The sequence below is a fragment of the Polaromonas sp. genome, from assembly GCF_039932935.1.
Classification (GTDB): domain Bacteria; phylum Pseudomonadota; class Gammaproteobacteria; order Burkholderiales; family Burkholderiaceae_C; genus Polaromonas.
In genome coordinates this window covers 1-55072 of the sequence record NZ_JBDTPB010000100.1, presented here as the reverse complement: position 1 = coordinate 55072, position 55072 = coordinate 1, and the positions used below count along the sequence as shown (strand labels likewise).

55 protein-coding genes and 1 tRNA gene (1 of these 56 cut by a window edge) are annotated in these 55072 nt (G+C 62.5%); 29 read left to right on the top strand and 27 right to left on the bottom strand.

The window, feature by feature from the left end:
- A protein-coding gene (locus ABI546_RS16725) for an MFS transporter (protein WP_348048277.1) crosses the window boundary here: on the top strand, positions 1-511 show its final stretch. Its footprint begins 896 nt before the window's first position; only the last 511 of its 1407 coding nucleotides appear in the window; its start codon lies off the left edge, out of view; the stop codon is at positions 509-511.
- A 40-nt stretch (positions 512-551) separates the two neighbouring features.
- On the opposite strand, the gene ABI546_RS16720 is transcribed toward ABI546_RS16725, so the two are convergent.
- From ABI546_RS16720 to hutU, 5 genes are all read right to left on the bottom strand, one after another.
- Entirely contained in the window at positions 552-1364 is an 813-nt protein-coding gene (locus tag ABI546_RS16720; RefSeq protein WP_348048275.1) for an ABC transporter ATP-binding protein, read from the bottom strand.
- Entirely contained in the window at positions 1361-2140 is a 780-nt protein-coding gene (locus ABI546_RS16715; RefSeq protein WP_348048274.1) for an ABC transporter permease, read from the bottom strand. The genes ABI546_RS16720 and ABI546_RS16715 overlap by 4 nt, the downstream gene beginning before the upstream one ends.
- A 118-nt stretch (positions 2141-2258) precedes the next feature.
- A complete protein-coding gene (locus ABI546_RS16710) occupies positions 2259-3215 on the bottom strand; it encodes an ABC transporter substrate-binding protein (protein WP_348048272.1) in 957 nt (318 codons plus the stop codon).
- 52 nt (positions 3216-3267) lie between these two features.
- Positions 3268-4902, bottom strand: a complete 1635-nt coding sequence (hutH, locus tag ABI546_RS16705) for a histidine ammonia-lyase (RefSeq protein WP_348048270.1) — start codon at positions 4900-4902, stop codon at positions 3268-3270.
- 85 nt (positions 4903-4987) lie between these two features.
- Complete coding sequence (gene hutU / locus ABI546_RS16700) at positions 4988-6694, bottom strand: urocanate hydratase (protein ID WP_348048268.1); 1707 nt, start codon at positions 6692-6694, stop codon at positions 4988-4990.
- Positions 6695-6863: 169 nt separating this feature from the next.
- Here hutU and hutC point away from each other — a divergent pair, with 169 nt between their 5' ends.
- Genes hutC through ABI546_RS16675 form a run of 5 tightly spaced genes read left to right on the top strand, consistent with a single transcriptional unit; the run spans position 6864 to position 11559 of the window.
- Entirely contained in the window at positions 6864-7574 is a 711-nt protein-coding gene (gene hutC, locus ABI546_RS16695) for a histidine utilization repressor (protein ID WP_348048266.1), read from the top strand.
- A complete protein-coding gene (locus ABI546_RS16690) occupies positions 7571-8149 on the top strand; it encodes a HutD family protein (protein WP_348048264.1) in 579 nt (192 codons plus the stop codon). The genes hutC and ABI546_RS16690 overlap by 4 nt, the downstream gene beginning before the upstream one ends.
- Positions 8146-9360: an imidazolonepropionase gene (hutI, locus tag ABI546_RS16685; RefSeq protein ID WP_348048262.1), complete on the top strand. Its 1215-nt coding sequence runs from the start codon at positions 8146-8148 to the stop codon at positions 9358-9360. The genes ABI546_RS16690 and hutI overlap by 4 nt, the downstream gene beginning before the upstream one ends.
- Complete coding sequence (gene hutG, locus ABI546_RS16680; protein WP_348048260.1) at positions 9357-10163, top strand: N-formylglutamate deformylase; 807 nt, start codon at positions 9357-9359, stop codon at positions 10161-10163. The genes hutI and hutG overlap by 4 nt, the downstream gene beginning before the upstream one ends.
- On the top strand, positions 10153-11559 hold the full coding sequence (locus ABI546_RS16675; protein ID WP_348048258.1) for a formimidoylglutamate deiminase: 1407 nt from the start codon (positions 10153-10155) through the stop codon (positions 11557-11559). The genes hutG and ABI546_RS16675 overlap by 11 nt, the downstream gene beginning before the upstream one ends.
- Before the next feature lie 143 nt (positions 11560-11702).
- Here the strand turns inward: ABI546_RS16675 and ABI546_RS16670 are convergent, their stop codons facing one another.
- The 8 genes from ABI546_RS16670 to ABI546_RS16635 all read right to left on the bottom strand — a co-directional run bounded on the left by ABI546_RS16670 (position 11703) and on the right by ABI546_RS16635 (position 22273).
- Positions 11703-12776, bottom strand: a complete 1074-nt coding sequence (locus tag ABI546_RS16670) for a hypothetical protein (RefSeq protein WP_348048256.1) — start codon at positions 12774-12776, stop codon at positions 11703-11705.
- Positions 12777-13046: 270 nt separating this feature from the next.
- A tRNA-Arg gene (locus ABI546_RS16665) sits at positions 13047-13121 on the bottom strand.
- Positions 13122-13174: 53 nt separating this feature from the next.
- The gene (locus ABI546_RS16660; protein ID WP_348048254.1) at positions 13175-17185 is read right to left on the bottom strand and encodes a translocation/assembly module TamB domain-containing protein; all 4011 of its coding nucleotides are present in this window, start codon (positions 17183-17185) and stop codon (positions 13175-13177) included.
- On the bottom strand, positions 17185-19200 hold the full coding sequence (locus ABI546_RS16655; protein WP_348048252.1) for a BamA/TamA family outer membrane protein: 2016 nt from the start codon (positions 19198-19200) through the stop codon (positions 17185-17187). The genes ABI546_RS16660 and ABI546_RS16655 overlap by 1 nt, the downstream gene beginning before the upstream one ends.
- Before the next feature lie 62 nt (positions 19201-19262).
- On the bottom strand, positions 19263-20477 hold the full coding sequence (locus tag ABI546_RS16650; RefSeq protein ID WP_348048250.1) for a VWA domain-containing protein: 1215 nt from the start codon (positions 20475-20477) through the stop codon (positions 19263-19265).
- Between the two features lie 111 nt (positions 20478-20588).
- Positions 20589-21173 (bottom strand): GNAT family protein, encoded by a 585-nt coding sequence (locus tag ABI546_RS16645; RefSeq protein WP_348048248.1) that lies wholly within the window; start codon positions 21171-21173, stop codon positions 20589-20591.
- A 2-nt stretch (positions 21174-21175) separates the two neighbouring features.
- Positions 21176-21403, bottom strand: coding sequence for a hypothetical protein (locus ABI546_RS16640; RefSeq protein ID WP_348048246.1), 228 nt, complete (start codon positions 21401-21403; stop codon positions 21176-21178).
- A gap of 15 nt (positions 21404-21418) precedes the next feature.
- The gene (locus ABI546_RS16635) at positions 21419-22273 is read right to left on the bottom strand and encodes a MoxR family ATPase (protein ID WP_348048244.1); all 855 of its coding nucleotides are present in this window, start codon (positions 22271-22273) and stop codon (positions 21419-21421) included.
- A gap of 135 nt (positions 22274-22408) precedes the next feature.
- Here ABI546_RS16635 and ABI546_RS16630 point away from each other — a divergent pair, with 135 nt between their 5' ends.
- Positions 22409-23089, top strand: coding sequence for a c-type cytochrome (locus tag ABI546_RS16630; protein ID WP_348048242.1), 681 nt, complete (start codon positions 22409-22411; stop codon positions 23087-23089).
- Between the two features lie 177 nt (positions 23090-23266).
- On the opposite strand, the gene ABI546_RS16625 is transcribed toward ABI546_RS16630, so the two are convergent.
- On the bottom strand, positions 23267-23701 hold the full coding sequence (locus tag ABI546_RS16625; RefSeq protein WP_348048240.1) for a DUF1841 family protein: 435 nt from the start codon (positions 23699-23701) through the stop codon (positions 23267-23269).
- 192 nt (positions 23702-23893) lie between these two features.
- On the opposite strand from ABI546_RS16625, the gene ABI546_RS16620 reads away from it, so the two are divergent.
- Positions 23894-24115: a hypothetical protein gene (locus tag ABI546_RS16620; protein WP_348048238.1), complete on the top strand. Its 222-nt coding sequence runs from the start codon at positions 23894-23896 to the stop codon at positions 24113-24115.
- A 98-nt stretch (positions 24116-24213) separates the two neighbouring features.
- Here ABI546_RS16620 and ABI546_RS16615 read toward each other — a convergent pair whose 3' ends face one another.
- The gene (locus ABI546_RS16615; RefSeq protein WP_348048236.1) at positions 24214-25005 is read right to left on the bottom strand and encodes an IclR family transcriptional regulator; all 792 of its coding nucleotides are present in this window, start codon (positions 25003-25005) and stop codon (positions 24214-24216) included.
- 117 nt (positions 25006-25122) lie between these two features.
- Between ABI546_RS16615 and ABI546_RS16610 the strand changes: the two genes are divergently transcribed.
- From ABI546_RS16610 to ABI546_RS16585, 6 genes are all read left to right on the top strand, one after another.
- Positions 25123-25833, top strand: a complete 711-nt coding sequence (locus ABI546_RS16610; protein WP_348048234.1) for a 3-oxoacid CoA-transferase subunit A — start codon at positions 25123-25125, stop codon at positions 25831-25833.
- Positions 25834-25996: 163 nt separating this feature from the next.
- Complete coding sequence (locus ABI546_RS16605) at positions 25997-26647, top strand: 3-oxoacid CoA-transferase subunit B (protein WP_348048232.1); 651 nt, start codon at positions 25997-25999, stop codon at positions 26645-26647.
- A 36-nt stretch (positions 26648-26683) separates the two neighbouring features.
- The gene (pcaF, locus tag ABI546_RS16600; RefSeq protein WP_348048230.1) at positions 26684-27886 is read left to right on the top strand and encodes a 3-oxoadipyl-CoA thiolase; all 1203 of its coding nucleotides are present in this window, start codon (positions 26684-26686) and stop codon (positions 27884-27886) included.
- Positions 27887-28004: 118 nt separating this feature from the next.
- On the top strand, positions 28005-28760 hold the full coding sequence (locus ABI546_RS16595) for a sulfite exporter TauE/SafE family protein (protein ID WP_348048228.1): 756 nt from the start codon (positions 28005-28007) through the stop codon (positions 28758-28760).
- Positions 28761-28971: 211 nt separating this feature from the next.
- The gene (locus ABI546_RS16590; RefSeq protein ID WP_348048226.1) at positions 28972-29862 is read left to right on the top strand and encodes an adenylate/guanylate cyclase domain-containing protein; all 891 of its coding nucleotides are present in this window, start codon (positions 28972-28974) and stop codon (positions 29860-29862) included.
- Positions 29863-30000: 138 nt separating this feature from the next.
- The gene (locus ABI546_RS16585; RefSeq protein WP_348048224.1) at positions 30001-32244 is read left to right on the top strand and encodes a serine/threonine-protein kinase; all 2244 of its coding nucleotides are present in this window, start codon (positions 30001-30003) and stop codon (positions 32242-32244) included.
- A gap of 84 nt (positions 32245-32328) precedes the next feature.
- Here ABI546_RS16585 and kefC read toward each other — a convergent pair whose 3' ends face one another.
- Together kefC and ABI546_RS16575 are read right to left on the bottom strand one after the other, a co-directional pair.
- The gene (gene kefC, locus ABI546_RS16580) at positions 32329-34164 is read right to left on the bottom strand and encodes a glutathione-regulated potassium-efflux system protein KefC (protein ID WP_348048222.1); all 1836 of its coding nucleotides are present in this window, start codon (positions 34162-34164) and stop codon (positions 32329-32331) included.
- On the bottom strand, positions 34161-34880 hold the full coding sequence (locus ABI546_RS16575; RefSeq protein WP_348048220.1) for an NAD(P)H-dependent oxidoreductase: 720 nt from the start codon (positions 34878-34880) through the stop codon (positions 34161-34163). The genes kefC and ABI546_RS16575 overlap by 4 nt, the downstream gene beginning before the upstream one ends.
- 55 nt (positions 34881-34935) lie before the next feature.
- On the opposite strand from ABI546_RS16575, the gene ABI546_RS16570 reads away from it, so the two are divergent.
- A complete protein-coding gene (locus ABI546_RS16570) occupies positions 34936-35553 on the top strand; it encodes a ParA family protein (protein WP_348048218.1) in 618 nt (205 codons plus the stop codon).
- Positions 35554-35641: 88 nt separating this feature from the next.
- On the top strand, positions 35642-36097 hold the full coding sequence (locus ABI546_RS16565; RefSeq protein ID WP_348048216.1) for a MaoC family dehydratase: 456 nt from the start codon (positions 35642-35644) through the stop codon (positions 36095-36097).
- Between the two features lie 18 nt (positions 36098-36115).
- On the opposite strand, the gene ABI546_RS16560 is transcribed toward ABI546_RS16565, so the two are convergent.
- The 3 genes from ABI546_RS16560 to ABI546_RS16550 all read right to left on the bottom strand — a co-directional run bounded on the left by ABI546_RS16560 (position 36116) and on the right by ABI546_RS16550 (position 37708).
- Positions 36116-36436, bottom strand: coding sequence for a hypothetical protein (locus ABI546_RS16560; RefSeq protein WP_348048214.1), 321 nt, complete (start codon positions 36434-36436; stop codon positions 36116-36118).
- A gap of 190 nt (positions 36437-36626) precedes the next feature.
- Positions 36627-37115, bottom strand: a complete 489-nt coding sequence (locus ABI546_RS16555) for a tRNA (cytidine(34)-2'-O)-methyltransferase (protein WP_348048212.1) — start codon at positions 37113-37115, stop codon at positions 36627-36629.
- Positions 37116-37201: 86 nt separating this feature from the next.
- The gene (locus tag ABI546_RS16550; protein WP_348048326.1) at positions 37202-37708 is read right to left on the bottom strand and encodes a phosphoribosyltransferase family protein; all 507 of its coding nucleotides are present in this window, start codon (positions 37706-37708) and stop codon (positions 37202-37204) included.
- Between the two features lie 366 nt (positions 37709-38074).
- Between ABI546_RS16550 and ABI546_RS16545 the strand changes: the two genes are divergently transcribed.
- From ABI546_RS16545 to ABI546_RS16510, 8 genes are all read left to right on the top strand, one after another.
- On the top strand, positions 38075-38977 hold the full coding sequence (locus tag ABI546_RS16545) for a biotin synthase (protein WP_348048210.1): 903 nt from the start codon (positions 38075-38077) through the stop codon (positions 38975-38977).
- 171 nt (positions 38978-39148) lie between these two features.
- Positions 39149-39649, top strand: coding sequence for a DUF2244 domain-containing protein (locus ABI546_RS16540; RefSeq protein ID WP_348048208.1), 501 nt, complete (start codon positions 39149-39151; stop codon positions 39647-39649).
- 118 nt (positions 39650-39767) lie between these two features.
- Positions 39768-40970 (top strand): cytochrome c oxidase subunit II, encoded by a 1203-nt coding sequence (coxB, locus tag ABI546_RS16535; protein ID WP_348048206.1) that lies wholly within the window; start codon positions 39768-39770, stop codon positions 40968-40970.
- A 106-nt stretch (positions 40971-41076) separates the two neighbouring features.
- Complete coding sequence (ctaD, locus tag ABI546_RS16530) at positions 41077-42711, top strand: cytochrome c oxidase subunit I (protein ID WP_348048204.1); 1635 nt, start codon at positions 41077-41079, stop codon at positions 42709-42711.
- A 20-nt stretch (positions 42712-42731) separates the two neighbouring features.
- Entirely contained in the window at positions 42732-42845 is a 114-nt protein-coding gene (locus ABI546_RS16525) for a cytochrome oxidase small assembly protein (protein WP_348048202.1), read from the top strand.
- Positions 42846-42885: 40 nt separating this feature from the next.
- Positions 42886-43497 (top strand): cytochrome c oxidase assembly protein, encoded by a 612-nt coding sequence (locus tag ABI546_RS16520; RefSeq protein ID WP_348048200.1) that lies wholly within the window; start codon positions 42886-42888, stop codon positions 43495-43497.
- Positions 43494-43706 (top strand): DUF2970 domain-containing protein, encoded by a 213-nt coding sequence (locus ABI546_RS16515; protein WP_348048198.1) that lies wholly within the window; start codon positions 43494-43496, stop codon positions 43704-43706. Before ABI546_RS16520 ends, ABI546_RS16515 begins: the two co-directional genes overlap by 4 nt.
- Positions 43707-43779: 73 nt before the next feature.
- The gene (locus tag ABI546_RS16510) at positions 43780-44697 is read left to right on the top strand and encodes a cytochrome c oxidase subunit 3 (RefSeq protein ID WP_348048196.1); all 918 of its coding nucleotides are present in this window, start codon (positions 43780-43782) and stop codon (positions 44695-44697) included.
- A 73-nt stretch (positions 44698-44770) separates the two neighbouring features.
- Here the strand turns inward: ABI546_RS16510 and ABI546_RS16505 are convergent, their stop codons facing one another.
- Positions 44771-44998 (bottom strand): twin transmembrane helix small protein, encoded by a 228-nt coding sequence (locus ABI546_RS16505; RefSeq protein WP_348048194.1) that lies wholly within the window; start codon positions 44996-44998, stop codon positions 44771-44773.
- 18 nt (positions 44999-45016) lie between these two features.
- On the opposite strand from ABI546_RS16505, the gene ABI546_RS16500 reads away from it, so the two are divergent.
- The 5 genes from ABI546_RS16500 (at position 45017) to ABI546_RS16480 (ending at position 49429) form a co-directional block, all read left to right on the top strand.
- Positions 45017-45769, top strand: a complete 753-nt coding sequence (locus tag ABI546_RS16500; RefSeq protein ID WP_348048192.1) for an SURF1 family protein — start codon at positions 45017-45019, stop codon at positions 45767-45769.
- Between the two features lie 83 nt (positions 45770-45852).
- Positions 45853-46485, top strand: a complete 633-nt coding sequence (locus tag ABI546_RS16495) for a hypothetical protein (protein WP_348048324.1) — start codon at positions 45853-45855, stop codon at positions 46483-46485.
- Between the two features lie 235 nt (positions 46486-46720).
- Positions 46721-47854 carry a COX15/CtaA family protein gene (locus ABI546_RS16490; protein WP_348048190.1) on the top strand — a complete coding sequence of 378 codons (1134 nt, stop codon included), beginning with the start codon at positions 46721-46723 and terminating at the stop codon, positions 47852-47854.
- Positions 47855-47863: 9 nt separating this feature from the next.
- Positions 47864-48784, top strand: a complete 921-nt coding sequence (gene cyoE / locus ABI546_RS16485) for a heme o synthase (RefSeq protein WP_348048188.1) — start codon at positions 47864-47866, stop codon at positions 48782-48784.
- 9 nt (positions 48785-48793) lie between these two features.
- Entirely contained in the window at positions 48794-49429 is a 636-nt protein-coding gene (locus ABI546_RS16480; RefSeq protein ID WP_348048187.1) for an SCO family protein, read from the top strand.
- 90 nt (positions 49430-49519) lie between these two features.
- Here ABI546_RS16480 and rpoH read toward each other — a convergent pair whose 3' ends face one another.
- The 6 genes from rpoH to ABI546_RS16450 form a co-directional block, all read right to left on the bottom strand.
- Positions 49520-50455: an RNA polymerase sigma factor RpoH gene (rpoH, locus tag ABI546_RS16475; protein WP_348048322.1), complete on the bottom strand. Its 936-nt coding sequence runs from the start codon at positions 50453-50455 to the stop codon at positions 49520-49522.
- A 548-nt stretch (positions 50456-51003) separates the two neighbouring features.
- Positions 51004-51297, bottom strand: coding sequence for a hypothetical protein (locus tag ABI546_RS16470; protein WP_348048185.1), 294 nt, complete (start codon positions 51295-51297; stop codon positions 51004-51006).
- A gap of 69 nt (positions 51298-51366) precedes the next feature.
- Positions 51367-51831 carry an Mpo1-like protein gene (locus tag ABI546_RS16465; protein WP_348048183.1) on the bottom strand — a complete coding sequence of 155 codons (465 nt, stop codon included), beginning with the start codon at positions 51829-51831 and terminating at the stop codon, positions 51367-51369.
- Between the two features lie 135 nt (positions 51832-51966).
- Positions 51967-52941, bottom strand: coding sequence for a tripartite tricarboxylate transporter substrate binding protein (locus ABI546_RS16460; protein ID WP_348048181.1), 975 nt, complete (start codon positions 52939-52941; stop codon positions 51967-51969).
- A 23-nt stretch (positions 52942-52964) separates the two neighbouring features.
- Positions 52965-53975, bottom strand: coding sequence for an Ldh family oxidoreductase (locus ABI546_RS16455; RefSeq protein ID WP_348048179.1), 1011 nt, complete (start codon positions 53973-53975; stop codon positions 52965-52967).
- Positions 53976-54908, bottom strand: a complete 933-nt coding sequence (locus ABI546_RS16450; protein ID WP_348048320.1) for a hydroxyacid dehydrogenase — start codon at positions 54906-54908, stop codon at positions 53976-53978.
- Between the last annotated feature and the right edge of the window lie 164 nt (positions 54909-55072).

Here is a 55072-nt window from a genome sequence, read left to right as displayed (position 1 = left end):
GCCTTTTTTGCTGCTGGGTGGTTACGGCTTCACTCACCTGCAAGCGGGGTTGCTGTTGACGGCCTGGCCATTGGCGATTGTGGTGACTGCGCCGCTGGTGGGCCGGCTGATAGGGCGCTATTCCGGCGGTCTACTGGGCGGCGCGGGCATGGCCATGCTGGCGTTGGGCCTGGTGTCGCTCGCCCTGCTGCCACCGCATCCGGTGCAAGCCGACATCATCTGGCGCATGGCGTTGTGCGGTATGGGCTTCGGTTTTTTTCAATCGCCCAACAACCACACCATCATCACCTCGGCGCCGGCTCACCGCAGCGGCGGCGCGAGCGGCATGCTGGGCACGGCACGCCTGACCGGCCAGACTTTGGGTGCGGTGTTGCTGGCAATGATTTTTTCTGCGTTCAGCCCCAGCGAAGGCGACCAAGGCTCTTTTGTTGCCCTGTGGCTGGCCGCGGCCTTTGCTGCCGGAGCGGGTGTGTGCAGCGTTCTGCGCATGAGGCAGCTGGCGCAGCCTTGATCAGATGGCGGAACTCATACCGGAGATCGCCACCGTGGCGTCACACGGCGGGGGCCTGCAGTCCGGCCGCCCGGTGGACCTCAATGCGGATTTCTTCTGTCAGCCGCGCCTTGAGTTCGGTAAACACGGGCGTCGTCTTGACCGAGTAGTGCCGTGGATGCGCCAGCGGAACCGGAATGTCGCACTTGATGCGGCCCGGCCGCGCACTCATCACCACCACGCGATTGCCCATGTAGATGGCTTCGTCGATGTCGTGTGTCACGAAGAGCACGGTTTTCTGCTCGGCCTCCCAGATGCCTTGCAGCAGCTCTTGCATCAACTCGCGCGTTTGATGGTCCAGTGCGCCGAAGGGCTCATCCATCAACAGGATGCGCGGGTCATTGGCAAGCGCTCGAGCCAGCGCGGTGCGCTGCTGCATGCCGCCTGAAAGCTGCTTGGGAAAGTGGTTTTCAAAGCCTTGCAAGCCCACCTTCTTGATGAACTGATGCGCGATGTCCAATTGCGCGTCCAGCGCCTTGCCTTTTTCACGCAGGCCAAAACACACATTTTGCAAAATGGTGAGCCAGGGGAAGAGCGTGTAGCTCTGGAACACCATGCCGCGGTCGGCGCCCGGGCCGGCGATGGGTTTCCCGTCCAGCACGATGGTGCCGCTGGTCGGTGTGTCCAGCCCGGCCACCATGCGCAGCAGGGTTGACTTGCCGCAACCTGAAGGGCCGAGGATGGTGATGAAGTCGTTCTCGGCGACGCTCAGGTCGGTGGCCTGCAGCGCGACGGTGCCCGGGCCCTTGTTGGCGGTGAAGGTTTTCGACAGCTGGGTGACGGTCAGGATCGGTGAGAAGGTAGAAGAAGTCATCGGCCCAACTGTGCCCACGGAAAAAGTTTGCGATTGAGTGCCTTGAATGCCAGGTCGGTGACGAGGCCAAAGACACCAATCACGATGATGCCGAAGATGATCTGGTCGGTGGCCAGTAACGCCTGGCTGTCGGTGATCATGTGGCCGATGCCGCTGGAAGCGCCAATCAGCTCGGCGACGATCACATACGTCCAGGCCCAGCCCAGCACCATGCGCAGCGTCTCGGCGATCTCGGGCGCAGAGCTGGGTAGCAGCACGCGCACCACGATGCCGCGGTCAGCCGCGCCCAGTGTGTAGGCCGCCTCAACCAGGTCGCGCCGTGTGTTGCCCACGCTCACGGCAATCATCAGCACCAGTTGAAAGAAGGAGCCGATAAAAATCACAGCGAGTTTTTCCGCTTCGCCAATCCCGGCCCACAGAATCAATAGCGGAATAAAAGCCGAGGCGGGCAGGTAGCGCGCAAAACTCACAAAGGGTTCAAAGAACGCTTCCACGGGTTTGTAGGCGCCCATCATCACGCCCAGCGGCACAGCGAGCAACGCCGCAATGGCAAAGCCGCCCAGCACCCGCCACACCGTCATACCGATGTCCTTGATGAAACCCTGGTTGGCCAGCAGGTCGTAGCCCGACTTCACCATGGTGATGGGGTCGGCCAGGAATGTCTTGGAGACATAGCCGCCCAGCGTGAAGATGGCCCACACTACGAAGAAGAGGATAAAGAAACTCACACCCAGCGCAATGCGTGCGCCTGGCGAGACGGGTTGTAGGGGCTTCATGCGTATGGCTTGGAGGTGACGTGTGCCTTCGCCAGTGCCAGCGCGGAACCGGCTTCGCCGGGCCGTAGGTGGCGCCCCCTTGAGGGGGAGGCGGCCGACGGCCGCTTCGGGGGGGAGATCATTTCAGGAATCGTGTATCGGCCAGCTTGCCCATGTCGGGCAGTGACTTGATGATGCCGGCTTCCATCAACAGCTCGGCGGCTTCCTTGCTGAAGGCGGCATGCTCACCGGCAAAGAATTTCTGGTTGGCCGCGCGGTCTTGCCAGCGCAGGTACTTGGATGAGGCTTCAAACGCTTCGCCGGTTTGCTTCACGTCGGCGCCCATGATCTCGAAGCTTTTCTTCGGAACTTTCTGGATCATCTCGACTGCATCGAAGTAGCTGTCGGCGAGTGCCTTGGCGGCCTTGGGGTTTTCAGAGAGGAACTTGGGCGTGCAGCCGAAGGTGTCCATCACCATGGGATAGTCCAGCGTGGTGGCGAGAATTTTTCCGGCCTCTGGTTTGGCGCGCACCGCGCCCAGGTAAGGTTCGTAAGTCATCGCGGCATCCACGCCATCGGTACCGGCAATCATGGCGTTGGCTGCGGCCTGCGGCTCGAGGTTGACGACCTTTACGTCTTTGACGCTCATGCCGTTTTTCTTCAGCATCCAGGCCAGGGCGAAGTAGGGCGAAGTGCCGGGCGCGCTGGCGGCCACGGTCTTGCCTTTGAGGTCGGTGATCTTGGTGATGGCGGGCTTGACCACCATGCCGTCGGCACCGTAGCTTTTGTCGAGCTGGAAGATTTGTGTAGTGGCCACGCCGTTGGCGTTCCATACCACCCAGGTTTCAACGGTGGTGGCGGCACATTGCACATCACCCGAGGCAATCGCCAGGTGACGGTCCTTCTGCGGGATTTTTTTGATCGATACGTCGAGCCCGTGTTTCTTGAAGATGCCAGCTTCCTTGGCGAGTGTCAGCGGGGCAAAGCCTGTCCACCCCGAGATACCGACGGCGACTTTGGTCTCCTGCGCCTGGGCATTCATTGTGGCCAGTGCGGCTGAAGCGGCCAGCAGTGAAAAGGCAAGTTGCTTCTTCATGAAAGATTCTCCTGTAGAGGTCGGGTTGGGGTATGGCTACTGTATGCAGGCTTCATGCCAGCCGCAAGGCGGTTAACTCTCTGATTTGGGCTTCTCCGGCCAGGCCAATGCGCCCGCCTGCCACCAGTTGGTGCACCCGTTCCATGTCGGGTGCCAGGCTGCGGTCCTGCATCATGGCGGGCGAGGCTTTGCGCACCAGGTGCAGCACGCCTTCCAGCACGGCCGAGCTTTTCAGCGGCCGCAAAAATTCAATGCCCTGCGCGGCGGCCAGCAACTCGATGGCGACGATGTATTCGGTGTTGCGCAGCATCGGCTGCAACCGGCGCGCCGCAAAGGTGGCCATGCTCACATGGTCTTCCTGGTTGGCCGAAGTGGGCAGGCTGTCCACGCTGGCGGGATGCGCCAGCGACTTGTTTTCGGATGCCAGTGCGGCGGCGGTCACATGCACGATCATGAAGCCGGAATTGAGGCCGGGCTCGGGGGTGAGGAAGGCCGGCAGGCGCGAGGCCACAGTGTCGACCAGCATGGCAATGCGGCGCTCGGTGATGGCGCCGATTTCGGCGATGGCAACTGCCAGGGCATCGCAAGCCAGTGCGACAGGCTCTGCGTGGAAGTTACCTCCCGACAAAAGCTCCCCCCCGAAGTGGCCTGCGGCCACCTCCCCCTCAAGGGGACGGCTCCTGTGGGCCGGCAAAGCCGGTTCCACGGCCCCTGCTTGCACAGAAATCTCCTGAGCGGATGCAAACACCAGCGGGTTGTCGGTCACGGCATTGGCTTCGCGCATCAATACCTGCGTGGCATAGCGCATCTGGTCCAGGCAGGCACCCATCACTTGCGGTTGGCAGCGCAGGCAATACGGGTCCTGTACGCGGTCGTCGCCTTCCAGGTGCGAGCGGCGAATCTCGCTGCCCACCATGATGGCGCGGTAGGCGGCGGCGCAGTCGATCTGCCCGGGCTGGCCGCGCACGGCGTGAATGCGCGGATCGAACGGGCCGTCGCTGCCGCGCGCGGCGTCCAGCGTGACGGCACCCGAAATCACGGCGGCCTCGAACAGCCGGTCGGTGGCGAGCAGCGCATCCAGCGCCAGTGCGGTTGAGACCTGCGTGCCGTTGATCAGCGCCAAGCCTTCTTTGGCCGACAGCTTGACCGGTGTGATGGATGCCTGCTTGAGGGCATCGGCCGCAGCCATGCGCTTGCCCTGGTAGAAGACTTCACTTTCGCCTATCAACGGCAGGCACAAGTGGGCCAGCGGCGCGAGGTCGCCTGAGGCACCCACCGATCCCTGGCAAGGGATCACCGGCGTCAGGCCCTTGTTATAAAGCGCCATCAGCGTGTCGATGACAACTTCCCGTACACCCGAGTAGCCACGTGCCAGGCTGGCGGCCTTGAGCAGCAGAACCAGGCGAACCACGCGCTCGGGCATGGGCTCGCCTACACCGACGGCATGGGAGCGCAACAGGTTGAGCTGCAAGGCTTCCAGATCATTTTGCGCAATGCGCTGGTTGGCCAGTTTGCCGAAGCCCGTGTTGACACCGTAGACCGCCGAACCGCCTTGCGCGGCTTGTTGCACCAGTGCAGCGCTTGCGCAAATGCCTGCACTGGCAGACGGGTCGATGGCAAGCGTCTCCGCGCCGCCATGAAGTTGCCGAAGCTGTGCCAGCGTGAGGTAACCGGGTTGAATGTTCATGGGGGTTGGGTTCGTCAAAGTGAAGGGGTGCGGTGCGCTGCCGCCGAGAGCCGCATGGGGCGTGCCGTCAAAGGGTGCGTCATGATCAGGTGGCCAGCATCGGGAGGTTCAAACCGTTGTCCCTGGCGCTTTGCCGAGCCACGTCATAGCCAGCGTCGGCATGGCGCATCACGCCCGTGGCGGGGTCATTGAAAAGCACACGGGCCAGCTTCTCAGAGGCTTCGTCTGTGCCATCGCACACGATCACCACACCGGAGTGCTGCGAATACCCCATGCCGACACCACCGCCATGGTGCAGGCTCACCCAGGTTGCGCCGCTGGCGGTATTGAGCAATGCATTGAGAAGCGGCCAGTCGCTCACGGCATCGCTGCCGTCTTTCATGGCTTCGGTTTCGCGGTTGGGCGAAGCGACGGAGCCGCTGTCCAGGTGGTCGCGGCCGATCACGATGGGCCCCTTGAGCTCGCCGCTTTTCACCATCTCGTTGAAAGCCAGGCCAGCCAGGTGCCGCTCTCCCAGGCCTATCCAGCAGATGCGTGCCGGCAGGCCCTGGAAGGCGATGCGCTCTTCGGCCATATCCAGCCAGCGATGCAGGTGCTTGTTGTCCGGGAAGAGTTCTTTCATCTTCGCGTCAGTTTTTTTGATGTCTTCGGGGTCACCTGACAGCGCCACCCAGCGGAAAGGGCCGACGCCGCGGCAGAACAGCGGGCGAATGTAGGCCGGCACAAAACCGGGGTAATCAAAGGCGTTGTCCACGCCGAAATCCTTGGCGACCTGACGCAGGTTGTTGCCGTAGTCCACCGTGGGAATACCCATTTCGTGAAAAGCCAGCATGGCCTTGACGTGGGTGGCGCAGGATTCACCGGCGGCTTTTGTCAGCGCGGCGTGCTGGGTTGTGTCTTTTTGCGCGACCTTCCATTGCGCGACTGTCCAGCCCACGGGCAGGTAGCCGTTGATGATGTCGTGGGCCGATGTCTGGTCGGTCACGATGTCGGGGCGGATGCCGCCGGCTTTGGCGCGCCGAGCCAGTTCGGGCACGATCTCAGCCGCATTGCCGCACAGGGCGATGGAGACGGCTTCCTTGCGCGAGGTGTGGTGTTGGATGAGCGCCAAAGCTTCGTCAAGGTTGGCGGCCTGTTTGTCGACGTAGCGCGTACGCAGCCGAAAGTCGATGCTGGACTGCTGGCATTCGATGTTGAGCGAGCAGGCACCCGCAAAAGTGGCGGCCAGCGGTTGTGCCCCGCCCATGCCGCCCAGGCCCGCGGTCAGCACCCAGCGGCCCGAGAGGTCGCCCTTGAAATGCTGGCGGCCGGCTTCCACAAAGGTTTCATACGTGCCTTGCACGATGCCCTGGGTGCCGATGTAAATCCAGCTGCCGGCCGTCATCTGGCCGTACATCATCAGGCCCGCACGGTCCAGCTCGTTGAAATGCTCCCAGGTCGCCCACTTGGGCACCAGGTTGGAGTTGGCGATCAGCACGCGCGGTGCGCCCGTGTGGGTGCGAAATACGCCGACCGGTTTGCCTGACTGCACCAGCAGGGTTTCCTCGGCCTTGAGTTTGCGCAGGGAATCAAGGATGGCATCGAAGGCGGGCCAATTGCGCGCCGCCTTACCGATGCCGCCATACACCACCAGCTCGTCAGGGTTTTCGGCGACTTCCGGGTCCAGGTTGTTCTGGATCATGCGGTAGGCTGCCTCGATCTGCCAGTTGGCGCAGGTGAGGGTGCTGCCGCGGGGCGCGCGCACCGGGCGGGCCTTGCTGTCAAAAAAAGGGGTTTTCGAAAGATCTGACATGGGAGCTCCGCAACGGACATCACGTGCGGGGCAAACAACTGCCCCGTGATGGCGTAAATCGTAGTTGTCTATACAACTTGTGTCAACTGGGGTAATCTACGGCCTGGTGCACGCTTTAGCTGGAAGCAGGGCTTTGCGTGACAATCATTTTTTCCCTACCTGTTGAACCATGGCCACCACACCCCTGCCTGCTTACGGTCAAGTCAAGGCATTCATCAAAAAACGCATCAGCGCCGGCACCTGGAAGCCCGGAGACCCGGTGCCCAGCGAAGCCGTGCTGATGGAGCAGTTCGGCGTGAGCCGCATGACTGCCAACCGGGCGTTGCGCGAGCTGATGGACGAGGGCATGGTCACGCGCATCCAGGGCTCGGGCACCTTTGTGGCGGAACTGCACCGCATTTCTTCCACACTGACCATTCGCGATATTCACGAGGAAGTGGTGGAGCGCGGCCACATTCACACTTCGCGTGTGCTCCTGGCTGAATCTGAAAAAGCCAGCGCCGACCTGGCGCGTACCTTGGGGCTGCGGCCCGGCGGTCGGGTGTTTCACACCATCCTGATTCATCTGGAAAACGGCGTGCCCATTCAGTATGAAGACCGCTATGTGAATCCGGCGGCGGCGCCCGACTATTTGAAGACCGATTTCACCCAGACCACACCCACGCACCATTTGCTTGAAAAGGCGCCGCTCACCGAAGCCAGCTATTCCATCGAGGCCTGCCTGCCTTCGGCGCTGGAAGCTAAACACCTGGACATCAAGCCTGGGGAAGCGTGCCTGGCCATGATGCGGCGCACCGTGAGCGGCAGCAACATCGCCAGCGTGGCGCGCCTGGTGTACCCGGGCTCACGCTACAGCTTTGCCGGGAAGTTTCAGGCATGACGTCTGCAGGCAGCACCGGCTGGAATGTTGTGCAGCTGGCCGACATCCCCGCCACACCCTGGCGCAACGGCGGCGGCGTGACGCGCGAGCTGGCCATGTGGCCCGATGCGGGGGACTGGGCCTGGCGCATGTCGGTGGCTGATGTCGACAAGAGCGGCCCGTTTTCGAAGTTCGACGGTATTGATCGCTGGTTCACCGTGCTTGAAGGCGCGGGCGTGCAGCTGGACGTGGCAGGCGTGCTGCACCGCGTGACCGCTGGCGACGCACCGTTGTTCTTTGACGGTGCTGCGGACACTGGCTGCGAATTGATTGACGGCAAGACGCGCGATTTCAACCTGATGGTTCGCCGGGGCAGCCAGCCTTCGAAAATGGTGCGTGTGGAGGGGCGACACTCAGAAACCCTGAATGCCATGAAAACGATAGCCGTCTACGCACACCATTCGCCGGCTCGCGTGCTGTTTGATGAAGAAGTTTTGCAATTGGCACATGCGACCCTGGCCTGGCGCATGGTCACGGGCAGTGCCGCTGTGGGCATCGCCGCGCAGGGCGCCCTCTGGATGGAGATACCCGCATGAGCCTGCAACTGTGGAGCAATTGCCGCGCAGCTACGCTGCAAGCCGGTGCCGCGCAGCCTTATGGCTTGATCGAAGACGCCGCTCTGGTGGTGCAGGGCGAATCCATTGTCTGGGTTGGCCCGCGCACCAATGTGCCGGCCGATCTGCTCGCGCGCTGCACTGTGCAGCATGATGCGGGCGGTACATTAATCACGCCGGGCCTGATCGATTGCCACACCCATCTGGTTTATGGTGGCGACCGTGCCCACGAATTTGAGTTGCGGCTCAACGGCGTGACGTATGAAGAGATTGCCCGCACCGGCGGCGGCATCGCCTCTACCATGCAAGCCACGCGCGCAGCCACCGCGCCGCAGCTGCAGGCGCAGAGCGCGACCAGGCTGCAGCGATTGATCGCCGAAGGCGTGACCACGCTGGAGATCAAGTCCGGCTACGGCCTGGCGCTGGAGCATGAGCGCAAGATACTGTCGGTGGCACGCGCGCTGGGCCAGGCCCACGCGGTGGACATTCGCACCACCTTCCTGGGCGCGCATGCCGTGCCGGCTGAATTTGCGGGTCGCACTGATGCCTATGTCGATGCCGTTCTGGAGATGCTGCCGGTACTGCACGCTGAAGGCTTAGTCGACGCGGTGGATGCCTTTTGCGAGCGCATCGCCTTCAGCCCCGCGCAAACCGAGCGCGTCTTTGTTGCGGCCAGGGCATTGGGTATTCCGGTGAAGCTGCATGCCGAGCAACTCAGCGACAGCGGCGGCGCGCAGCTCGCGGCGCGCTACGGTGCGCTCAGCTGCGATCACCTCGAATGGCTGTCGGCTGAGGGCGCGCAGGCGATGGCGGCGGCCGGTTCGGTGGCGGTGCTGCTCCCCGGTGCGTTTTATTTCTTGCGTGAGACCAAACTGCCGCCTGTGGCTTTGCTGCGTGAGCACGGTGTGCCTATGGCGATCTCCACCGACTGCAACCCCGGCAGCTCGCCTTGCACCTCTTTGCTGCTGATGCTCAACATGGCGTGCACGCTTTTTCGCCTCACGCCCGAAGAGGCGCTGGCCGGTGTCACGCGCCACGCTGCCGCCGCGCTGGCTTTGCGTGATCGCGGTGTGTTGGCTGCGGGTATGCGGGCTGATTTTGTGCTGTGGGGGGTGGAGCAACCGGCGGAACTGAGCTACGCCATCGGCGCAAACCCGCGCCTTCAAACTGTTTTCAAGGGCCAGAGCATATGAGCGACGTTTTCACCTTGCATCAGGGCACGGTGCCGCTGCTGGTCAGCATGCCCCACATCGGCACCGAGATTCCCGCTGAACTGAAAGGCGGCTACACCGACGAAGCCCTTCGCGTCGAAGACACCGACTGGCACCTGCACCGGCTCTACAACTTTCTGCCTGCGATGGGCGCCAGTGTGTTGCGGCCGCGTTATTCGCGCTATGTGATCGACCTGAACCGTCCGCCTGACGATGCGCCCATGTATCCGGGCGCCTCCAACACCGAGCTGTGCCCGACGCGCTTTTTCAGCGGGGCGCCGCTCTACAAGCCCGGCTATGAGCTCGCCCCCGAGGAACGCGCGCGGCGGCGCGAGGCTTACTGGCAGCCTTACCACTCGGCGCTGGCCGGCGAACTGGCGCGGCTCAAGGCACGGCACGGCTTTGCGCTGCTGTGGGACGCGCACAGCATCCGCTCGCAGATCCCCTGGCTGTTTGAAGGCACGCTGCCCGACCTCAACATCGGCACAGCCAGCGGCGCCAGCGCACGCGAAGCCATCACCGCCGCCGTGGTGCAGGCCTGCGCCGCCGCACCGCACATCACCACCGCCGTCAATGGCCGCTTCAAGGGCGGCTACATCACGCGCCACTATGGCCAGCCGGCCAGCGACGTGCACGCCGTGCAGCTGGAGATGTGCCAGAGCCTCTATATGCAGGAAATGGCACCCTATGCGTACAACGAGGCGCTGGCCTCGCAGGTGCAGCCTTTGTTGGCGAAAATGGTCGGCAGCGCCCTGCTGGCGTGCGCGAGCAGCTATGAAAAGTGAAGCAAAAACATTCCTGGCATCGCAGGCTTGGGTGCAGGGCGCGTGGGCCAAAGACGTTCTACTGACGGTCGCCGGCAACGGTACCTGGCAAAGCGTGGAGCCCGGCGCCACGGTGCAGCAGTATGAAGGCGCCACGCGTTTGCCCGGCCCGGTGCTGCCTGGCTTGGTCAATGCGCATAGCCATGCTTTTCAGCGCGCCATGGCGGGCCTGACGGAGCGCCGCAGCGCCGGCGTCCACGCGTCTGATGATTTCTGGAGCTGGCGCGACCGCATGTACACCGCAGCCAACCGCATCACGCCCGAGCAGCTTGAAGCGATTGCAGGCCAGCTCTATGCGGAACTTCTGGCCGGCGGCTACACGCAGGTCTGCGACTTTCATTATCTGCACAACGACATCAGCGGGACGCCGTACGCCAACCCGATTGAGATGTCGCTGGCATTGGTGCGCGCGGCGCAGCGCACCGGCATTGGCCTCACCTTGCTGCCCACGTTGTACATGCGCTCGGGCTTTAAGGCCACCGGCCTGCGCGAAGACCAGCGCCGCTTTTCGTCCACGCCCGAGAGCGTGATGCGCATGGTGGAAGACATCCAGCGCCAGACAAAAGGCGATGCACGCATCAACGCCGGGGTGGCCGTGCACTCATTGCGCGCCGCCAGTCCGGCCGCGCTGCTTGAACTCACGGGCGCCGCCAAAGCAGCCGGCCTGCCGGTGCACATCCATATCGCCGAGCAGACACAGGAAGTCGACGATTGCATTGCCCATACCGGCCAACGCCCGATCGACTGGTTGCTGAACAACGCCGACGTCGATGCCCGCTGGAACCTGGTCCACGCCACCCACGCAACACCGGCTGAATTACAAGGCGTGCAAAGCAAGGGCGCATCCATCGTGATTTGCCCTGCAACTGAAGCGAATCTGGGCGACGGCGTGTTTGACCTGCCGGCCTATGCGGCTGCGGGCGGCAAGTGGTCCATCGGTTCCGACAGCCATGTCACCCGCAGCTGGCCCGAAGAATTGCGCCTGCTCGAATACTCACAGCGACTCACGCTGCGCCAGCGTAATATCGCCGCGCGTGTCCTGGGGCATGAAAGCAGCGCGGCTGGCTTGTTCGAAGCCGCGCTGGCTGGCGGCCAGGCGGCCACCGGCCGGCTGCTGGGTGGTCTGGCACCCGGGCAACGGGCCGACTTCGTGACCTTGAATCCTGATTCGCCTGCATTGCTGGGTGTACCGGCAGACCATGTGCTGGATGCGCTGGTGTTTTCGAGTCCAGGCGCGGCGTTCGCCGAGGTGTACGTATCCGGCGCGGCTGTGACCCGCGAAGATAAGGCCAACGGGGTTGGCGACCGATTGCGTGAAAGTTTTCAGCGAGCCATGCAAGGTCTCTGGCAAGCCTGAGCAGCAACTCACCAAAAAAATATAGAAAATAGGCCGACAGCCCTTTATGGCCGTGCGCGACCAGCTATTAAAACTATAGCAATCAGGGCGGGCTCAATGGTGCACCAGCCTGGACTTCCTCAATGGGAAGAAGCCTCGCCAGCTCAGACGAACGCTGCCTGAATTTTGGCGGCGGCGGTTTTGATGAAATGGCCGCCCCGGATTTTCTGGCCCAGTTGCCCGGCACCCTCGCACATTTTTTCGTACTCCGCCTGGCTGAGCCTTGCGAACACTGCTTCCAGTTCATGAAGCGAAGAGACCAGAATCCCCGCGCCATGGGCGGCGATCAGCGGCGCGATGCAAGCCTGGTGCCACACGACGACCGGCAAGCCCTGGCTCAGGTAGAGCGAAGCTTTGTGCGGCGTGTTGAATTGGAGGTAAGCGCCATAGTCGCCCGAACACGTGTCAAGCGTTGCTCCATCCCAGACCAGGCCGAAAGCGCCGTCCGCCTGAAATGGTGGATGGTCTGGTGAAAAAGTACCGCGGTAGCGGATGTTGGCTTGCTCGCCAAAGCCCTCCTCCAAGCCCGCGCCGTAAAGCTCAAAGCTCAGCCCGGGGACTTCGCCCAGCCGATAGATGAAACCGGACTTGCCGGGTGACAGGTTGCCCGCATACACCAGTCGTGGGGGAAGGAACTGCGGGCGAGGCGCCGCAGAGGTGGCGGAAGGAATGGGTGAAGGAGTGGGCGAGGGGTCTTGCCAGGCAGGGCAAAAATAATCCCAGCAGTTCAGGGCCGCCGTGGGCTTCAGGCCATGGCGCTGCAAAAGCTCGCTCACGGTGTCATTGAGGCTCAGGACGTGGGTGAAGCGCTGCAGTTCCCGGGCTTCTTTTTCGATGAGGTCGGGCCGCGGCGGGTCGCTGCGAAGCCCTTCCAGGTCGTGAACGAACGCCACAGTGGGGATGTTGCGTCGCTGGGCTTTCTCCAGAACCGCGCGCGTCGGCAGTTCCGGCGGAAACTGGCACCACAGCACATCGGTTGGCTGAAAGCGCAGCCTGGCATGTGAGAGAAAAAAGGCGATGAGCCGACGCCAGTATTTGGAACGGCTGGTAGGAACCTGCTGAACGGCAAAGCCACTCTCGCGCAGAAAATGCGCGGTATCGAGCCGAGCCTTCGGGCCGGCATTCGAGCGGTTTTTTTTGGTGTCCAGTAGCAGGACATGTTGAAACCCGTTGGGCATGTTGGGCGGCGTTCTTACGCGGTTTGGTGTGGGGGCACAAGCGCAGTGCCCCCGAATTCGCGACGGCGTTGGATATTCTGGCGTTGCCGTTGAACCATGCAGATTATCAACTCGATGGCGCAGGGGGGAAACGGGGCGGTTTGACCAATCTGCTGCCGATCCCGGGCCGCGAGAGGCACCAAGTGACTGGAAATGGCCCTTTTTAGTATCAAAAAGGCCCGAAGCCCAATAATACCGTGCGCGACAAGCTATCAAATAGATAGCATTACCTGGTACCACCAACAGGAATCGAACCTGTATCTAGCGCTTAGGAGGCACTCGTTCTATCCATTGAACTATGGCGGCAACGCCCGCCGTTGCAGCGGGCACCGTGATTGTATTCGGTGGCCGGACGGGCTTCAGTCGTAGGGCACGGTAAATATCAGGTCGACAGCACTTTGCTGGCCGGCCTGGGCGCGCACGGTAAAGCGCTGCGAGAGGTCGTAGAACACATACAGCGTGCCCAGCGCGCCTGACACGGTCCGCTCATAAGCCGCGTAGAAGTTGCGCGAAAACCGCTTGCCCAGGGTGACAGCGCCTTCGGTGGTGGTGCCGTCGGTGTTGCTCGAGGCGCCGCGGTAAGACAGCTCGTCCAGCCCCAGTGAGGCGGCCAGCCCGCCCGACATGCCGCCGCCTTTGCTGCCCAGCAAGGCCAGCGCCGCCTGCTGCAGCAAGGCGGCTTCTGCGCCACCTGAAGCGGAGGAGCGGCCCACCACCAGCCACGACAGTTTTTCGGCGTCGGGCAGTTCAGGTTGCGCATAGAGGCGCACACGCGGCAGCAGGGCCGTGCCGGTGATCTGCACGCCGACGCGCTGCGTGAGGTTGGGGCGTATGGCCAGGATGTCGAGTGAAGGGTTGTCGACGGCGCCGGTGAAGCGCAGCACGCCTTGCTCCACGTCCAGGCGCTGGCCATACGCACGATATTGCCCGCCGAAAGTGTTGATCGTGCCTGTGAGCCGGGGATCGCGCAGGGATTCGCCATTGAGTGCCAGCGTGCCGCGAAGCCGCGTGTCGATGCCTTTGCCCTGGACGCGGAAGTCGTTGCCCAAATCCAGTTGCACCGCCAGCTTGACGGGGCGAGGTGCGTTGTCGGCGGTCTCGGCGCTGGTTTGCGCCGGGGCTTTCTGGCCAGCCGCCGCGCCTCGGGTGGTGTGCACCACGACGTCGTCGCCCAGTTGGGGTGTGCCTTCGTCGGGCAGGATGATGCGCGCCTGGTTGACCACCAGTTTGCCATTCAGTTCAGTTTGCTTGCCCAGCAGGCTCGCCTGTATGTCGCCCGAGACGGTCAGCTGCCGGTCGGTGCGTATGCTGGCGCGCAGGCGTTCGAGCGTGGCCGTGAGCTGGACCTGCGGCTTGCCGTCTACCCAGCCGGCTTCGCCTTGCGCCGTGAGGACGCCGCCCGTCCCCTTGTCGCCTGCACCTTGCAATGTGAATTCGTTGATGCGCATGCGGGTGCCATCCAGTTTGGCGCGCAGGCGGCCGTTGCCGAACTCGATGCCATCGACGACAGAGCGCAAGGCGAGGTCGTTGGCTTGCAGGTCACCCACCAGTTGCGGCGCGCTACGGGTGCCGCTGATGGCAACGTCGGCGCCCAGCGAGCCGCGCAGTCGCCAGCCCGGCGGCGCCAGCACCGACCACACGCCGATGCGCGGCAGTTGCGCGCGGAGTTGGCCGGCCAGCGGGGCGTCTGCCGGCCAGAGCCAGCCACCGCCGGCTGTGGCGGGTGCGCGTGCCAGGCGCGTCCTCAACTGACCGTCGGCTGTGCCCGCGCGTTCACTGTCCCAACGCAACGCCACGGCGATCGCCTCACCTTCGCTGACCAGTGAGAGGCGCGCTTCTTTCACGCCGGCGGCCACGCGCGCCGAAGTACCTTGCCCGGTTTCGGCTTGCACCGTGATGTCGCCGCTGCTGCGCGCCAAGCTGGCCTTCAGGCGAAGGGTGTCGCCCAGGGTGGCATCCCATTCGCCATCCAGCAGCAGGTTGCCGCCCAGGCCGGCCCCGGCCATTTGCGGGCCCGCGACGAGCTCAATCCAGGCCAGGGGCAGGCCGGTGAGCTTGCCGGCAGTCACCAGTTCGCGGCCCGGGCGCCAGCGCGCAGGCTGCCAGCTCAGCGTGGCTTGTGAAGGCGCGCCGGCGGAAGTGCCGGAAGGTGGCGCGACCAGAAGGGCCTCGCCGGCGCCGCTTTCCAGCGTGTTGCCGTTGCGGCCCGGTGTCCATTTCAGTGGAACTGCGGTGCGCGTCTTGAGCTGCCACGCACCCGCGCCCAGCGTGGGGTCTTCAACACTCACGTTGAACTGTTTGACGAGGGCCTGCCATGCGGACTCGGCGAGCGGGTTGTTGCGCCCGGCCCCGGCATTGAGCCGCCCGCCTTCCGCGGCCAGCTGCAAGTTATAGCGGCGCTGGCCGGCTTCCATGCGGCCTTGCGTAGTGAGCTGTGCCTGGCTCAAGCGGCCGGAAAGCGTGGTCTGGAAGGCGCGGATTTTCAGCGTTTCTGCAGCAGCAACTGGTGCGGTGCCTGCCACGCTGGTGGTGACGGGGGCGGGTGCAGTTGCAGGTACGGGTGCTGTCATGCGCCAGTCGAGAGAAGGCAAAGCCAGCCGAGCTTCCAAGGCCGGGTCTTGCCAGCCGCCTTGCCAGCTGGCTTGCAATTCAGCACTGCCGCTGGCTGACGCACTCTTCAATGAGGCGGGCAGGCCCGGTAGCTTTTGCAGCCAGCGCAAGGCCTGCGCCATATCGCGGCCGCGCAGACTCAGGTCGCCTTTGCCGCTGGTTTGCCGCAACTCGCCTTGCAGTTGAGCATCCAGCCCGGGGGCTGTGAGTGTCAGCTTTCCTTTGCCGCCTTTTGCGCTGGGCTGCACTTCGAGCTGGCCTGCCAGCTCGGCATCGTCGGTGCGCACACGCAGGGCCGACAGCACCAGAGTGCCGCCGGCTTGTTCGGCGTTCCAGCTGCCGGTGGCGCTGGCATCGCGCAGGCGCAACTGGCCCAGGGGATTGGTTTTTGCGCTGGCGTCATTGCGCGCCGTCTGTACGTTCGCGTCAAAGCCGATGGCTTTACCCTGGCTTCGAACCTCGGCTTTGCCGTCCAGCGGCAATGGTGCGAGCTGGCTGTGCAAGAGGGCAGGGTTGACGTGCTGGAGTGTCGCCTGCAGCTTCCAGGCCGGTGGCGCGTCGGGTGCAGTAGATATCGCAGGAGCGTCGACCCACTCGCCACTGGCCAGCAGTTCGCCGCCGCCCAATTGCGCCTTGAGCGTGCGTACCATCGCGGTTCCGCTTCGCCATTCGCCTTGGGTTTCCAGCCGCTCCAGCGGCAGCTTTTGCTGGTCCCACGGGCCGGGCAGGGCGTTGGCCAGTTGCACCTGCAGCAGCCAGGCAGAGGCGGCAACGGGGGTGATAGCGGCGGGGGGATTTACAGTTTGCGACGGCCGCACGCTGGCGCTGCCGGTCAGCAGGGTTTGCGGCCCTTCGGGCCAGAACGCGGCCAGGTCCAGGTCGCGAAAATTCGCGTCGGCTTGCGGCACGGGCTGGGCGGCCCAAGGCATCACGCGGGCGGTAGCAGTCGCCTGCGGTTGCCGCAGGTTTTTTCGCGGCGATGCACCTGAAGGGGGGGCGCTCATCTGCAGCTCGGCCTTCACCCCCAATTCAGTCAGGGGCCCATGCGCTGTGGCTTTGAAGGCCAGCGGAACCGGTGTCTTGTTGCCGGGTATCAAAGTGTCAAGCGCGCCTGCCAGGCTGGCATCAAGCTGCATCGGGCTGCGCGACGACAGCTTGGCCCGGCCACTGTAGCGGCCGCGCGCGACCTGGGCGCTGAGCAGTTCCAGTTGGTGGTCCAGTCCTTTGAACGCATAGTTGCCCGTGATGCCCGAGGCGGAAAACGTTGACGCTCCCGTCCATTGAAAACGATCAATTGAAAATCCTTCAAGTAACACCGGCAATGGCAAGCCGAGCGCTGAAGGCGGCACCGACGGTGTGGTGGAGGGCGCGCGTTGATCGTTGACCTGCACGCTGGCGGACGCCAGCCGGTTGACCTTTAGCGTGCCGTGCAGCAACGACCACGGCTGCCAGGCCAGGGTGACGTCCCGCACGTCCACACGCAGGCCATCTTGCTGCCAGATCAGCTGGTCGACATGCCCGCCTTCACGCAGCGAGCCCGTGACGCGCTCGGCGCTAAGCGGCTGTGTCCGGCCTATCCACGCGAGTGCGGTCGCCAGCGAGCCGTCGGTTCCGGCCCACCACCATGCGCCTGTTGTGGCGGCGCCAGCCAGCACCATGACGCTGCCTGCGACCCATGCAGTGGCGCGCAGCCAGCGCCGTGGCGGGCGTAACGCCTTAGGTGCACCCGCGGAAGCGACAGGGGGGTTGGGCGTGTCCATCAGAAAACAAATCCCACGCTGACGTGCAGGCGCAGCTGTTTGACTTTGACGCCATAGGCCAGGTCAATTTGAAGCGGCCCGATGGGGCTTCTCCAGCGAACGCCCGTGCCGATGCCGACGGAAGGTTTCATGTCTTTGGGGTTGTCGGCCACGGCGCCCGCGTCGACGAAGAAAGTGTTTTCCCATTCGCTGGGCCGGCCGCCCTGCAGCATGGGGCGCTGGTATTCGAAGCTGCCCACGGCCATGTAGCGGCCCGGCCCGATGACACCGTTGTCGAGCTTGATGCCGATGTCGCGGTAGCCATAGCCGCGTACGGTGTTGTCGCCGCCGGTGCGAAACAGCAGGGTGCCGGGGATGCGGGCCGAGTCCTTGGCCAACACGGCGCCACCTTCGGCGCGCATCGCGATGCGGCCGCGTTCCAGCGGCACGATGCCCAGCCAGCGGCCCACGGCGCGGGCCAGGGGCTGGTGCTCCGATCCCATGGTGCTGCCGCCGCCGAGTTCAAAGCCCAGGCCGTAGCCTTTGTTGGGGGCAATCAGGCTGTCGAAATAGCGGCCCGTCCAGACATAGTTTGCCGTCAGGGCCGAGCCGTCGCCGATGTCGGCGGCGGAGCTGTTTATCTGGCCGCTGCCGCCGACACTGGCCCTGTCGTATTGCAGGTAGATGTTGCGGTCTATACGATCGCCGGCCTGGGTGCGTCCGAAGCGCAGGCGGCTGGAGCGCGTGATGAGCTCGTCGTCGTCGACGCGCTCGGCGCGCGCAAGCGCCACCCAGCGCCAGTTCGATTCATCGGGAATGGAGGTCCATTCGGTCTGCGCGAAGGGCGATTTCTTTTCGATCTGGAGTTTGGTGACCGCGCGCCAATTGGTGCCCGGCACGCGCAAATGCGTGTGCTCGATGGAGGCGCGCGGGCCGCTGTCGGTGGTCACGCCCACGCCCAGGATGATTTTTTGCAGCTTGGCCTCGCGCACCTGCACCTGCACGGGTGCGGCATTCGGGTCGCTTTCAGGGTCGACAAAGATGTAGGCCGAGTCGAAATAACCGCTGGAAGCCAGCCGTTGCTGCGCTTCGACCAAACGGTTCTGGTCATAGACGTCGCCGACATTCAGCCGTGCCAGGCGCGGCACCAGCACCGGGTCGTAGCGTTCGATGCCCGTGACCTGCATAGGCCCCAGGCGATAGAGCGGGCCGGAATCGAGCTTGAGACTGAGGGCTGCGCTGTAAGCTGGCGCGTCTATGTCGGCCAGGCTGTCGGCCAGCTTGCCGGCCGGGTAGCGGCGCGCCACGAGTGCACGCAGGGCCTGAGTCTTGGCGCCATCCCAGGCGTCCTGTGTGAAGCGCTGACCTGCCGGCAACCGCCAGTCGCGCCGGATTTCCGCGCGCTGGGCTTGCGCATCAGTATCTGGCGACTCCGCGATATCGCCCGCGAAGTCAACGGCAACCGTAGCAACCATTGTGGCCTGGCCCGGCTCTACCGCCACCACGATCACCGGCCGTTGGTTGACGCCGCGCTCCCGTGTGATGCCGATGGTGGGGCTGAAGTAACCCAGCGTGCCGAGCAGGTTGCGCACATTGCGCTCCGCCAGCACGACCAGGCGGGCCAGTTCGGCCTCGTCCAGGTCTGTCACGGCGCGGTAGCGCTGCAGCTCCAGATGTCTTTCAAGCAGATCCTTCACGGCTGCCGGCGCCCGCACGGCAATGTCAAAAGCCGTCACTTCGGGCTGGGCGCTGGTCGGTCCGGTTGCGCCTTGGGGGGTGGGCTCGGGCGTGACTTTTTGCGGTGGCGGCGGTGGCGCGGGTGCGGTCTGCGAAACACCTGAGGGCGGTGTCGACACGCCGGTCATGGGGCTTGACGCGGGTTGTGCGGGCGCGGCAGTTTGCGCGCCGGCCATTGGGGCCAGGAAAATCGCAAAGAAAGCAACAACCGGGACGAATCTGGCGGTTGTCAGTCTTGCCGGGGTGGCCATCCGCGCGCAGTCGGTGCTGTGGGTACTTTGGGTACTGGGAAGGGTCACGAGGGCAGTTTACTTGAGCACCCCTGTGCCCTCGTGTAGGAGACAAGCGCTTGGAATAGCTCTTATTTGGACAGCAGGCGCATGGCCTCTTCCAGGCCCTTGATGGTCAGGGGGTACATGCGCTGGTTCACCAGTTGCTGGATCACGCTGATGCTTTGACGGTATTGCCAGACGCCTTGCGGTTCAGGGTTGATCCAGGCGAACTTGGGAAAAGCGTTGGTCAGGCGCTGCATCCATTCGGCGCCGGCTTCTTCGTTGTTGTATTCCACGCTGCCGCCGGGCTGCAGTATTTCGTAAGGGCTCATGGTCGCGTCGCCGACAAAGATGAGCTTGTAGTCCTTGTTGTACTTGCGGATGATGTCCCAGGTCGGAAATTTTTCGGCAAAGCGGCGGCGGTTGTTCTTCCACATGAAGTCATAGACGCAGTTGTGGAAGTAGTAGAACTCCAGGTGCTTGAACTCGGCCTTGACGGCCGAGAACATTTCTTCGACGCGGTGAATGTGCTCGTCCATGGTGCCGCCGACGTCCATCAGCAGCAGCACCTTCACATTGTTGTGGCGCTCGGGCACCATCTTGATGTCCAGCCAGCCGGCGTTGGCCGCGGTGGAACGAATGGTGTCGTCCAGGTCCAGCTCTTCGACGTTGCCCTGGCGCGCGAATTTGCGCAAGCGCCGCAGTGCGACCTTGATGTTGCGCGTGCCCAGCTCCTGGGTGTCGTCGTAGTCTTTGTACGCACGCTGGTCCCAGACTTTGACCGCGCTTTTGTTGCGGCTTTTTTCCTGGCCTATGCGTATGCCCTGGGGGTTGAATCCGTTGGCGCCAAAGGGCGAGGTGCCGCCCGTGCCTATCCATTTACTTCCGCCTTCGTGGCGCTCTTTTTGTTCTTCAAAACGCTTTTTGAGCGTCTCCATGAGCTCGTCCCAGCCCATTTTTTCGATCTTGGCTTTTTCCTCGGGGCTCAGCTCGAGTTCGAGATTTTTGCGCAGCCACTCGAGCGGGATGTCCTTGGTGAAGTCGGCGATCATCTCCACGCCCTTGAAGTAGGCGGCAAAAGCGCGGTCGAACTTGTCGTAGTTTTTCTCGTCCTTCACCAGCACGCAGCGGCTCAGGTAATAGAAGTCGTCGATCTTCCAGGCGCCTTCGCCACCGTGCGCTTCGAGCTTGTCGCTGTTCGGGCCGACGACACCGGCCTCCAACGCTTCGAGCAGCATCAGGTATTCCTTGACGGAGACCGGCAGCTTGGCCGAGCGCAGGGTGTAGAAGAAATCGATCAGCATGGAGAACTCCTCAGGCGCTGAAGATTCGCGCTGCGAAGGGCCGCCCCGAGCAAGCGACGGCCCCCTCGGGGGGCAGCGTATTACACGAAGTGAGAAGCGTGGGGGCCATTTTTATCGAGGTTTGTCCAGGAGGTACAGCAGCTGGGCTTTGACTTCGGGCCATTCGCCGGCGGCCAGGCTGTACATCACCGTGTCGCGTATGGTGCCGTCGCGGCGCAGCGCATGGCCGCGCAGCACGCCGTCTTTGCGGGCGCCCAGGCGTTCGATGGCGCGCTGGGAGGCGTGGTTGAAGTTGTCGGTGCGCCAGCCGACGATGTTGCAACCCAGCGTGTCGAAGGCGTGGCTCAGCATCAGCAGCTTGCAGGTGGTGTTGATGTGGGTGCGCTGGCAGCGCGCGGCGTACCAGGTGTAGCCAATCTCGACGCGCTTGAGATTGGGCACGATGTCGTGGTAACTGGTGGAGCCGAGCACCTCGCCGGTGGCGGCGTCTGTTACCGCGAAGGCAAAGCGGTTGGCAGTGGCCAGGGCGGTTTCGATATAACCGCGCGTTTCATGAGGCTCGGGCACAGAGGTGATGCGCAGCTTCCAGAGTTCGCCGTCGGCGGCTGCCGCCTTGAGGCCCGCCTCATGCGTCAGTGCCAGCGGTACCAGGCGTACGCCGCGAGATTCCAGGGTCACAGGTTCGACAAACGCCATGCTCAATTTTCTTCCTTGGTTTTTTGCCGGTTCCTCCAGCGTCTGGCCACTTGCAGCCCCAGGCCGCCGCCCAGGCCTACCAGTACGATGCCGGCAATGGCGCCGTTGCCGTAGCCGGCTTCAAAAATATCGAAACCGAGCAGGTGGCCGGCCCAAAAGCCGAGGAGCGCACCGCCGACAAAGCCGACCGCATCCGACAGGCCTTCGATCAGCATGGATTTTTGACTCATGTGTTAGCCCTGCGTTCAGCGGTTGTTGCGCTGCATGAAAACCAGCTTCTCGAACAGGGTCACGTCCTGCTCGTTCTTGAGCAGCGCGCCCACCAGCGGTGGCACGGCGACCTTGTCGTCCTTGCTTTGCAGGGCGTCCAGTGGAATGTCTTCGGCGACCAGCAGCTTGAGCCAGTCCAACAGCTCGGAGGTTGACGGTTTTTTCTTGAGGCCGGGCAGGTTGCGCACGTCGTAGAAGGTTTTCATGGCCGCGGTCAGCAGCTCTTTCTTGAGATCGGGGAAGTGCACATCCACGATCTGCTTCATGGTGTCGGCATCCGGGAACTTGATGTAGTGGAAAAAGCAGCGGCGCAAAAACGCGTCCGGCAGTTCTTTCTCATTGTTCGAGGTGATGAACACCAGTGGCCGGTGTTTGGCCTTGATGAGCTCGCGCGTCTCGTAGACGTAAAATTCCATGCGGTCGATTTCACGAAGCAGGTCGTTGGGGAACTCGATGTCGGCCTTGTCGATCTCGTCGATCAGCAGTGCGACCGGTGTTTCCGAGGTGAAGGCCTGCCACAGCACGCCCTTGACGATGTAGTTGTGGATGTCCTTGACCTTTTCGCCGCCGTCCACGGTCGATAATTGCGAGTCGCGCAGGCGCGACACGGCGTCGTATTCGTACAAGCCTTGCTGTGCTTTGGTGGTGGACTTGATGTGCCATTGCAACAGCGGCAAGTTGAGCGCCTCGGCCACTTCCTCGGCCAGCATGGTCTTGCCGGTGCCCGGTTCGCCCTTGACGAGCAGCGGTTTTTTCAGTGCGGCGGCAGCGTTGACGGCCAGCATCAGGTCCTGTGTGGCGACGTAGTTCTTGGAGCCTTGAAATTTCATGTTCTTGGGGCAGAAGGTGAAGATTGAGCGGCGTTTGCGCAGGGGGTGGCGGAACGCGCCGCCTGGCCGTGGCAGGCCCAGATATAATCCAAGGTTGTTTTATACGATGAATTCCCACCTGATTGTGCGCGCAAAATGAATAAGCTGTTCACCACGATATTCGCCGTAACTGTCTCTTGCGTGACGGTTGCCAGCCTTGCCCAGGAGATCAAGGGCGACGCCAAAGCAGGCGAAACCAAGAATGCCATGTGCATCGGCTGCCACGGCATCAAGGGCTACCAGGCCTCCTTTCCCGAGGTCTATAAAGTCCCGATGATTTCTGGCCAGGGCGCCAAATACATCATTGCCGCACTCAATGAATACAAAAAGGGTGATCGCAAGCACCCCACCATGCGCGCCATCGCCGACTCGCTGACCGACCAGGACATGGCCGACCTTGCCGCACACTACAGTGCTGACGGCGTGGTGGAAGTTAACGGCGCTACGGACCCCAAGACTAGTAAGGCGGCAAGCAAGGAGCCCAGCGTGGAAGTCCAGGCCCTGCTGAACAAGGCCAACTGCGCGTCATGTCATGGTGCCAACTTCAGTACGCCGATCGATCCGGCTTACCCCAAAATCGGCGGCCAGCACGCGGACTACCTGTTTGTCGCGCTCAAGGCGTACAAGACCGAGAACAACCCCAAGGTAGGCCGCGGCAATGCCATCATGGCCGGCATGGCCAAGCAGTACACCAATGCCGAGCTGAAACAGCTGGCTGGTTACCTCGCCTCGGTTGAGGGTGACCTCAAGACCATTCCCCAGAAGAAATTCCGTTAATCCGGAATCTTCCGCCAAAAAAGCCGCTGTCTCAGCGGCTTTTTTTATGCGCCGCTCTTGGCTCTTCTTGGCCTTCTCCCCATTCAAGCAGGGGCCGTGGAACCGGCTTTGCCGGGCCACAGGCGCAGCGGCCCCCTCGGGGGGCAGGGAGCTACACGCAGTGAGCGACCGTGGGGCTCAATCTGTTGTCGCCCGGCGCTGCACACAGTCTATGTACGCGGCACCATCCGGCGGCCGCCCCGCCCGCTGGCTCTCCCAGACCATCTGCCCCAGGCAGTCCATGGTTTCGTGGTGGGCGTCGTGCAATGAGTCGCGCCTGGCCGTCAGCAACTCCACGGCCTGGCGAATGCCACGGGGCTGGTCGATGGAACATTGCTCGCTGATTGACAGATGCATGGACAGGTGCAAAAACGGGTTGGTTTTGCCGGCCTCCACGTCGTACATTTTTTCGAGCGCACCATCGGCGTCGGCAAAATCGGCGTGGTATTCAGGGTGCTCTTCAATCCACTGGCTTGCTATGGTTTCAATAGCTTCCATCGGTTGTGCGGCGCGGGCCTTGGCGTAAACAGAACAAAAAAACCGGCGAACGTCGGCTTGTGAGGGGGTGAACATGGTGAAAGGTTATCACGCAGGCGTTTTCCGCTGCTGGCGTAATGAATTGCTTATCAGCGCTTGCGCCACGGGGCTCGCTGGTGCCGTCCTACAGACAGGGTTGGCACCCCTGCTTACATTACGAAGCACAATGGCGCAGTTCCGGGGTAAGGCCATTTCATAACCATCCACAAGCCCGGCGAGGAGATTCAGATGAACGCAGCACGCATCACAGGCATTGTCCTGATCGTTTTGGGCCTGGCCGGTTTTTTCACCGGCGGCTTCAGCTTCACCAAGGACACGACCGCCGCCAAACTGGGGCCGATCCAGCTGACCGTGAAGGAAAAAGAGTCGGTCAACATCCCGCAGTGGTTGAGCCTGGGTGCGGTCGTCCTGGGTGCGATCGTCCTCGTCGTCGGGTTTAAAAAGTCGTAACCCACACCAGCAGGTGCCGTGGGACTGGCTTTGCCAGACCACAGGCGCCGCCCCTAGAGGGGGGAACAAGCTACACGAAGTGAGCTTGGACAGGGGGGCTAGATCAACATGCGAGAAATCGCATGCCCCGCTTCCAGCAGCTGCGGCAGCATGGTCTCCTGCATCGCTTTGGCGCTGGTGCGGTTGGCCTGGCCGCTGATGTTAAGTGCCGCCACTGTCTGGCCGGCGCGGTTGGTAATCGGCGCTGCCATGGAGACGAGCCCTTCTTCCAGTTCCTGATTCACCAGGCACCAACCCTGTTTGCGGGCCTGCGAGATCTTGGCCATCAGCTCTTTCACATCGGTCACGGTGTACTTGGTGCGTGCCGTCAGTGCTGAGGCCTGCAGGCATTTCATAACCTCGGCTTCGGGCAGGGCCGATAGCAGCATGCGCCCCATCGATGTGCAGTAAGCCGGCAGGCGTGAGCCCACCCCCAGGCTGATGCTCATGATCTTGTGCGTCGGCACGCGCAGCACATAAACGATGTCTGTACCGTCGAGCATGGCTGCCGAGCACGACTCCTTGACCTCTGCCACCAGCGCTTCCATCACTGGCTCAGCCAGGTTCCAGATCGGCATGGAGGAGAGATACGCAAAACCCAGGTCCAGGATGCGCGGCGTAAGGCTGAAGAGCTTGCCGTCATTGTGCACATAGCCCAGCGTTTCCAGCGTCAGCAAAATGCGGCGCGCGCCCGCGCGGCTCAGGCCGCTGCGCCCGGCGACTTCGGTCAGTGTTTGCCGCGGGGCCACGGCGCTGAACGAGCGTATGACTTCCAGCCCGCGCGCAAACGATTGAACGTAACCGTCGCCAGGCTTTTGGTCGTTGGTGCGTGTGGATGCCGCGTTTGCCATAGTGCTGAAAATCTCCTAAAATTCATTATACGAACTAATGTTCTTATATCGAACAAATCCCGGGGCATTTTTGCACTGGCTTGATGATTCCAACAGGCCGCAGCTGGAGACTTCTGAATGATCAACAAGATTGCCGCCTCCGTCGCCGACGCGCTGGCGGAAGTGAATGACGGCGCCACGGTGCTGATTGGCGGCTTCGGCACAGCCGGTATCCCCAATGAGCTGATTGACGGCCTGATAGAGCAGGGCGCCAAAGATCTGACGGTGGTCAACAACAACGCCGGCAATGCCGAAACGGGTCTCGCCGCGCTGCTCAAGGCAGGGCGCGTGCGCAAAATCATCTGCAGCTTTCCGCGCCAGGCCGACAGCCAGGTGTTTGACGGCCTGTACCGCAGCGGCAAGCTCGAACTGGAACTGGTGCCGCAGGGCAACCTGGCCGAGCGCATACGCGCCGCGGGCGCCGGCATAGGGGCGTTCTTTTGCCCCACGGGCTACGGCACCGAGATGGCACGCAACGCAGACGGCAGCGCCAAGGAGACCCGCGAAATCAACGGCAAACACTATGTGCTGGAAATGCCTATTTACGGCGACGTCGCCCTCATCAAGGCCGAGCGCGGTGACCGGTGGGGCAATCTCACCTACCGCATGGCCGCGCGCAACTTTGGTCCGGTGATGGCGACCGCGTCGAAAAAGACGATTGCCACCGTGCACGACATCGTCGAGCTTGGCGACCTGGACCCGGAAAGCATCGTGACACCGGGCATCTTTGTTCACCACATCGTCAAAATCGCACGCACTGCCACGCAAGCTGGCGGCTTCAAGAAATGACATACGAAACGCCCCCGTTGTCGCTCACTTCGTGTAGCGGCCTCCCCCCTCAAGGGGGCGACACCAGCGGCCTGGCCAAGCCAGTTCCGCGGCGTCTGCTGGCATTGCACCACGTCGGTTTAGGCGCAATGAGTCATTTTGGAAATAGAGTGGAAGAACTGACATGAGCACCAACTACCAACGCCGCACCAAAGACCAGCTCGCAGCCCGCGTCGCGCAAGATATTTTTGACGGCGCCGTCGTCAACCTCGGCATTGGCCAGCCCACGCTGGTGGCCAACCATTTGCCGGCGGGTCGCGAGGTCATTTTGCAAAGTGAAAACGGCATCCTTGGCATGGGCCCGGCGCCTGCCGAGGGCGAAGAAGACTTTGACCTCATCAACGCCGGCAAGCAACCGGTGACGCTGCTCAAGGGCGGCGCTTTTTTCCACCATGCCGACAGCTTCGCGATGATGCGCGGCGGCCACCTCGACATCTGCGTGCTGGGCGCCTTCCAGGTGTCGGCCACGGGCGACCTGGCCAACTGGAGCACCGGCGAGCCGGGCGCGATTCCCGCGGTGGGCGGCGCGATGGACCTGGCGATTGGCGCACGGCAAACCTGGGTGATGATGGATCTGCTGACCAAGCAGGGCGCCAGCAAGCTGGTGCAGCAATGCACCTATCCGCTGACCGGCATTGGCTGTGTCAAGCGGGTGTATTCAGACCTTGCCACACTGGAGTGCACGCCTCAGGGCCTGAAGCTGATCGACACCGTCGACGGACTCACGCACGCCGAACTCGAAAAACTGGTGGGCTTGCCGATCGCGGCCGCCTGATCGTTGATTTCACATCTTCCAAAGTCAAAGCACACCATGAACCAAGCTTTTATCTGCGACGCCATCCGTACCCCCTTCGGTCGCTACGGCGGTTCCTTGAGCAGCGTGCGTACCGACGACCTGGGCGCGATCCCGCTCAAGGCACTGATGGCGCGCAACCCAAACGTCGACTGGCAGGCTGTCACCGACGTAATCTACGGCTGCGCCAATCAGGCCGGTGAAGACAACCGCAATGTGGCCCGCATGTCCGCCTTGCTGGCGGGCCTGCCGATGGACGTGCCCGGCGCCACCATCAACCGCCTGTGCGGCTCGGGGCTGGACGCACTGGGTACGGCGGCACGCGCCATCAAATCGGGCGAAGCCACCTTGATGATTGCCGGCGGCGTTGAAAGCATGAGCCGCGCGCCCTTTGTGATGCCCAAGGCCGAGAGCGCCTTCAGCCGCGCCAATGCGGTGTACGACACCACCATCGGCTGGCGCTTCATCAACAAGCTGATGAAAGAAAAGTACGGCGTCGACGCCATGCCCGAAACCGCTGAGAACGTCGCCACCGACTACAAGATCAGCCGCGAAGACCAGGACAAGATGGCGCTGGCCAGCCAGCTCAAGGCCGTGGCCGCGCAAAAGGCCGGTTACTTTGACGCTGAAATCACGCCCGTGACGATTGCCCAGAAAAAAGGCGATCCCGTTGTGGTCGCCAAAGACGAGCACCCGCGCGAAACCTCGCTCGAGGCGCTGGCCAAGCTCAAGGCGATCGTGCGGCCCGATGGCAGCGTGACCGCCGGCAATGCCAGCGGCGTGAACGACGGCGCTTGCGCGCTGCTGCTGGCCGACGAAGCCACTGCCGCGAAGAATGGCCTCACGCCAAAAGCACGTGTGGTCGGCATGGCGACCGCTGGCGTCGCGCCGCGCATCATGGGCATCGGCCCCGCGCCAGCCACGCAAAAAGTGCTGGCACTCACCGGCCTCACCATGGCGCAGATGGACGTGATCGAATTGAACGAAGCCTTTGCCGCGCAAGGCCTGGCCGTGCTGCGCATGCTGGGCGTGCAAGACGACGACCCGCGCGTCAATCCCAACGGCGGCGCGATTGCACTGGGGCATCCGTTGGGCGCTTCGGGCGCGCGCCTGGCCACCACGGCGGTCAACCAGCTGCACAAGGGCGGCGGCCGCTATGCGCTGGCCACCATGTGCATAGGCGTGGGGCAGGGCATTGCGGTGATACTTGAGCGTGTCTGAAGCGCACGATGGCCGGTGGCACGGCGGTGGATTTAGGCTTCCAGGCTTGGCATTGCTATTATTTTGGTAGCTGGTTGCGCTCGTCTCCATTGGGCTTGAGGCCTATTCCTTGGTAAATATGGCCTTTCCCCTCATCACCGATCCATTTTTTTACGCCGTGGCCATTCCCGCCGTGCTGATGCTGGGCATCAGCAAAAGCGGTTTCGGTGCGGGCTTTGGCTCGCTTGCGGTTCCCGTCATGGCGCTGGCCGTCACGGTGCCGCAGGCCGCCGCCATCCTGATGCCGGTGTTGCTGCTGATGGACTTGCTGGGGCTGGCCGCTTTTCGCCGCGACTTTGATATCAAATTCCTGAAATTCCTGATTCCTTTTGGCCTGGTGGGTACGGTGGTGGGCGCGCTGCTCTTCAAGGTGCTCGATGCCAAGGTGGTGGCAGCCCTGGTGGGAATATTCACGCTGTTGTTTTTGGCGCAGCGGCTGCTCTTTCCGCCCCGGCCCGACAGTCCGCCGCCGCCGAACTGGCTGGGCGCCATCCTGACGGTGACCTCGGGCTTCACCAGCTTTGTGTCTCACGCGGGTGGGCCGCCGCTGAGTGCCTATGTGATCCCCATGCGCCTGAGTCCGGTGAAGTTCACCGCCACCATGGCTGCCTTCTTTTTTGTCATCAACCTGTCCAAGTGGATTCCCTACGCCTGGCTGGGCCTGCTGGACCTGCGCAACATGGCGACGTCGCTGGTGTTGCTGCCGTTGGCGCCTGTGGGTGTCTGGATGGGTGTTCGCATGGCGCGGACCATCAGCCCGGTGCTGTTTTATCGCCTGCTGTATGTCGGCATGCTGCTGACCGGGTGCAAGTTGCTTTGGGACGGGTTCCGTTAACAGCTTAAGTAGCGGGGCGGATGGACCTCTCGGGTGCGCTCGAACGTCTTACCGGTATTTGCGCCCTGCGTCTACTGCGGCCACGGTAGCCCGCGCTTTGGGCGGGATTGCCGCGGGCGCTCGGGATTTTCACCGGTTTTTTCATGGGGAATTTCTGTGAGAATCGCTGGCATGAGAACAAGAAGCGCGCGCTGCGGCTAACGTCCCTTTCATGACTACCGTTGTTTTTGCCGACCTCGTAGGCAGCACCAGCATGTTTGAACGGCTGGGCGATGAAACGGCGTCGCGCTTCGTCACGCAGCTCATCGGCGTGTTGAGCCAGGTCTTCGAACAACACCAGGGGCGGGTGGTCAAGCTGCTGGGCGACGGGCTTTTTGTGGTGTTCCCTCATGAGGGCGACGCCTTGTCCGCGTGCATCAGCATCCAGAAACGCCTGCAGGAAAAACCGATCAAACCGGGCGGCAGCGGCGGCCCCGTGCAGATGCAGATGGGTATCGAGTCGGGTGAGGTCGTGGAGATCGACGGAGACTGTTTCGGCGACACCGTCAATTCCGCGGCCCGGCTGGCTGACCTTGCCGGTGCCGCCCAGATCCTGACCACTGAAAACGTCTGGGCTGCGCTGTTGCCTGTCCAGAAGGCCGCCTTGCGCAGCATGGGGCCGATGTACCTGCGCGGCAGGGCGGAGGCCAGCCATGTCTACAGGGTTGAATGGCAGGCCGGCCGTGACGAAGACGCAACAATGGCCGGTCGTTCGATGTTCGCTTCGCCCAGCCAGGCTTTTCTTGAGCTCAGCTATGGCGAGCAGACGGTCAGGCTGGATGCCAAAAGCAGCAAGCTCGCGCTGGGGCGAGCTGCCGATGCGGCGCTGACCCTGAACGACCCGCGGGTTTCGCGCATGCATGCCACGCTGGAGTGGCGCGGCGGGCATTTTGTGCTGGCGGATGCTTCCAGCTACGGTACCTGGGTCTATCTGGGTAACCAGAGCGAAGCCGTGGTGTTGCGTCGCACCGAATGCTATTTGGTGGGCAGCGGCCAGATCGTGCCGGGATGCGAGCGCACCGACGACAACGCCCCGCTGATCACCTTTTCCATCAGGACCTGAACCGCTGGCTTGGGAAGGGTCAGGTCTTTTTTAGGCTTCTTTCGCTGCATGATGCAGGCTAGAATCGTTTTTTGTTTCAAGACGTAGCCGGGGCCGGGCCGCAGCAAGGCCTCCGGTGACGCCCACTTTCATTCCCTCATGAGTCTCAAGAAGCTTGGCCGTTACGATCTCATCCGCGTCCTGGGCAAGGGGGCGATGGGGCTGGTGTATGAGGGACGCGACCCTAATCTTGACCGCCGCGTAGCGATCAAGACCATCAAGGTCGAGAATATGTCGGAAGAGGCTGCCGCGGAATATGAAGTGCGCTTTCGCACCGAAGCCCGTTCGGCGGCGCGTCTGCAGCACCCGCACATCGTCAGCGTTTATGACTCCGACCGTGACGGCGACATCGCCTTCCTGGTCATGGAGTTCATCGCCGGCGACGACCTCAAGCACCACCTGGACAAGGGCGACCTGTACACCCTCGAACAGACGCTGGGCATCATGGGCGACCTGCTGTCGGCGCTCGATTACGCGCACAAGCAAAGCATCGTCCACCGCGACATCAAACCCGCCAACCTGCTGATCGAGACCAACGGCCGCGTCAAGCTGACGGACTTCGGCGTCGCCCGTATTCAGGATTCAGGCGAAGCCACCCGTACGCAAGGCTCCATGGTGGGCACCCTCAAATACATGTCGCCCGAGCAGGTGCAGGGCCGGCCGATCGACGCCCGTGCCGACCTGTTCGCTGCCGGCATCGTGCTGTATCAGTTGCTGACGGGCAAACGGCCCTTTGACGGTGACACCGACTTCGCCACCATTCAGCAGATCGTCGGGCATACGCCCGTCATGCCCAGTGCGTTCAATGCCCGACTGCCAGCTGCGCTGGACGCCGTGGTGGCCAAGGCACTGGCCAAATCGCGCGACCAGCGCTATGCCAGCGCGCAGGAGTTTCTCACCGCGCTGCAGGCCGCGGCACGGGAAGCGCCCGATACGTCAGTGCTGCCGCCCGCCGTGCCCCCCGGGCCCGGCAGCAATTCCACCTGGACTTCCACCCTGCTGGCCGGCGAAGCGCTGGTCGATCTGCAGTCCGGCACCAGCGCCAACATTTCGGTGGTAACGCAGGAGCTGGAGCTGGTCTACTGGAAAGACATCAAGGAGTCCATGGATGTCGAGGATTTCCACGCCTTCCTGGCCAAGTTTCCGTCCGGCATCTACGCCGACCTGGCGCGTCGCCGCCTGAGAAAACTCGGCACGCCTGGCGCAGACGATTCCGACATCGGCCGGCGCCTTGGCACGGGCACATTGGTGGTTCCGCGCCCCGGCACCCAGCCGGGCCAGCCCGCGCCGGGCATGGCAACTGCCAACGGAACCAGCACCGACCAGGCCTGGAACGCCCTGGAAGAAGCGGCCGCCAACACACCCTCACCGCCGCCGGTGCCCGCCAGGCCGGCTGCCGATGACCCGGACGCCACGCGCCTGGGCGCACCGGCCGCCGCTACGGTGAAAGCGCCAGCCGCTGAAGTCGATGCCGACATATCTCTCGACTGGCCGGAAACCGTCTTCAGCGATCCGGTTGTGAGCCCGGCGGTTAGCGAGCAGCGCGGCGCGCAGCCCGCCAAACCCGCCGCCGCGACCACCGCGTCACCGGCTGCCGGCCCTAAAAGCTCTGTGTCCGCGGCGTCCGCCGCGGCCGCTCGCTCAAGCGCGAATGCTGCCGACGCCTCCTCGGTGCGGCTAAAGTCGGCGCGAAAGCGCAGCCCGTCCGCGTCGCCCATGCCTGCCAAGGCGGGCATCCCCAAGTCCAGCTACCTGTTTTGGGGCGCGGCGGGTGTCGTGGCACTGGTTGTGGTGGCAGCGGGGTGGAAATCACTCTCGGGCCGCAACGTTCCGGCTGCGGCACAGGTCGCCGCCGCTCCGGTAGAAACTCCCGCGACGGCGGAGGCGCCCGCTGCGACCTCTCCTGCACCGGCTACCCCTGTGGCGCCCAAGGCGGCAGAGCCGGCGGTGCAGGCCCAGTCAGCGGCCTCACCGACCCCGCCGGCTTCGTCAGCTGCGGTGGTGCGAGCGCCTTTGACTGCGGCCTCGAAGGCCCAGCTTGCGGCCGCGGTGGCTGCCAAAAGGGCGGCGCTGGAAAAAGAACGGCAAGCCAAACAGGCGCAGACAAAGCCTGCCGTAGCGGCACCTTCCCCCGCGGCAACTGACCGTGCTGCCGCGCCTGCCGCAGCCGCCACAGCCGCAGCAGCGGGCAATCCGCAGCAAGCCTGCGAAGGGCGCATCCTTCTCGGGTTTCAGATCTGCATGTCGGAGCAGTGTGCCAAGCCCGGCTTTGCCCAGCAGCCGGTGTGCGTGGAGCGCCGGGCCATGGAACAGCGGCGGCGTGATCAGTCGTCGAACCGGTAGCCGCTGCGCTCCGGTTTTTGCTGTTGCTATCAAATTAATAGCTGCTCGCGCTCGTTGTTAAAGCGCGACAGGCCTTTTTATTGATTATTCCTGCTCGTGCCACGCCGTCGGCCGGCGTTGCGCCTGCTGCTGCCTTTCCTGCGCCAGTTGCTCCTCCAGCTGCAGGCGCCCCTGCGTCGCCACGGCAATGACCTTGGTGCGGTCCTTGCGGTGCGGGTACATGCGTTCAAACAGCTCCAGGTTGTGCCGGCGAAAGCGCATGGCCGCCTGGCGTGCTTCGTGTGGCGGCTGGCCCAGCAGTTCCAGCACGGTGCGTGCGCTGCGCAGGCTGGACTCAAAGACTTCACGTTCCACCTGCATCACGCCGCGGTCGCGCAGCGCATTCCAGTGCGTCACGTCGCGTGCGCGGGCGACGATTTGCAGCTGTGGAAAGTGTTCACGCGCCAGGTCGACAATCTTCAGCGACTGCTCCATGTCGTCCACCGACAGCACCAGAATTTTCGCGGTGGCCGCACCGGCGGTGCGCAGCAGGTCCAGCCGCGTCGCATCGCCATAAAACACCCGGTAGCCGAAGGACCGCACGGTTTCGACCATCTCCGCGTCGTGATCCAGCACCGTCGCCGGAATGCCCTGGGCCAGCAGCATGCGGCCGATGATCTGGCCGTAGCGGCCGAAACCGGCAATGATGATCGGCGCCTCCTGCTGCTCGGAGATTTCCTCGAGTTGCGGTGTGTCGCAGTTGGCATAGCGCGGCAGCAACAGCTTGTCGACGGCTACCAGCAGCAGGGGGCTGAGCAGCATCGACAACGCCACTGCGCCAATCAGCAGTGAAGCGGTTTCAGCAGAAAACACGTGAGCTCCGGCAGCCGCCTGGAACACCACAAAGGCGAATTCGCCGCCTTGTGCCAGCAGCACTGCAAACACCGGCCGTTCCTGAAATGGCAGTTTCATGAGCCAGGCCAGGCCGTAGATCACGATAAGCTTCAAGGCCAGGAAGCCCACCAGAATGGCGGCCATGAGTCCGGGCGACTTCCACAGCACGCCGAAATCAATGCTCATGCCGACGGCGATGAAAAAGAGGCCGAGCAGCAGGCCCTTGAACGGCTCGATGTCGGTTTCCAGCTCGCGCCGGTATTCGCTTTCAGCCAGCAGCACGCCGGCAAGGAAGGCGCCCAGCGCCATCGACAGACCGACAAACTGCATCAGGGCCGCGATGCCCACCACCAGCAGCAGCGAGGCCGCGGTAAAGATCTCGGGCGTGCCGCTGTTGGCGATCCAGCGCAGCAAGGGCCGCAGCAGCAGGCGACCACCGAGAATGATGCCCACAATGGCTGCTACGATTTTAATAGCTTCCAATGCACGACTGGTATGGGCTACGGCCTCATTGTCTCCATTCATGGCGCCCAGAAGCGGCAGCAGTGCAAGAATCGGAATGGCTGCCACGTCCTGAAACAACAGAATGGAAAAGCCGGCCTGGCCGCTGGAGGTCGGCATCAAGTGGCGCTCGCCAATGGCCTGTAGCGCGATGGCGGTGGACGACAGTGCCAGCCCAAGGCCCGCCACCAGCGCTATTTGCCAGCTCACGCCAAACGCCATCGCCACGCCTGTGAGCAATGCCGCGCATCCCAGCACCTGGGCGCTGCCCCAGCCGAAGATGGGCCGGCGCAAATTCCACAGGCGTTTGGGCTCCAGCTCCAGCCCGACCAGAAACAGCATCAGCACCACGCCAAATTCGGCAAAGTGAAGAATGTCCTGCACGTTGGTGACCAGCCCCAGGCCCCAGGGGCCAATCGCGATGCCGGCGGCGAGGTAGCCGATGATGGAACCCAGGCCGATTTTTTTGGCCAAGGGCACCGCAATGACCGCTGCGGCGAGGTAGATAAAGCTGTTGGTCAGCCAGGCGGGTGCGTGCTCCGTCATGGCGCCCCCACACGGGTCGCGTCGTGCAGCGCGCGGCTGCCTGGGCTGGTTGCCGGTTCAGGCACAAGCCGGTCCTTCATGGGAACGACGCAGGCGGCGCATTGTTCGAGATCGTCGAGCTCCGGCCAGTCGGGATAGCTTTGCAGGCGTTGGCGAAACACCTCTATGTGGTCGACAACGGTCTGCCGGTCAACGCTGTGGGCGCCATGCAGCACCAGCGGCGGCAAAAACCGCATGCCGCACAGAGCCGCGCTTTGCTCATAGGGCGGCAGGAAGGCGTCGAAAAAGTAGCGGTTGTAACCCTGCGGGTGGTAAGACCCCTCGGGGCCGCCCGTGGTGGTGACCAGCCACAGGTCTTTGCCTTCGAGCGCCCGGCCTTCCCCGCCGTCACCCTCGCCATAGGCCCAGCCGTAGGTGAGTACGTCATCGAGCCAGAGCTTTTGCAGCGCGGGCATGGAATACCACTGCAAGGGGTGCAGCAGCACCACCAGCCTGGCGCGTTTCAGCGCCGCTTGTTCGAGGGACACGTCGATGGCGTAGTCGGGGTAGCTTGAGTAAAGGTCCTGCACCTGCGTGCGCGGCATGGCCTTCGCGGCCTCCATCAACGGGCGGTTGACCCGCGATTCACGCCAGGCTGGATGGGCTGCAATGACATAAATGTCAGGGTTTGCAGCGCGGTCGGGAGATTTTTCTGTGGTTGTGAGAACGGCGTTCATGCCGTTACCATAGCGGAAAAGCAAATCAGGTTCCCTGAACACCGAGGAGATTCGCATGCCTGTGGTTGTAATCGCCAATCCGAAGGGGGGCGTCGGCAAAACGACGCTGGCCACCAATGTGGCCGGGTACTTCGCCAGCCAGGGCCATGCGGTCATGCTGGGAGACGCTGACCGGCAGCAGTCTTCGCGGCTTTGGCTGGGCCTGCGCCCGCCGGCGGCCAGGCCGATTGCCACCTGGGACGTGAATGCCGACCTGATCGGCAAACCACCCAAAGGCACGACACACGTGGTGCTCGACACGCCAGGCGGACTTCACGGCGGGCGCTTCAATGACGTGATCAAGCTGGCCGACAAGGTGATCATTCCGCTGCAGCCCAGCGTGTTTGACATCTTTGCCACCCGTGCTTTTCTGGACCAGCTGGCGGAACACCGCCACGCCGGCAAGATGCAGGTGGGCATTGTCGGCATGCGGGTCGATTCACGCACCATCGCGGCGGACAAGCTGCGCAGTTTCGTCGAAGGTCTCGGTTTGCCGGTGCTGGGCTACCTGCGCGACACGCAGAACTACATTCACCTGGCCGCGCGCGGACTGACGTTGTTTGACGTGGCGCCCAGCCGGGTCGAAAAAGACATGGAGCAGTGGAAGGGCATCTGCCAGTGGCTGGATCGCTAAGGAAGCGCTAACCGTTCTCCGTTAAGCGCTGCTGCGGTTTGTCGCTGAGCCGACATGCGGCGCCTGCCCGTGCCGCTACAGTGAGGCCATGAAGATTTTTCAAACCCTTGAAGACTTGGCCGCCTGCGTCGGGCAAGAAGTCGCTGTCAGCGACTGGATCACCATCACGCAGCAGCAGGTCAACCTGTTTGCCGACGCTACAGGCGACCACCAATGGATACACGTCGATGTGGAAAAAGCAGCTGCCGGCCCGTTCGGCGGACCGATTGCCCACGGCTTCCTGACCTTGTCACTGCTGCCGCGTTTTTTTGAGTCCTCGTTTGAGATCACGGGTTCCCGCATGGGGGTGAACTATGGCCTCAACAAGGTGCGGTTTACGGCGCCGGTGCCTGTGGGCAGCCGTCTGCGGGCGCGCATGAAGCTGCTGGCCGCCGACGTGATCGACAACGCGGGCATGCAGATGACTTGGGAAGTGACGGTGGAGCGGGAAGGTTCGCCCAAGCCGGTGTGCGTGGCTGAGTCGCTGGTACGGCGATACCCCTGAAGGAGGTGACGCGAAACCTTAAATTCGCGTCAGCTGGCTGGCCGGCAGCCAACCTTCGAAAACATCAATCAATCCGTTGATGCGCTCGGCGGCTTCCGTCTGGGTGTGTGCATGTGCAATGCACTGGTGCAGGTCGCTGCGCAGCAGCCACAGCTCGGCGGGTGTTTTGGCAAGGCTGATCTTGTAGATCAACCGCGGCGTTCGCGCATCGTCGCAGTCATGCAAAAGCGTACGCAAGCTGTCCTGAATCTGTTCCACAGACAGACGGTTGCCCGGCTTGGCCGGGCTGGAAAGACGGGACACGCTGCTGCCGAAAATACGCTGGATGACCATATTCACTGGGTTTTCCTTCCAGTCTTGTGGACTGGGCGGTGGGAGGGGTACGCGTGGAATAGCCGGGTGGGGCTGTCCGTGCATGGTTGCCTGCAGCAAGAACTGTAGGCGTCAAGCTTTTCAGTATAGGGTTTTTACTTATATTTTGACAAGCGGGGTGCGGCCCAAAGACCTGTAAAGACCCCCGAAACCGGACTTATGTCTCAGCCGGTGCGCCGGAAACTCCGGAAAACCCGTTTTGGCGCCAGGCCTCAAACACGGTGACGGCCACGCTGTTGGAAAGATTCAGGCTTCGCTGGCCGGGGAGCATAGGCACTTTCAGGCGTTGCGCCGGCGCGAAAGATTCGCGCAGCGCAGGCGCCAGGCCCCGGGTCTCGGAGCCGAAAACCAGCCAGTCGCCCAGCAGGAAGTGCGCGTCGTAAACGCTGCCGGACCCCCGTGTGGTCATGGCGAAGAGCCGTTGCGAGGGTGGTTGCTCACTTTCGAGCAGAGCCTGCCAGTTTGCATGCCGCAGCACTTTGGCATATTCGTGATAGTCAAGCCCCGCGCGGCGCATGTGCTTGTCTTCCATCGAAAACCCCAGCGGTTCAACCAGGTGCAAACGGCAGCCAGTGTTGGCCGCCAGCCGGATGACGTTGCCGGTGTTCGGCGGGATTTCAGGCTCGACCAGGACAATATTGAACATGCGGCGGGAAAAGAATCGGGATGACGGTTGCTGGAAGATGAAAGTGAAAGCGCGGCGGTGACAGCGCGGCGTGGCAAGCCCGGATTTTAGGTCGGGGCTGTACGCGCCAGGACGACGGCGGTAATGTGCGCGGCGCCAGCGTCCCGCAAAGCCTGCGCGGCTGTGTAGATCGACGCGCCACTTGTCATGACATCGTCCACCAGCACGACACGCCGCCCCTGAAGCGCTGCCGTGCGCAGCGGGTCGACCTGAAAGGCGCCCTTGACATTGGCCAGTCTGTCTTTGCGTTTGAGCTGGCTTTGCGGGCGTGTGTGTCTCACGCGCAGCAGCAGCCGGGCGTCGGTGCCTGCCCGCGTGCCGGTTTGGCGGGCCAGTGCCGTACACAAGGCCCAGGCCTGGTTGAAACCGCGCAGTTGCAGGCGTTCCGCGGACAGCGGCAATGGAATGACCCAGTCGCCCGGCTCCAGCCCGGCCATGAGGTCGGGCACACCAGGTGACTGCGCCAGCAGGCCGGCAAAAAAATCGGCCCAGCCGTGCTGTTCGCCGAACTTGTAGCTCGCGATCAGCGCGGACCAGGGGTAGGCATAGTCCACGCCGGCCAAGGTGCCGTCCAGCGGCGGCGGGTGGCTGACGCAAGCGCCGCACAGCCGTGATCTGGTTACAGCGGGGTCTATCGAATGCCCCCCTGGCAATGCGAGCGCACAGCGGCTACAGCGGCAAATGGCGGAGGCAAATCGGGCGACGCAGGCCCGACATACCTGGCGCGCGGGCCAGCTGCGGCAAACCGCACACTGGCTGGGGAGGGCGGCGAAAAGGGTCTCGAGCCCGGGCCGTCGGGGCGGGAATGCGGCAGGGGCAAGCAGGCGTGTGAACACCGTGTCAATATACTCGCGTGGCTTGCCGCCTCTGTGCCTCTTTCCTTCAGATCCAGCGCTCTCACTCGCTCCCTCGTTTTTTGCATGACCTCTACACAGCGCCCCCCCACGCTCGATCCGACCGCGGTCAGCCGCTGGGACCACTCCGCGCCCCTGGCGTCGCCATGGCTCCATGAGGAAGTGGCACGGCGCATGCTGGACCGGTTGCAATGGATCAAGTTGCTGCCGCGCACCTGGGTCCACTGGGGTGCGCTGCGCGGCGGGCTTCAGGCGCAAGCGACGCTGGCTGGGCTTTACCCTAAATCCAGGTGTTTTGTGGTTGAAACCATTGATGGTCGGGCGCAAGCAGCTATCAAAAAAATAGCAATTCCGTGGTGGAACCCGCGGCGCTGGACAAGGGCAGCGATGCGCTTTGAGGCGCCGCCGGCCGGTACTGCCGACATGCTGTGGGCGAACATGGCGCTGCATGAGTCGGCCGACCCGCAGGCCCTGCTGGCGCGGTGGCACCAGATGTTGAAAGTAGACGGCTTCCTGATGTTTTCGTGCCTGGGCCCGGATACGGCCAGGGAATTGCGGGAACTCTATGCGCAGCTGGGCTGGACTCCAGCGGGGCATGAGCTGACCGACATGCACGATTGGGGCGACATGCTGGTGCAGACAGGGTTTGCCGAGCCGGTCATGGACATGGAGCGCATCACGCTCACCTACGCGACGCCGATGCGCCTGCTGGAGGACCTCCGCGAGTTGGGCCGCAACTTTCATCCCGCGCGTTTTCCCGCTTTGCGGGGCCGGGCCTGGAAGGCACAACTCGAAAATGCACTGTCCCGCCATCTTGTCAAAGGAGATGACGGCCGGCTCTCCCTCACGTTTGAAATCATTTACGGCCATGCCCTGAAAGCGCAGCCCCGGATCAAGGTCAGTGCCCTCAGCGCGGTGTCGGTTGCCGACATGCGCAGCATGCTGCAGGGGCCGCGCTCCGGCGGGTAAGGCGGCCCACAGCGGGTGTTGCGCAGGCGCCGCCAATCCCCGAATTGAGGGGTTTTCAGGGGGGCGGCAAGGCAAACCCGGCTACAATTCAAAGCTGAAATTTTGGGTATGTTCCCCAGCCTCATGCGGTCAATGCCTGGCGTTAACCGCAGTTTTTTTGAGGGTTGCCACATGCTGCAGCCAACACCAGCGTTTCGTTTTGCCACCTTGCCTGCGCAGGGCGTCCACAGCCACGATGCTGTGCTGTGGCTTCTCAAGCGTCATTGTTCACTCACACCGGCCCAGCTGGGGTGGCTGTATGTGTCGCTGTGTGGCGTCTCACTGGGAATCGCCGCGTTTTTCTGGCTGCAGGGCGCCACCATGGTGATGCCTTTTGCCTGGATCGAACTGATGGCGGTGGGGGCGGCTTTTGTGGTGTATGTGCGGCATGCGGGAGACGGAGAAAAAATCGTTCTTCAGGGCAGCCGGCTGGTGGTGGAGCTGGAAACGGCAGGTCGCACGGAGCGAGCCGAATTCAACCGTGAATGGGTTCGGATCGAACCCAAGGACGGAGACGGTTCGCTGATTGAAGTGTCAGGACAGGGGCGGTCTGTCAGGGTTGGGCGGCATGTGCGCCCGGAGCTGCGTCCCGCGCTGGCACGCGAGATCCGCATGGCACTGCGAAGCGCCTGACGGCTCCTGAAAGACTTGTGTCAGTTCAGGTGCGGCGGGGTGTCCCGCCGCTAACTTTATAATCAGCAGGTTAATTTGGTCGGTAACGTCGGTAATTGAAGCAGAAAAAGTGATCACGATGAACGTAAGCAACACCATCAGCAAAACGACACGGCTTGGCATGCAGCATGCAGGCGCAATTCTGGTATCTGCGGCCGCCTGGGTCAGCACCGCCGCTTACGCCGTCAACGACCTGAAAGGCGGGCCGGCCGTCAATCAGCTGAATCTGCACCCGGCCGTGACCAAGATTGCCGAAGAGCAGCAGTGGCTGCACTGGTTCATGATGGCCATCTGCCTCGTGATCTTCGTGGCCGTGTTTGGAGTGATGTTTTATTCCATCCTGATGCACCGCAAGTCCGTCGGCCACAAATCAGCCAACTTCCATGAGTCCACCGCCGTTGAAATCGCCTGGACCATCGTTCCTTTCATCATCGTGATCGCCATGGCCCTGCCGGCCACCAAAGTGCTGGTCGCCCAGAAGGACACCACCAGCGCCGACCTCACCATCAAGGCGACCGGCATCCAGTGGAAGTGGGGCTACGACTACATCAAGGGCGAAGGCGAAGGCATCGGCTTTGTCTCTACGCTTGACAACACGCACCGCGAAATGTCCAACAACGGCGGCCCGAAAGCCGGCGAAGCACCGGACAACTACCTGCTCAAGGTCGACAACCCGCTGGTCGTGCCCGTCAACAAGAAAATCCGCATCATCACTACGGCCAGCGACGTGATCCACGCCTTCGCCGTTCCGGCTTTCGGCATCAAGCAGGATGCGATTCCCGGGTTTGTGCGCGACACCTGGTTTCGCGCTGAAAAAGAAGGCGACTACTACGGCCAGTGCCAGGAACTCTGCGGCAAGGAACACGCCTACATGCCTATCCATGTGAAGGTGGTTTCCGCCGCCGACTACTCCGCATGGGTGGCTGTCAAGGCCAAAGAGGCCGCCGCCAAGGCCGATGATCCGACCAAGGTCTGGACGCTGGTTGACCTGAAGGCCCGCGGTGAAAAAGTCTATGCGGCCAACTGTGCCGCCTGCCACCAGGCCAACGGCAAGGGCGCCGGCCCGATCAAGCCACTGGACGGCTCGCCCATCGTGCTCGATGCCGACCATGCCAAACAAATCCATACCGTGCTCAACGGCGCCGCCGGTGGCGCCATGCCTTCCTGGAAGGCGCTGAGCGACACCGACATCGCCGCCGTGATCAGCTACTCCAAGAACAACTGGTCCAACCAGACCGGCCAGATCGTTCAGCCCGCCGAAGTGCAGGCTGCCCGCAAGTAAGCCGATCCGTCCGCCCCACGAACAGAATTCGCCGGCGCCATATCTTCTGTATATGCGCCGGCTGCCAAGATAAAGCTACAGGCCAAAGCCACCAAAGGAAGCCAAGATGAGTGCAGTTCTAGACCATCACGACCACGCGCATGATGACCACCACGACCATGCCCCGACGGGCTGGCGGCGCTGGGTCTTCGCGACCAACCATAAAGACATCGGAACGTTGTATCTGCTGTTCAGCTTCTTCATGCTGATGTTCGGCGGTGTGCTGGCGCTGATGATCCGCGCCGAGCTGTTCCAGCCCGGCCTGCAGCTGGTCAACCCTGAGCTCTTCAATCAGCTCACGACCATGCACGGCCTGATCATGGTGTTCGGTGCGATCATGCCGGCCTTTGTCGGCTTCGCAAACTGGATGATCCCCTTGCAGATCGGCGCGGCCGACATGGCGTTCGCCCGCATGAACAACTTCAGCTTCTGGCTGCTGATCCCGGCCGGCCTGATGCTCGTCGGTTCCTTCTTCATGCCCGGCGGTGCTCCTGCTGCGGGCTGGACGCTCTACGCGCCGCTGACGCTGCAAATGGGCCCGTCCATGGATGCCGGTATTTTTGCGATGCACATTTTGGGCGCCTCGTCCATCATGGGCTCGATCAACATCATCGTGACCATCCTTAACATGCGCGCACCTGGCATGACGCTGATGAAGATGCCGATGTTCTGCTGGACCTGGCTGATCACCGCTTACCTGCTGATCGCCGTGATGCCCGTGCTGGCAGGCGCCATCACCATGACGCTGACGGACCGCCACTTCGGCACCAGCTTCTTCAACCCCGCCGGCGGCGGCGACCCGGTGATGTACCAGCACATCTTCTGGTTCTTCGGCCATCCCGAGGTCTACATCATGATCTTGCCGGCCTTCGGCATCATCAGCCAGATCATCCCGGCCTTCTCGCGCAAGCGCCTGTTCGGCTACGCCTCTATGGTGTATGCCACCGGTTCTATCGCCATCCTGAGCTTTGTCGTGTGGGCTCACCACATGTTCACCACCGGCATGCCGGTTACGGGCCAGCTGTTCTTCATGTACTCCACCATGCTGATCGCCGTGCCCACGGGCGTGAAGGTGTTCAACTGGATCGCCACGATGTGGCGCGGCTCCATGACCTTTGAAACCCCCATGCTGTTTGCCGTGGGCTTCATCTTCGTGTTCACCATCGGCGGCCTGACGGGCGTGATCCTCTCGGTCGCACCCATCGACACGCAGCTGCAGGACACCTACTACGTGGTGGCGCACTTCCACTACGTGCTGGTGGCCGGTTCGCTCTATGCCCTGTTTGCCGGCTACTACTACTGGTCGCCCAAATGGACCGGCGTCATGTACAACGAAACCCGCGGCAAGATCCACTTCTGGTGGTCGCTGATTTCGTTCAACGTGACCTTCTTCCCTATGCACTTCCTGGGCCTGGCCGGCATGCCGCGCCGCTATGCCGACTATCCCATGCAGTTCGCTGACTTCAACGCCGTGGCCAGCGTGGGTGCGTTCTTCTTCGGCTTTGCCCAGCTCTACTTCTTCCTGTTCATCGTGGTCCCCACGATGCGCGGCAAGGGTGCACCAGCCAAGCAGAACCCCTGGGTGGATGAAGGCGGCAAGGGCGCCGAAGGCCTGGAGTGGGAAGTCCCATCGCCGGCGCCGTTTCACACCTTCGAAACGCCTCCCAAGCTGGATGCTTCGGCAACCCGCGTGATCGGTTGATTGATCCATCGCTACGCGCCATGACGACACCTGAACAAAAGAAAAGCAACCTGAGGCTGGCCCTGATACTGGCTTCGGTCGCGCTCGTCTTTTTTGTCGGTTTCATGGCCAAGATGATCTTCCTGGGCCATTGAGCCGACTGACCGACCTCAGGCTCCAACCGGTACCAATGTGATGCGGCTCAAGCGCGAAAACTTCAACATGATGGGCAAGCTCGGCGTGATCGTGCTCGGCATGTTCTGTTTTGGTTATGCGCTGGTACCTATTTACAAAGCCATTTGCGAGATGACCGGCATCAACGTGCTGGCTCTGGGGGACCGTCAAATTCCCGGCGCGACGCCCAATCTGCCGGCCAACACCCAGGTGGACCGCACACGCACCATCACGGTGGAGTTTGACGCGAATTCGCGCGGCCCCTGGCATTTCAAGCCCGCCCAGAACACATTGCAAGTGCATCCCGGCGAGTTGACCACGGTCATGTACGAATTCCAGAACGTGCAAAACCGCACCATGTCTGCCCAGGCCATTCCGAGCTATGCGCCGGCACAGGCGGGTGCGCATTTCAACAAGCTCGAATGCTTTTGCTTCAGCCAGTACACGCTGGCGCCGGGCGAGAAGAAGCAGTGGCCCGTGGTCTTTGTGATCGACCCCAAGCTGTCGAAAGATGTGAACACGATCACGCTGTCGTATACCTTTTTCGAAGTGGGCGGCAAGACGCCGGCCGCACCGGCAAGTCCCCCGGCGACCAATGCCGCTGTGCTGGCCGAAAAACAGGCGGGCGCATGACCATGGCCGTATCACCTGCCAAGAAACCGTCTCTCCTGCGCACCGTCAAGGCAGTGGCATGGTCTTTTGTGGGCCTGCGTGCGCGCGGCGACTACGAAGAAGACGTGAAAAATTTAAATCCGCTCCACATCATTGGGGTTGGGTTGATTGCCGTGTTTGTGTTTGTCGCAGTCCTGGTGCTGCTGGTGAACTGGATGGTGGCGCGCTAGCCGGCGCGCCTTCCGCAATACGGTTTGAACTAAAGATTATTTGGAAATTCGAGAGAAAAACAGGAGTCGAGCGATGTCATCAGCAACCCACGGGTCAACCCCCCATTACTTCGTCCCCAGCCCGTCCAGTCACCCCGTGATGGCGGCCATAGGTCTGTTTTTCGTGATCCTCGGCGCCGGCCAATGGATCAATGGCGCTTCCTGGGGTGCATGGTCGCTGGCTTTTGGCATGGTGTGGTGGCTGGTGACGCTGTTCCGCTGGTTCAGTGAATCCATCGCCGAAAGCGAAGGCGGCATGTACGGCCACAGGATCGATCTGTCCTTCCGCTGGAGCATGAGCTGGTTCATCTTTTCGGAAGTCATGTTCTTCGGCGCTTTTTTCACTGCGTTGTGGTGGGCCCGCTCCCATTCGCTGCCTGCATTGGGCAGCCTCGAAAACGCATTGCTCTGGCCCGACTTCAAGGCTGTCTGGCCCAGCCTGGCTGCCGGCGCGACGGCCTCGCCGGCAGACATCATTGAGCCCTTCACGGCCATGAAGCCGCTGGTCGTGGGCGGCGGCATCTGGGCCAGCATCATGGGCTCCCTGCCGACGGTCAATACGGCGCTGCTGCTGACTTCCGGTGTCACCATCACCATTGCCCACCATGCCCTCATTGAAGGAAAACGTGCACGCACCATCGCCTTCATGTGGATGACGGTTGCGCTTGGCGTGGTCTTCCTGTTCGTGCAGGGCTATGAGTACTTTCATGCCTATCATGAGATGAACCTGAAGCTGACTTCAGGTGTGTACGGATCCACCTTCTTCATGCTCACGGGTTTCCACGGTTTTCACGTGTTTGTCGGCATGCTGATGCTGCTGTTCATCACGCTGCGCCTGCAAAAAGGCCACTTCACCCCTGAAAAGCATTTCGGCTTCGAAGGCGCTGCCTGGTACTGGCACTTCGTGGACGTGGTGTGGCTCGGCCTGTATATCCTGGTGTACTGGCTGTAAGGCGGAACCAATCGCGGCCTGTGCCGCTCAACCAAAGGCCGCTTGATGCGGCCTTTGTCATTTACCTGCCGACCTATTTACCCGCCGGAATTCCGGTGGGCTGGATGTAACCGAGCTTCCATGCGATCAAGATGCAGATGAACAGCAGCACCGAAAACCCGACACGGAACGCGAGTGCGCGCGCCATATTGCTGGTTTTACGCTTGCCGTCGCTGTCACTGCCGCCCTTGAGCATGAAGAAGAGCGCGGAAGCCAGGCTGGCGATGATGGCGATGAACGCCAAGGCAACGAGGTAATTCATGAACAGGATTATCCGCCCATGAAACGCACGTTGCATTCGCCGCGCTTCTGGCTGCTCACGCTGGCCGCAGTGGCGGTGGCCGCCACCACGTTCTCCCTGGGGCAATGGCAATTGCGCCGTGCTGCGCAAAAAGAGGCGCTGCAGGCGGCCATAGAGGCCCAGGGCCGGCTCACCATGCTGGACGCGCGTACGCTGCTGGCGGCAAAAGACCTGTCCGCCGACATTCACCGGCCCGCTGCGCTCACGGGAAGCTGGCGCGCGGAACATACGGTGTACCTCGACAACCGGCCCATGAGCGGCAAGACGGGGTTTGTCGTGGTCACGCCGCTGGTGCTCGAGGGTAGCTCCCAGGCCATTTTGGTCCAGCGCGGCTGGGTGCCGCGCAATTTTGCCGACCGCACCGCGCTGCCTGAAATTTCTACGCCAGCAGGGCTGGTCACGGTGCAGGGCCGCATTGCCCCGCCCCCGTCCAGGCTCTATGAGTTCACAGGGGTCGAGAGCGGCCGGATACGGCAAAATCTCGACTTGCCAGCCTTCCGGGCGCAGACCGGCCTGCCGCTGATGGACGTGTCACTGCTGCAAACCGGCGCGGCCAATGAAGGTTTGCTGCGCGAGTGGGCGGCTCCCAATCTGGGGGTGGACAAGCACTACGGCTATGCCTTTCAGTGGTTTGGTTTGTGTGCCCTGGTCGTCCTTCTGTATGGCTGGTTTCAGCTGCTGCTTCCTTTACGTACCTTCCTGCGCGGCAAACGCCGTGACCCACTGCCGTGACAAACACTACGCCCGACACTTCTTCCGAACGCGCTGCCGCTTCCACACTGCAAGACCAGCCGTTGGGCCTGACCGTCCACACCATGCCGCTGCTGGACCAGTCCAGCACACAGTCGCCCAACCCCGTGGCCGGCCGCTGGAAAATGCTGGCCGTGCTGCTGGTGTGCGCGGCGCCCGTGATCGCGTCTTACTTCACGTACTACGTGGTTCGCCCCGAAGGCCGCCGTAATTTTGGCGAACTGATTGATCCACAGCGGCCGCTGCCGCCGCTTGAAACCCGCACGCTCGATGGCCGCACCGGAACGCTCACGGCGCTGAAAGACCAGTGGCTGCTGATCAGCGTCGCCGGCGCCGCTTGCGATGCGCGATGTGAGCAGAACCTGTATTTCCAGCGCCAGCTTCGTGAATCGCTTGGCAAGGAAAAGGAGCGCCTTGACCGGGTATGGCTGGTGGCCGACGACCTGCCGGTGCGCGATGTGCTGCTGCCCGCCCTGACGGCATCGACCGTACTGCGCGTGGCGCCCGCAGCGCTCGCCCAGTGGCTTGAGCCCGCTGCAGGGCAACGCCTGCAGGACCATCTTTATCTGGTCGATCCGCTCGGCAACTGGATGATGCGCTTTCCGGCCGATATGGATGCCGCTGCGGCCGCCAAAGCCAAGCGCGACCTTGAGCGCCTGCTGCGTGCTTCGGGCAGCTGGGACAAAGAGGGCCGCTAGATATGGCCCCCACGCTTTTTACTTCGCCTTCGGCTGCGTGTAATGCGCTGCCCCCCGAGGGGGCCGCCCGCCTGTGGCCCGGCAAAGCCGGTTCCACGGCTCATGCTGGGTTGAAGAGAATTCACGGGACACAACCAAGGGCGCCGCGGGACTGGCTTTGCCAGACCGCAGGCGCCGCCCCCTTGAGGGGGGAACAGGCTACACGCAGTGAGCCTGGACGGGGGTGGGCTTAATCATGAATCCGCAAAACCTTTACGACCTGAGCCCTGCCTTGCGCCTGATGATCATGGGGCTGGTGGTGGCGGTCGGGCCGTTGGCCTGGGTGTGGGTACGCAACAAGAATGCACCGGTGACGCAGCGTTTGCGGGTGCTGACGCTGGTGATTTTGTTTCTCACGTTTGACCTGGTGATCTTCGGCGCGTTTACCCGGCTCACTGATTCGGGTCTGGGTTGTCCTGACTGGCCGGGCTGCTACGGCAGTGCCAGCCCGGTGGGGGCGCAGGTGCATATTGAGGCTGCGCAGACCGCCATGCCGACCGGGCCGGTCACGCATTCCAAGGCCTGGATCGAGATGATTCACCGCTACCTCGCTACCGGTGTGGGTGTGCTGATCCTCACACTGACCATCACCAGTTGGCTGGAGCGCAAGCGGACCCCGGTCTCGGTTTGGTGGCCTGCCGCCACTTTGGCGTGGGTGTGTCTGCAGGGCGCATTCGGTGCGCTCACCGTCACCATGAAATTATTCCCGGCCATCGTCACGCTGCACTTGCTGGGCGGCCTGGTGTTGCTGGCCCTGCTGCGGGCGCAGGCTGTGCGGTATGCGCGGGCGCAGGGTGCAAGCGCTATGCTCCTTTCAGCCGGCCTGCGGCTTGCTGTGGTCGCTGCCTTTGCCTTGCTCTGGGTGCAGATTGCCTTGGGCGGTTGGGTCAGCACCAACTATGCGGTGCTGGCGTGTACGGACTTTCCGGGCTGCCAGAACTCGCTGTGGCCCGCCATGGACTTCCTGCAGGGCTTCACGCTCTGGCGTGAACTGGGCGCGGGCCACGACGGCGCCAACATCAGTTTCCAGGCGCTCACCGCCATCCACTATGCCCACCGCCTCGTGGCTTACCTCGTGGTTGCCACGTTCCTCGCGCTGGCTTTTTGCTTGCACCGCATCCCGGCGTTTCGCACGCCTGCGCGCTGGCTGGCGGGGCTCATCCTGTTGCAGGCTGTCACGGGCATCAGCAACGCCGTGCTGGGCTGGCCCCTATTCGCCGCGGTCACGCATACCGGCGGTGCCGCAGCCCTCGTCATTGTGCTCAGCGGCGTGGTCTTTTCCAGCCGCGGCGAGGCCTTTGCAGCACATGCGTCAAAATCGAATGCCTAGCGACTCCCCATGAACCCCAGTACCCCGTCCGCCGCTCCGGCTTCCGCCACGCCTCACGCTCCGTCGAAGTTTGCGCAGTTCTATGCGCTGACCAAACCGCGGGTGGTACAGCTCATCGTGTTCTGCGCCTTGATCGGCATGGTGCTGGCCGTTCCCGGTGTGCCTGCATGGCCCGATGTGCGGCTCGCGTTGATCGCTTGCGCAGGCATCTGGCTGGTGGCGGGGGCCGCCGCCGCCTTCAACTGCCTGGTCGAGCAGCAGATTGATTCGCGCATGCGGCGCACCGCCTGGCGGCCCACTGCCAAGGGCGAGCTCAGCAATCCGCTCACGCTGGCTTTTTCTGCCGGCCTGTGCGCGCTGGGTTCGTGGATTTTGTATGTATGGGTGAACCCGCTCACCATGTGGCTGACCTTCGCCACCTTCATCGGTTACGCGGTGGTCTATACCGTGATCCTCAAGCCCATGACGCCGCAGAACATCGTGATCGGCGGAGCCTCGGGCGCCATGCCGCCGGTGCTGGGTTGGGCCGCCATGACGGGCTCGGTCGGCCCCGAGGCGCTGATCCTTTTTCTGATCATCTTCCTCTGGACGCCACCGCACTTCTGGGCGCTGGCGCTGTACCGCGTTGAAGACTATCGCAAGTCGGGCCTGCCCATGTTGCCGGTCACCCACGGCAATGAATTCACACGTCTGCAGGTGTTCCTCTACACGCTGGTGCTGTTTCCCGCCTGCCTCATGCCTTTTATCTTCAAGATGAGCGGCTGGCTTTATCTGGTGGCCGCCGTGGCCCTCAGCATTGGCTTCAGTTGGTACGGCTGGCGCCTGTGGCGCAATTATTCCGACGCGTTGGCGCGCAAGACATTTCGCTTTTCACTGATTCACCTGTCGGTGCTGTTTGCCGCCTTGCTCATCGACCATTACCTTGTTTAGGTCCCGCGCATGAAACCTTGTCTACCCGTCACGCCTCGGTCCGCTCGTCGATCCGCTCTCAAAATCATAGCTGGTGGCGCTCTGTTGACGGGCGCTGCAGGCCTTTTAGTTGCTTGTGCGCCGGACAAGCCGCAGTTCAAAAGCATAGACCTCACAGGTGCCGACTATGCCCAGGGCTTCACGCTGACAGACCATAACGGCCAAGTCCGTACATTGAAAGACTTCACGGGCAAGATCGTGGTCGTGTTCTTCGGCTTCACCCAATGTCCCGATGTCTGCCCGACGTCAATGGCCGAACTCGCGCAGATCAAAAAGTTGTTGGGCCCGGACGGCGACAAGCTGCAGGCCATCTTCATCACGGTCGACCCGGAGCGCGACACGCCCGAATTGCTCAAGGCCTACATGGGCAACTTTGACCCGGCCTTCCTGGCGCTGCGCCCGACCATGGACCAATTGCCCCAGGTCGCAAAAGACTTCAAGGTGTATTACAAAAAGGTCGACGGCAAAACGCCTGGCAGCTACACCATGGACCATTCCGCCGGCAGCTATGTCTTCGACGGCCAAGGGCGCATCCGCCTGTACAACCGCTATGGCACCGGCGCTGAAGCGCTGGCATCCGACATCCGCCTGTTGCTCAAGTCCTGAGCGAAGCAGCCGTGCAAGGCTGTGATCGAAAAGAAAAAAGCCCGCACATTGCTGTGCGGGCTTTTTTTACAGGGCGTGAGCCTGCGGGCTTCAAGCGTAGGCGGCCAACACCTTCTTCATCTTCTTCATGGCCGCCACTTCAATCTGGCGAATCCGCTCGGCGCTCACCTTGTACTCGGCCGCCAGGTCATGCAGCGTCATGCCGCCCGAACCATCGTCGTTCACCTTGAGCCAACGCTCTTCCACGATGCGGCGTGAGCGTGGGTCCAGGTCCCCCAGCGCGGCGGTGATGCCGTCAGACGCGAGGCTGTCACGCTGGCGCGACTCCATCAGCGCCGTCGGCTCTTGCGTGGCGTCAGCCAGGTAGGCGATCGGGCCGAAAGCGTCTTCGCCGTCGTCGCCCGGGCTCGGGTCCAGCAGCACGTCGCCGCCCGACATGCGCTGCTCCATCTCAATGACTTCCTCGCGCTTGACGTTCAGCGTCTTCGCCATTGAATCGATCTGGCCTTCTGTCAGTGTGTCGCGGTGCGTCGCCACGTCGGCGTCGTCCTTGAAACCCTGCTTCATTGAGCGCAGGTTGAAAAACAGCTTGCGCTGGGCTTTGGTCGTGGCGACCTTCACCATGCGCCAGTTCTTCAGGATGTACTCATGGATCTCGGCCTTGATCCAGTGCATGGCGTAGCTCACCAGGCGAACGTTCTGGTCCGGGTCGAAGCGCTTCACGGCCTTCATCAGGCCGATGTTGCCTTCCTGGATCAGGTCGCCGTGGGGCAGGCCATAACCCAGGTATTTACGCGAAATCGACACGACCAGGCGCAAGTGAGAGAGCACTAACTTACCAGCAGAGTCAAGGTCGTTGTTTTCCTTGAGGTTTTTGGCAAACTCTTGCTCCTGCTCCAACGTGAGCATGGGAAGGCGGTTAACGGCGGAAATGTAGGCGTCCAGGTTGCCCAGTGGGGGAACCAGCGACCAAGGGTTGACGGCTGCCACGGCGCCGGCTTGGGGCGCAGCGACGGCAGAGGTCAGCGATTGGGGGGAAAGAGCATGTGACACTGCAGAACTCCTTTTCTCTATTGCTAAATATTAGCACTCTGTTGGAGAGAGTGCTAAGCAATAGGTTCAATGACTCGGATAGCGCAAGGCTAATACGTAGAAACCCTTGCCTGGGTTGGAGGGAATCCTGTCGGCATTAGTTCGCGGCAGCGTGTTTCGCGCATGTAAAGGAAGCGGGGCTTGGGAACGGTCCGCAACATATCGGCTATTCGCAGCCGTTGTTGCCACCCTTTGGCCCCGAATCATCCAGCAGATCGCTCATTTTTTGATAGCTGTTCGCGCAGGATGGCATTGGGCTGGAGGCCAATTCGATACATACATCAGGGGCCAGTGACCGCGGAAGGCGGTTGTTTGCCCCCCCAAATCTCCCTTGGCGGCGTCCGCAAGGCCTGGGAAGCAGGTTTTATGAGTCATATCGGCCTGTAGCCCTTATTCCATGAGCGCAAGCAGCTATCAATTTAATAGTACCCGCAGTGGCCGCGCATCAAACCGCGAGCCTGCGTCATTCCAGGATGGCCACCTTACGGCAGCCGCTTGTCGTCGCGAACCTCACGCACCTCGACGTCGACGACATCCCGGGCGCCAGGGGCTGTTCGGCTGTCCGGGGTTGCCCCGCCCGGCCACATGTCCTGAGGGGTGTAACGCTGGAAGCGGCCAAACACCACGGCTGGCGCCGGCTTGCGGCCGGTAACCAGTGACTTCAGCAGGCTCAGCGCCACGACAACCAAAGCCGCGACCAGCAGGCTGACGGCAAACACCGCCGCAAAGATGCCCAGCAGGAGTTTGAGGAAAAAGCGCAGTAATTGACTGATCAAGCGAGGTACCTGGGAAACGGTTTAAACCTCCCAAATGGAGGCCGGCGCGGTATTTTCAAGCTGGACGGGTCACCAGCGTATGCCGAGCCGCGCGAACAGCTTGCTCAGCACAAACAGCGGGCCAACCCATAGGTACTGGATGTCTTCAAAAAAGGAAGGCTTCTTGCCTTCGATCTTGTGGCCGATGAACTGCAGGACCCAGGCGCCAACAAAAATGCCGATACAGATCGGCAATACCAGCGGCCCCATGGTGAATACCAGGCCTAGAAACAGCACCGACCAGACCGCCATGGTCATAAAGAACACCGCCGACAGGCGGGCGTAATAGACCATGCTGGCCGCGACGAACACATACGCGACGTAAGGATGCAGCGCAAACAGCATGCCGACAAGGCTCAGCATGATGAGCGGGATGGCGATGAAGTGGATCAGTTCGTTGCGTGGGTGCCGGTGGCTTTCGCCGTAGTGCGTCAGCAACTGGTCAACTTTGCGCGGTTCCGCAAATGTCTCGGGAATATTCGCTATGTCGTTCATGTACGTCTCCAGTGGCGAGGAACGCCTCTGGACGGATTTTCCGTCAGGCAGTGAGCACCGCAGCGGTGTTTTACAAAACGTAACGCAGGCCGCGAGCGGCCTGCGCACTTTGTGCTTACCGGTTTGCTTGCCGGATCAAGTCGGCGTGATTTTCGCGGTCTTGATGATCCGGTTCCAGCGGTCTATCTCGCTCTTCAGGAAACGGCCGAATTCTTCCGAACCCTTTTGTGAAACACGAAAGCCCTGCTGCTTGGCGCGCTCTTCCACTTCAGCGCTGTACATGATCTTGATCATCTCGCGCGAGTATTTGTCCACGATATCGTCCGGGGTCTTGGCCGGGAGCATGACCCCCGTCCAGTTCTCGACAAAGAGCCCCGGCATGCCGGCTTCAAAGGCCGTGGGAACGTCGGGCACCCCGGGGTGACGGCCCAGGCTGCAGATTGCGATCGCGCGCAGCTTGCCACCCTTGACATGAGCGATCGATTCCGGGAAGTTGGAAAAAACCACGTCCAGCTGGCCACCGATCAGGTCAACCATCGACGGTGCACCGCCGCGGTAGGGAACATGGACCATCTTTGTCTTGTTCAGATCATTGAACAAGGCCATGGTCAGGTGCGCCGGCGTGCCGTTGCCGCTCGAGCCCGCGCTCAGCTGCTTGGTTTTGGACACCGCCATCAGGTCCTTGAAATCCTTGATGGGGCTGGCCGTCGGCACGACGATCAGCATCGGCGAATTGGCCAGCAGGGCAACAGGACGCAAATCCTTGGTGAAGCTGTATGCCGCGTTGGGGTACAGGGAAACGTTCGCGGCATGCGTCAACGTGATGGCCAGCAGGGTGTTGCCATCCGGTGGGGATTTGGCGACAAATTCAGCACCGATCTGTGCGTTTCCGCCGGCCTTGTTTTCCACAATCACTGTAGTTTTCCACGCTTCCGACAGTTTTTGGGCAACCGTGCGGGCCATGATGTCGGTCAGCCCGCCGGGCGTAAAAGGGACCACATACTTGATGGTGCTGCCGGGTTTGGGAAAGGCTTGCTGGGCCAGCCCCAGACCCGGAATACCCACCAGGGATGCACCCGCTGATGCCAATACGATGTCACGACGTTTCATAACAGTTTCCTCTTGAGTAATTTTTAAACAACCAACTGATCCAACTGTGATTTGAGCGCGTCGGGAATGGTGATTCCCGCTTGTAGTGCCTTCGCTTCAAGTGCAGTGCGCCGCGCGCCAGCCAGACGTACACCGTCATCCAGCAGCATTTCGGCAATCACGGTTTCCATGCGCTCAAAGTACGTGTCAACGCCTGCAAGGGCGCCCGGGTCAATCAGGATAAAAGCCTGACCGATGCGCGGTTGATTGCCTTCGTCCACAAAAAAGGACGATGCCTCAAAAGAAAATTGGGAGCCGATCACGGCGGTCACCATCAGTTCCACCATCAAGGCCAGCATGGAGCCCTTGGGGCTGCTGACGGCGCCCAGCGGGAGCATGGACCCCTCCAGGGCCGCCTGCGCATCGGTGGTGGGCCGGCCTTGTGTATCCAGCGCCCAGCCCAGCGGAATGGGCTTGCCTTCCTTGGCTGCAAGCATCACTTTGCCGCGCGCGACTTCGCTGAGCGACAGATCAATCAGCAGTGGGTCGGCATTTCGGCGCGGAAACGCGGCTGCAATCGGGTTGGTGCCAAAGACCGGGTGCTTGCCGCCTGCGGCCGGCATGGCCGCCGGTGCGTTGGCAAATCCCAGCCCGACCAGGCCGGCTTCGGCCGCGGCGCGCAGATGGTCGACCAGCACACCGCAATGGTGGCTATTGGTCACGCCGACAAAGCAAACGCCCAACTCGCGGGCGGTTGCAATAGCGGTGGTGATCGCCAGATCGCAGGCAGGAAAGGCCAGGCCTTTCCCGGCGTCCACCAACACGGCCGCCCCTTTTTTGTGCGCCACGACGGCGACGGCATGGCCATCGGCCCGGCCATTGCGAAGATGGGTGGTGTATTGCGGTACGCGGCTCAGCCCGTGGGAGGCGAGCCCCTGTGCTTCAGCGCGGACCAACGCCTTGGCGGTACTGCAGGCCATGGCCTCGGCGGCACCGGCCTTGCGCAATGCCTGGGTTGCCAGGTCGCGTGCTTCGTCGAGAGTCAGATGCGCCATCTACAAAAAACTTTCCAGAACTTTGATCGCGATCATCACCGATACACGCTCATTCGACTGCGCACTAACGCCCGAGATGTGGGGGGTTAACAACAAGTTGGGGCAATCCTGCAACGAAGGACTTACAGGCAAGGGCTCCACATCGAAAACATCGATCGCCGCGCCGCCCAGTTGGCCGGTTCGCAACGCGGCGGTGAGCGCATTAATGTCGACAATGTGGCCCCGCGAGGTGTTGATCAGCACCGCGCCCTTTTTCATCGCGCCGATGCGGGCCGCATTGAAGAGGCCGCGCGTGGTGTCGAGCAGCGGAATATGCAGCGTGACAACGTCGGCGCTACGCACGAGTTCATCAAGGCTAACGGGCTGGACGCCCGACTGCGCAAACACCGGCGCATCGCGCGGCAGCATCGCATCGTGCGCGATGACCCGCATGCCCAGGCCGTGCGCCAGGCGCGCCGTGGTCTGGCCGATGGAGCCGAACCCGACAATGCCCAGCGTTTGCCCTGCGGTCTCGCGGCCGTTGCCAAGAGCCGCTCTCGGCCACTGGCCGGTGGCTACCGCGCCCGTGGACGCAAAGGCGCCGCGCAGCAGCAGCAGGGTGCTGGCGATCACGTATTCCGCCACGCTGAGCGCATTTGCGCCAGTGGCAGGAATAACCTTGATGCCCCTGGCCTCGCAAGCCGGCACGTCGATGTTGTCCAGGCCCACGCCCAGCCGGCCCACCACCTTGCATCGCGCCATGGCCGCCAGCAAGTCGCCGCGCACCTGCGTCAGGTTGCGCACCACCAGGGCGTCAGCCCCGGCCGCCTCGGCCCGCAGGCGGGCGGCATCACCCACCAGCTTCGGGTCGTAGAGCACATCGTGTGCGGCTGCAAGGCGCGCAACGGCCCCCTCATCCATAAACTCGCAGATGACAATGCGCGCCCGCGTCATGACCGCACCGCAAGCATGCGAAGCCAATTTTCCGCCGGGCCGCCCCAAGGAAAATTAGCCCCCTCGGGGGGCAGCGCATTACACGAAGTGAAAAGCGTGGGGGCTGAAATTTCCGCCGGGCCGCCCCAAGGAAAATTAGCCCCCTCGGGGGGCAGCGCATTACA

Excerpts from the sequence above, each read along its gene's own strand:
- ABI546_RS16720 (WP_348048275.1), bottom strand. The coding sequence starts at position 1,364 with ATGACTTCTTCTACCTTCTCACCGATCCTGACCGTCACCCAGCTGTCG.
- ABI546_RS16715 (WP_348048274.1), bottom strand. The coding sequence starts at position 2,140 with ATGAAGCCCCTACAACCCGTCTCGCCAGGCGCACGCATTGCGCTGGGT.
- ABI546_RS16710 (WP_348048272.1), bottom strand. The coding sequence starts at position 3,215 with ATGAAGAAGCAACTTGCCTTTTCACTGCTGGCCGCTTCAGCCGCACTG.
- hutH (WP_348048270.1), bottom strand. The coding sequence starts at position 4,902 with ATGAACATTCAACCCGGTTACCTCACGCTGGCACAGCTTCGGCAACTT.
- hutU (WP_348048268.1), bottom strand. The coding sequence starts at position 6,694 with ATGTCAGATCTTTCGAAAACCCCTTTTTTTGACAGCAAGGCCCGCCCG.
- hutC (WP_348048266.1), top strand. The coding sequence starts at position 6,864 with ATGGCCACCACACCCCTGCCTGCTTACGGTCAAGTCAAGGCATTCATC.
- ABI546_RS16690 (WP_348048264.1), top strand. The coding sequence starts at position 7,571 with ATGACGTCTGCAGGCAGCACCGGCTGGAATGTTGTGCAGCTGGCCGAC.
- hutI (WP_348048262.1), top strand. The coding sequence starts at position 8,146 with ATGAGCCTGCAACTGTGGAGCAATTGCCGCGCAGCTACGCTGCAAGCC.
- hutG (WP_348048260.1), top strand. The coding sequence starts at position 9,357 with ATGAGCGACGTTTTCACCTTGCATCAGGGCACGGTGCCGCTGCTGGTC.
- ABI546_RS16675 (WP_348048258.1), top strand. The coding sequence starts at position 10,153 with ATGAAAAGTGAAGCAAAAACATTCCTGGCATCGCAGGCTTGGGTGCAG.
- ABI546_RS16670 (WP_348048256.1), bottom strand. The coding sequence starts at position 12,776 with ATGCCCAACGGGTTTCAACATGTCCTGCTACTGGACACCAAAAAAAAC.
- ABI546_RS16660 (WP_348048254.1), bottom strand. The coding sequence starts at position 17,185 with ATGGACACGCCCAACCCCCCTGTCGCTTCCGCGGGTGCACCTAAGGCG.
- ABI546_RS16650 (WP_348048250.1), bottom strand. The coding sequence starts at position 20,477 with ATGCTGATCGATTTCTTCTACACCCTGCGCTCGGCCAAGCTGCCGGTC.
- ABI546_RS16645 (WP_348048248.1), bottom strand. The coding sequence starts at position 21,173 with ATGGCGTTTGTCGAACCTGTGACCCTGGAATCTCGCGGCGTACGCCTG.
- ABI546_RS16640 (WP_348048246.1), bottom strand. The coding sequence starts at position 21,403 with ATGAGTCAAAAATCCATGCTGATCGAAGGCCTGTCGGATGCGGTCGGC.
- ABI546_RS16635 (WP_348048244.1), bottom strand. The coding sequence starts at position 22,273 with ATGAAATTTCAAGGCTCCAAGAACTACGTCGCCACACAGGACCTGATG.
- ABI546_RS16630 (WP_348048242.1), top strand. The coding sequence starts at position 22,409 with ATGAATAAGCTGTTCACCACGATATTCGCCGTAACTGTCTCTTGCGTG.
- ABI546_RS16625 (WP_348048240.1), bottom strand. The coding sequence starts at position 23,701 with ATGTTCACCCCCTCACAAGCCGACGTTCGCCGGTTTTTTTGTTCTGTT.
- ABI546_RS16620 (WP_348048238.1), top strand. The coding sequence starts at position 23,894 with ATGAACGCAGCACGCATCACAGGCATTGTCCTGATCGTTTTGGGCCTG.
- ABI546_RS16615 (WP_348048236.1), bottom strand. The coding sequence starts at position 25,005 with ATGGCAAACGCGGCATCCACACGCACCAACGACCAAAAGCCTGGCGAC.
- ABI546_RS16610 (WP_348048234.1), top strand. The coding sequence starts at position 25,123 with ATGATCAACAAGATTGCCGCCTCCGTCGCCGACGCGCTGGCGGAAGTG.
- ABI546_RS16605 (WP_348048232.1), top strand. The coding sequence starts at position 25,997 with ATGAGCACCAACTACCAACGCCGCACCAAAGACCAGCTCGCAGCCCGC.
- pcaF (WP_348048230.1), top strand. The coding sequence starts at position 26,684 with ATGAACCAAGCTTTTATCTGCGACGCCATCCGTACCCCCTTCGGTCGC.
- ABI546_RS16595 (WP_348048228.1), top strand. The coding sequence starts at position 28,005 with ATGGCCTTTCCCCTCATCACCGATCCATTTTTTTACGCCGTGGCCATT.
- ABI546_RS16590 (WP_348048226.1), top strand. The coding sequence starts at position 28,972 with ATGACTACCGTTGTTTTTGCCGACCTCGTAGGCAGCACCAGCATGTTT.
- ABI546_RS16585 (WP_348048224.1), top strand. The coding sequence starts at position 30,001 with ATGAGTCTCAAGAAGCTTGGCCGTTACGATCTCATCCGCGTCCTGGGC.
- kefC (WP_348048222.1), bottom strand. The coding sequence starts at position 34,164 with ATGACGGAGCACGCACCCGCCTGGCTGACCAACAGCTTTATCTACCTC.
- ABI546_RS16575 (WP_348048220.1), bottom strand. The coding sequence starts at position 34,880 with ATGAACGCCGTTCTCACAACCACAGAAAAATCTCCCGACCGCGCTGCA.
- ABI546_RS16570 (WP_348048218.1), top strand. The coding sequence starts at position 34,936 with ATGCCTGTGGTTGTAATCGCCAATCCGAAGGGGGGCGTCGGCAAAACG.
- ABI546_RS16565 (WP_348048216.1), top strand. The coding sequence starts at position 35,642 with ATGAAGATTTTTCAAACCCTTGAAGACTTGGCCGCCTGCGTCGGGCAA.
- ABI546_RS16555 (WP_348048212.1), bottom strand. The coding sequence starts at position 37,115 with ATGTTCAATATTGTCCTGGTCGAGCCTGAAATCCCGCCGAACACCGGC.
- ABI546_RS16545 (WP_348048210.1), top strand. The coding sequence starts at position 38,075 with ATGACCTCTACACAGCGCCCCCCCACGCTCGATCCGACCGCGGTCAGC.
- ABI546_RS16540 (WP_348048208.1), top strand. The coding sequence starts at position 39,149 with ATGCTGCAGCCAACACCAGCGTTTCGTTTTGCCACCTTGCCTGCGCAG.
- coxB (WP_348048206.1), top strand. The coding sequence starts at position 39,768 with ATGAACGTAAGCAACACCATCAGCAAAACGACACGGCTTGGCATGCAG.
- ctaD (WP_348048204.1), top strand. The coding sequence starts at position 41,077 with ATGAGTGCAGTTCTAGACCATCACGACCACGCGCATGATGACCACCAC.
- ABI546_RS16525 (WP_348048202.1), top strand. The coding sequence starts at position 42,732 with ATGACGACACCTGAACAAAAGAAAAGCAACCTGAGGCTGGCCCTGATA.
- ABI546_RS16520 (WP_348048200.1), top strand. The coding sequence starts at position 42,886 with ATGCGGCTCAAGCGCGAAAACTTCAACATGATGGGCAAGCTCGGCGTG.
- ABI546_RS16515 (WP_348048198.1), top strand. The coding sequence starts at position 43,494 with ATGACCATGGCCGTATCACCTGCCAAGAAACCGTCTCTCCTGCGCACC.
- ABI546_RS16510 (WP_348048196.1), top strand. The coding sequence starts at position 43,780 with ATGTCATCAGCAACCCACGGGTCAACCCCCCATTACTTCGTCCCCAGC.
- ABI546_RS16505 (WP_348048194.1), bottom strand. The coding sequence starts at position 44,998 with ATGAATTACCTCGTTGCCTTGGCGTTCATCGCCATCATCGCCAGCCTG.
- ABI546_RS16500 (WP_348048192.1), top strand. The coding sequence starts at position 45,017 with ATGAAACGCACGTTGCATTCGCCGCGCTTCTGGCTGCTCACGCTGGCC.
- ABI546_RS16495 (WP_348048324.1), top strand. The coding sequence starts at position 45,853 with ATGCCGCTGCTGGACCAGTCCAGCACACAGTCGCCCAACCCCGTGGCC.
- ABI546_RS16490 (WP_348048190.1), top strand. The coding sequence starts at position 46,721 with ATGAATCCGCAAAACCTTTACGACCTGAGCCCTGCCTTGCGCCTGATG.
- cyoE (WP_348048188.1), top strand. The coding sequence starts at position 47,864 with ATGAACCCCAGTACCCCGTCCGCCGCTCCGGCTTCCGCCACGCCTCAC.
- ABI546_RS16480 (WP_348048187.1), top strand. The coding sequence starts at position 48,794 with ATGAAACCTTGTCTACCCGTCACGCCTCGGTCCGCTCGTCGATCCGCT.
- ABI546_RS16465 (WP_348048183.1), bottom strand. The coding sequence starts at position 51,831 with ATGAACGACATAGCGAATATTCCCGAGACATTTGCGGAACCGCGCAAA.
- ABI546_RS16460 (WP_348048181.1), bottom strand. The coding sequence starts at position 52,941 with ATGAAACGTCGTGACATCGTATTGGCATCAGCGGGTGCATCCCTGGTG.
- ABI546_RS16455 (WP_348048179.1), bottom strand. The coding sequence starts at position 53,975 with ATGGCGCATCTGACTCTCGACGAAGCACGCGACCTGGCAACCCAGGCA.
- ABI546_RS16450 (WP_348048320.1), bottom strand. The coding sequence starts at position 54,908 with ATGACGCGGGCGCGCATTGTCATCTGCGAGTTTATGGATGAGGGGGCC.